Raw genomic sequence first — 55,964 nt, forward strand, 5'->3', positions numbered from 1 at the left:
TGTCGGTCTCGATGGCTTGGTTCACGGGCAATCCTCCGGCGGCGGATACGGCTGCCCGTTCCTTATACACCAGGCCCGGCCACCGTCGGCAAGCGCCGCGAGGCTGCCGTCCTGCCTATCGGGATAACCGGCGGTTATGCCGCCGGGCCCCTGCCAGGGGGCTCGCCGGCCGGCGCGCGGCGCCACCCTCACCTTTGGCTATGGGCATAAGGATTATTCAGAGGCCAGCCGGCCGACCCCGCCCTTAGCATGGCCGCGCACCTGTTACCAGGCTGCACGCCCTGCGGCGCCAGAACCGCAGGCGGACACCGAGCAGATATCAGGGGAGTACGGCATGACCACAACAACCCGCCTCGGCGCCCTGCGCCCGACGGCCTTGAGCCTGGCCCTCGGCCTGGCCGCCACGCAGCCGGCGCAGGCCGCCAGCTTCACCATCGGCGAGATCGAGGCGCGCTTCGATTCCTCGCTGTCGATCGGCGCCAGCTGGGCGATGGATGCGCCGGACAAGCGCTTCATCGGCCGCGCCAACGGCGGCACGGCCTCGACCCGCACCAGCGACGACGGCCGCCTCAACTTCAAGCGCGGCGAGACCTTCTCGAAGATCTTCAAGGGCATCCACGACCTGCAGCTCAGCCATGGCGACAGCGGCCTGTTCCTGCGCGGCAAGTACTGGTACGACTTCGAGCTCAAGGACGAGAGCCGCCTGCTCTACGACATCGACGACAGCGGCCGCGACCGCGCCGCCAAGGCCTCGGGCAGCGAGCTGCTGGACGCCTTCGTCTACCACAACTACCAGCTCGGCGAGCTGCCCGGCAGCGTGCGCGCCGGTCGCCAGGTGGTCAGCTGGGGCGAGAGCACCTTTATCGGCAACGGCATCAACGCCATCAACCCGGCCGACGTCGCCGCCTTCCGCCGCCCCGGCTCGGAGATCAAGGAAGGCCTGATCCCGGTGAGCATGCTCTACCTGACCCAGGGTCTGAGCGAGAACCTGTCGATCGAAGCCTTCTACCAGCTGCAGTGGGAGAAGACCGTGCTGGACAACTGCGGCACCTTCTTCGGCGGCGACGTCGCGCCCCAGGGCTGCGACCTGGGCATGACCACCTTCGGCAGCGACTTCGACCGCGACCCGGCGGTGTACGGCTGGGTGCCGCGCCTGGCGGATCAGGAGGCGCGCGACGGCGGCCAGTTCGGCGTAGCGCTGCGCTGGCTGGTGCCGGCGCTGAACGACACCGAGTTCGGCGTCTACGCGCTGAACTACCACAGCCGCACCCCGGAAAGCGTGTGGCGCGCCGGCCAGCCGAGCTTCGCCGCGATCAGCGGCGCCCCCGGCCCGGCCAGCGCCCGCTACGGCCTGGAATACCCCGAGGACATCCGCCTCTACGGCCTCAGCTTCGCCACCAGCCTGGCCAACGGCACGGCGCTGTCGGGGGAGATCAGCCATCGGCCGAACATGCCGCTGGCGCTCAACGGCACCGAGGTATCCACCGCCGCCAGCGTCGGCCAGCTGAACGACCTGCTCGGCCTCGACGGCCTGGCCATCTTCGACACTGGCTGGGCTGCCACCGCCCCGGGCGGCCGGGTACAGGGCTACAAGCGCATGCCCTTTACCCAGGCCCAGCTCAGCGCGGTGCGGGTGTTCGATCAGGTGCTGCGCGCCGACCGTCTGACCCTGGTCGGCGAAGTCGGCTTCAGTCATATCGGCGACCTCGGCCCCAGCGACGGCTCCGACCTGCGCTTCGGCCGCAGCAGCGTCTACGGCTACGGCGTGCTGCCGGACTCGGCCAGCGGCCTGGGCATGAGCGGCAACCAGCTGTGCACCGCGCTGCTCAACAGCGCCAACCCGGACCAGTGCAGCGACAAGGGCTTCTACACCCAGCACTCCTGGGGCTACCGCCTGCGCGCCATGCTCGAGTTCAACAGCGCCATCGCCGGGGTCAACCTCAAACCCAACCTGGCCTTCGCCCACGACGTCGAGGGTTACGGGCCGACCTTCACCGAGGGCAACCAATCGCTCAGCATCGGCATCGACGCCGACTACCTGTCCAGGTACAGCGCCAGCCTGAGTTACACCGACTACTTCGGCGGCGACTTCAACACCAACACCGACCGCGACTTCGTCGCCCTGAGCTTTGGCGTCAGTTTCTGACGCCCGATAAGGAGCACGCCATGATTCACAAGCAGTTGATCCAGGCCGGTTGCCTGGGCCTGAGCCTGCTCGCCGCCCAGGTACTGGCGGCGGTGCCGGCCGACCAGCTCGCCCGCCTCGGCGGCGACCTCACCCCGGTCGGCGCCGAGCGCGCCGGCAACGCCGACGGCAGCATCCCGGCCTGGACCGGCGGTATCGGCCGGGACGCCGGCCAGCGCAACGCCGACGGCTTCCTCAGCGATCCCTTCGCCGCCGACCAGCCGCTGTTCGTCATCACCGCGGCCAATGTCGAGCAGTACCGGGACAAGCTCACCCCCGGCCAGCTGGCGCTGTTCCAGCGCTATCCGACCACCTACCGCATCCCGGTCTACCCGACCCGGCGCTCGGTCGCCCTGCCGCAGAGCTATCTCGATGCCACCCGCGCCAACGCCGCCGCCACCCGTCTGGCCGAGGGCGGCAACGGCCTGCTCGACTACCGCAGCGGCGGCCTGCCGTTCGCCATTCCGCAGAACGGCCTGGAGGTGATCTGGAACCATATCGGCCGCTACCGCGGCCTGGGCTTCCAGCGCCAGGTGGTGCAGGCCTCGCCGCAGGCCAACGGCGCCTACACCCCCAGCGTGATCCGCCAGCAGCTGGCCTACCCGGCCGGGCTGTCCGACTACGCGCCGCAGGAGATGGCCAACGTCCTCTACTACTACCGCGAGGAGTTCCTCTCCCCGGCGCGCCTGGCCGGCGGCGTGCTGCTGGTGCACGAGACCATCAACCAGGTCAAGGAGCCGCGCATGGCCTGGCAGTACAACGCCGGCCAGCGCCGCGTGCGCCGCGCGCCGCAGATCGCCTACGACAGCCCCGGCGCCGAAGGCATGCGCACCATGGACGACCTCGATCTGTTCAACGGCTCGCCGGATCGCTTCGACTGGCAGCTGCTGGGCAAGAAGGAAATCTACATCCCCTACAACAGCTACCAGCTCGGCTCGCCCAAGCTCAAGTACGCCGACATCATCCAGCCCGGGCATATCAACCCCGAGCACACTCGCTACGAGCTGCACCGGGTCTGGCACGTCAGCGCCACGCTGAAGCCGGGACAGCGCCACGTCTACTCGCGACGTGACCTCTACATCGACGAGGACAGCTGGCAGGCCGCCCAGGCCGATGCCTACGACGGCCGCGGCCAGCTGTGGCGGGTGTCCGAGGGCCACGCCAGCTTCTTCTACGACCAGCAGAGCCCGCAGTACAACGCCGAGACCCACTACGACGTGCTGTCCGGACGCTATGCGGTCAACGCCCTGTACAACGAGGAGAAGCAGGCCTACCGCTTCGACCAGACCTTCAACCGCAAGCAGTTCACCCCCAGCGCCCTGCGCGCCAGCGGTATCCGCTGAGCAACGAGCACTGCATCGCGCTAACCTCACGGCGGCTTCGGCCGCCGCTTTTTTGCCAGCGCGGCAATGGGCCAGCGGCACCCGGGCAGGTGCGGCTTCAGCCGCGAACCTGGCCGCGGGGGCGGCCCACAAGTTTTCTCCATGGGGCGTATTTTTTGCTTTAAATTCCGTCCGTTACCCTCACGTTAGCGCGGATATCCGATGAAACTGCACCAGCTGCGCGCCCTGCTCGCGATCTGCGAAAGTGGCAGCATCCAGGAGGCCTCGCGCCTGCTGCATATCTCCCAGCCGGCCCTGTCCAAAGGCATCAAGGAACTCGAGGCGGAACTCGGCGTGCCGCTGCTGGTGCGCTCCAACCGCGGCATCACCGTCACCGAGTACGGCGAGCGCCTGGTGCGCCGCGCGCGCCTGATCCTCGAGGAGGTGCGCCGCGCCCGCGAGGAGATCGAGAGCCTCAAGGGCACCATGGACGGCAAGCTGGCCATCGGCGTATCGCCGGTCACCCCCGGCGCCCAGTTCATCACCAGTCTCAACCGCTACCGCAAGCGCTACCCCAAGGTGCAGGTGCAGATCCACGAGCTGCGCCCGTCCAAGCTGATCGAGGGCCTGCGCGAGGGCCAGCTCGACCTGGTGCTGACGTCCCTGCCGGCCAGCCGTTGCAGCGACGGTTTCCACTGGACCGAGCTGTTCTCCCAGCCGGCGGTGCTGGCGGTGCGCAAGGGCCACCCGCTGGGTGGCGCGCGGTCGCTGCGCGAGCTGCTCGACGAGGAGTGGCTGCTGCAGGATTCGCTGGAGCTGTCCAAGGTCGGCATGATGTTCGAGCAGCACCGCATCGAGCCGCCGCAGCGGGTCATCGAGTGCGCCTCGGTGGTGCTGTTCTCCGAGCTGGCGCTGAATACCGACGCGGTCAGCTACTGGTCGCGGCGCCTGCTCGACCACGTGCAGAAGCTCGGCCAGGAGCTGCAGGTGCTCGACCTGCAGGAACAGGTGCCGCCGATGAACATTTCCCTGGTCTGCCGTGACCAGGAGCTGATGACCCGCGAAGCCAAGATCCTGGCCGACGAGCTGGTCTACGCCTATACCAGTCCGCACGCGGCCAGGCCGGCGGGCAGCGACGCCCCATAACCAGGGGCGATAAGCATGCGCAGAGGTGATTATTCAGCCTCGGCGCCCTGCGGCATGCTGCGCAGCACTGGCCGCCACCTCGCCCGCTGCGCAGGTGGCTCGCCCCCAGCCTGCCACGGAGCCCCGCATGACCCAGCCCACCCCCTCGCGCCGGATTCTGGTGGTCGCCCTGCTGATGGCGGTGATGATCATCAGCGTGCTGGACAAGACCATCTTCGCCTTCGCCGGCCCGCAGATCATCGACGAGCTGCAGCTGTCGCCGGAGCAGTTCGGCTTCATCGGCAGCGCGTTCTTCTTCCTCTATTCGATTTCCGGGGTGCTGGTGGGGTTTCTCGCCAACCGCCTGCCGAGCCGCTGGATTCTCTCCGGCATGTCGCTGGTGTGGATGGCCGCGCAGCTGCTCACCGCGCTGGCGACCAGCTTCTACACCCTGGTCGCCAGCCGCCTGCTGCTCGGCGCCGGCTGCGGCCCGGGCACCGCGGTGACCCAGCACGCCTGCTTCAAGTGGTACGCACCGCGCGAGCGGGTGCTGCCGGCAGCATTGATTCAGGTGGCGATCATGCTCGGTGCCATCGCGGGCGCCCTGGCCCTGCCGCTGCTGATCGAGCGCCTGGGCTGGCGCGCCGGCTACCTGCTGCTGGCCGGCGTCGGCCTGCTCTGGCTGCTGCTGTGGCAGCTGTGCGGCCGCGAGGGCCAGTACGACGACGCCAATGACGACAGCGGCGGCGCCGCTCTGCCGTACCGCCACCTGCTGCTCAACCGCACCTTCGTCGGCATCACCCTGATCGCCTTCTGCAGCTACCTGCCCAACGCCCTGCTCTACAGCTGGCTGCCCACCTACCTGCAGAAGGGCCTGGGGCTGACGCCGATGCAGTCCGGCTACCTGGTGCTGTCCACCACCCTCGGCGTGATCGTCCTCAACCTGCTGGTTTCCAGCCTGTCGCAACGGGCCCTGCAACGCGGCGCCAGCGTGCGCGCGGCGATGGTCATGCCGCCGCTGCTGGCCTGCCTGGTCGCCGCCCTGGCCTTCGCCCTGATGGGCCTGAGCGCCACCGGCCTGGCCGCCACCCTGGGGCTGTTCCTCGTCGGCGGCATCCTGGTCAACCTGCTCTCGGCCTTCGGCTACAGCATCGTCGCCTACATAGTCCCGGCACGGCAGCGCGGCAGCATGCTGGCCATCCATATCGGTCTGCTGACCAGCGCCGGCATGCTCGCCCCCCACCTGGTCGGCCAGGCCATCGGCTGGCAGGGCGGCGACCTGGTCGCCGGCTTCGAGCTGGCCATCGGCCTGTTCGGCCTCGCCCTGCTGGCCAGCACCCTGCTCGGCCTGCTGCTGGTCGACCCGGAGCGCAGCCGCCGCGACCTGGCCGTGCCTGCCGACACCCCCGAATCCACCCCCGCGCCGGCCCCGAGCCAGGCCTGAGTCAGGAAGCCTCTGCCATGCAGCACCGCGTCCCCACCCCGCAGCAACGCCCCGAGTCCCTCGAACTGCAGCCGAACTGGCGCCAGGCCGAGGTCGAGGACGGCTTCTGCGTGGTCGCCGTCGGCGACATCATCATCACCCACGCCATCGCCGCGAAGCTGGCGCGCAAGTCGCCCGAACTGCTGCAGATCCTGCGCCGCGGCGACGTGCTGGTGGGCAACTACGAAGGCACCGCCATCGACCTGAACAGCTTCGCCGGCTACCCCGAGGCGCTGTCCGGCTTCTCCTGGCTGATCAGCGACCCGGACGCCCCGGCGGACCTGGCCGAGCTCGGTTTCAACCTGCTGGCGCGGGCCAACAACCACGCGCTGGACTGGGGCGTGGCCGGCATGCGCATGACCGACGCGCTGCTCGATGCCGCCGGCATCGCCCACGCCGGTACCGGCGACAGCCTGGCCGCCGCGCGGGCGCCGGCCTTCGTCAATACCGCCAAGGCGCGGGTGTCGCTGACCTCCTACGCCACCACCTTCGAGGCCAACGCCCCGGCCGCCGACGGCCTCGGCCAGGTGGCGCCGCGGCCCGGCCTCAATCCGCTGCGCACCACGCCGCACCGCCTGGTCAGCGCCGAGGACTTCGCCGTGCTCAAGCGCCTCAACGCCCAGGAGGCCTACCAGGACCATTACCTGCTCAAGGCCCTGCACGGCGAACACAGCCTGCACCTGGGCATGGCCCTGCACTACCGCGTCGACCCCGCTGCCGCGCCGGGCAGCCTGCGCATCCACTACCAATGCGACCCGCGCGACCAGGCCGAGATCCTCCGCCACCAGCGCCAGGCCAAGCAGACCAGCGACTTCAGCATCGTCGCCCAGCACACCCATGAGCCGGACAACTTCACCGCCGCGGTGCCCGATTACCTGCCGGCGCTGGCCCGCCAGCTGGTCGACAACGGCGCCGACATGCTCTGCGGCCACGGCCCGCATCAGCTGCGCGGCATCGAGATTTACGCCGGCAAGCCGCTGCTCTACTCGCTGGGCAACTTCTGCTTCATGGACAACAGCATGCAGATCGTCCCGGCGGACAAGTGGGAGAGCCGCGAGTGGCAGGCCGCCGAGGCGCTGATCGGGCCCAAGGGCATCACCAACCCGCGCCTGAGCACCCCGGCCGAGTTCCTCGAATGGAAGCGCGTGGCCGGTCTCTTCGGCGCGCCGATCTGGTTCGAGAGCGTGGTCGCCGAGTGCCGCTTCCGCGCCGACGGCCAGCTGCGCGAACTGTTGCTGCACCCCATCGAACTGGGCCATGGCGGACGCGACGCCGAACGCGGCATTCCGCGCCTGGCCTTCGATACGGCGGACAACCAGAACCAGGCGCGGCGCATCCTCGAGCGTCTGGCCGGGCTGTCTGCCGAGTTCGGCACACGCATCGAGATCGAGACGGTGGAGTACGCCGGCCGGGCCAGCAGCCTGGGCCGCGTCGTGCTCGACGCCTGACCCCGGCCGGCCGCCCAAAAGGCCGCCGGCGCCGCACCACCACCCACTCGCCGTCGCCCGGCGCAGGCCAACCGCCTGCGCCACGGGCCCGGCCATGCCCGCCCACCCGCGCGGGCGCCCGACCACCGACACGGAACGCGCCATGAACCTGTCCTGTTTCGCCCAGAGCTACGCCGAAGCCCGGCAGAAATTTCTCGCCAGCTGCGCCCGCCGCGGCCTCGCCGTGGACAGCCACGTCCACCCGCTGCCCGGCCGCGACGGCGAACAACTGGCCATCGACGTGGCCCGCCTCGGTGCCGCCGACGCCGCCAACCTGCTGGTGCTGAGCAGCGGCTGCCACGGCATCGAGGGTTTCTGCGGCTCGGCCATCCAGATCGACCGGCTCGACGACGACGCCTGGTTCGCCGCCTGCCAGCGCGGCGACCTGGCGCTGCTGTATATCCACGCGCTGAATCCCTACGGCTTTTCCTGGCAGCGCCGGGTGACCCAGGAGAACGTCGACCTCAACCGCAACTTCCAGGACTTCGCTGCGCCGCTGGCGGACAACCCCGACTACCGCGCGGTGGCCAAGCTGCTGCTGCCCGAGCGCTGCCCGCCGACCCTGGCCAGCACCCTGGGGCTGTACGGCTACGCCCTGCGTCATGGGCGCAAGGCGCTGCAGGCGGCGATCTCGCGCGGCCAGCACGGCGACCCGCGCGGCCTGTTCTTCGCCGGCACCGAGCCGACCTGGAGCAACCGCCAGCTGCGCCAGATTCTTCGTCAGCATGGCCGCCAGTGCCGGCGCATCGGCTGGATCGACGTGCACACCGGGCTCGGCCCCAGCGGCTACGGCGAGCGCATCTACAAGGGCCGCCAGGAGCCCGCGGACATCGCCCGCGCACGTCAGTGGTGGGGGCCGCAGGTAACCAACAGCGCCGAGGGCAACTCCGCCTCCAGCGAGCTCAACGGCACCCTCGACCTGGCGGTGCTGGTCGAATGCGCCCAGGCCCAGTACAACGGCCTGACCCTGGAGTACGGCACCCAGCCGGGGCTCAAGGTGCTCACCGCGCTGCGCGCCGAGCAGTGGCTGGAGAACCGCCCGGACACCGACGCCGCCACCCGCGCACGGATCAAGGCGCAGCTGCGCGCCGCCTTCTACGTCGAGACCGACGCCTGGAAACGCCAGGTGCTGGAACAGGCCCGCGAGGTCCTGGAACTGACCCGCCAGGGCCTGGCCACGCCGCTGCAGGCCCCGCGCCAGAGCGCGAGCCAGCCAATTGCCGAGCAATATTCGGGAGTGCGCGCCGGCTCATAAACCCGGCAGCGCACGGGCCCACAGGGTCCGGCCATAAGGTCCCTAACCCCAGCCCTCCAGGCGCATGGTGGCGCGCACCAGGCGCTGCTCTTCCTGCTCGATCTCCTGCAGGTTGTCGCGGATGCTGTGGATATGGTCGCGCGCGGCGCGCTGCGCCTGTTCCGGCAGGCGCTCGATCACCGCGTGATACAGCCGCGAGTGCTGGCGGTCGATCTGCCGTTTCTGCGCCGGGCGGTGGTAGAGGTTGTTCACCGAGGCGAACACCGTGCTGAGCATCAGGTCGGTCAGCGACTGCAGGGTGTGCACCAGCACCGGGTTGTGCGAGGCCTCGCAGATGGCCAGGTGGAAGGCGTGGTCGAGACGCGCGTGCTCACGCGGGTCGACCGGGCTGTCCTGGGTATGGGCGGCGAGCATTTCCTCGTAACGCCGGGTCAGCAACACGAAATCCGCCTCGGTGCCGCGCAGCGCCGCCAGGCGCGCCGACTCGCCCTCGAGCAGGCCGCGCACTTCCAGCAGGTCGTAGAGGGTGCGCGGCTGCGAGTTGAACAGGTGCATCAGCGGGCTGGCGTCGCGCTCGCCGCTGAGCTTGGCCACCCGCGAATCGCGGCCCTGGGCGGTGTCGATGATGCCGCGCCCGCGCAGCACCTTGAGCCCCTCGCGCAGCGCCGAACGGGAGATGCCCAGCTTCTCGCACAGGCGCCGTTCCGACGGCAGCGGCTGGCCCACCTTGAGCACGCCGTCGACGATCAGCCGCTCGATGCGCTCGGCCACCACGTCGCTGACCTGGCGCCGCGCCGCGCCCTGTTGCCCGTCCATTCGCCACCTCCACCGCACTGGTCGTACCAATTTCTAAGGGCCACCTTAGATCGCGCGCACGCCCAGAGGCAAGCCGCGAAGGATAAGACCTTAGGCCAATCCAGGGCGAAGGCCTGGCGCAAGAAACTGGTCCTACCAGCGCCCAAGAAGATGGACGCAGGGACAAGGCCGACCTAAACATGCGGCCCATGGTCGCAGCCTGACCCTTGATAACAATTACGTTCCCGAATCGAGCCTGCCATGAGCATTCTGTACGACGAGCGCATCGACGGCGCGCTGCCCAAGGTCGACAAGGCCGCCCTGCTGGCGGAATTGCGCCAGCGCCTGCCCGACCTCGACATCCTGCACACCACCGAAGACCTCACGCCCTACGAGTGCGACGGCCTGTCCGCCTACCGCACCACGCCCATGCTGGTGGTGCTGCCCGAACGCATCGAGCAGGTGCAGCAGCTGCTCCAGCTCTGCCACGCCCGCGGCGTACCGGTGGTGGCGCGCGGCGCCGGCACCGGCCTGTCCGGCGGCGCGCTGCCGCTGGAGCAGGGCATCCTGCTGGTGATGGCGCGCTTCAACCAGATTCTCGAGATCAACCGCGAAGGCCGCTTCGCCCGCGTCCAGCCCGGCGTGCGCAACCTGGCGATCTCCCAGGCCGCCGCGCCCTTCGACCTCTACTACGCGCCGGACCCCTCGTCGCAGATCGCCTGCTCCATCGGCGGCAACGTCGCCGAGAATGCCGGCGGCGTGCACTGCCTGAAGTACGGCCTGACCGTGCACAACCTGCTCAAGGTCGAGATTCTCACCGTCGAGGGCGAGTTCATGACCCTCGGCAGCGACGCCCTCGACGCCCCCGGCTTCGACCTGCTGGCGCTGTTCACCGGCTCCGAGGGCATGCTCGGCATCGTCACCGAAGTCACCGTCAAGCTGCTGCCCAAGCCGCAGGTGGCCAAGGTGCTGCTGGCGGCCTTCGACTCGGTGGAAAAGGCCGGCCGCGCGGTGGGCGACATCATCGCCGCCGGCATCATTCCCGGCGGCCTGGAGATGATGGACAACCTGGCGATCAGGGCGGCGGAGGACTTTATCCACGCCGGCTACCCGGTGGAGGCCGAGGCCATCCTGCTCTGCGAGCTGGACGGCGTCGAAGCCGACGTGGCCGACGACTGCGAGCGGGTGCGCGCGGTGCTGAAAAAGGCCGGCGCCACCGAAGTGCGCCAGGCCCGTGACGAGGCCGAGCGGGTGAAGTTCTGGGCCGGGCGCAAGAACGCCTTCCCCGCGGTCGGGCGCATCTCGCCGGACTACTACTGCATGGACGGCACCATCCCGCGCCGCGAGCTGCCCGGGGTGCTGCGCGGCATCGCCGAACTGTCGGCCGAATACGGCCTGCGCGTGGCCAACGTGTTCCACGCCGGCGACGGCAACATGCATCCCTTGATCCTCTTCGATGCCAACGTGCCCGGCGAGCTGGAGCGGGCCGAGGCCATCGGCGGCAAGATCCTCGAACTCTGCGTCAAGGTCGGCGGCAGCATCACCGGCGAGCACGGTGTCGGCCGCGAGAAGATCAACCAGATGTGCGCGCAGTTCAACAGCGACGAAATCACCCTGTTCCATGCGGTGAAGGCGGCGTTCGATCCGGCCGGCCTGCTCAACCCGGGCAAGAACATTCCCACCCTGCACCGCTGCGCCGAGTTCGGCGCCATGCACGTGCACCACGGCCAACTGCCCTTCCCGGAACTGGAGCGTTTCTGATGTCGCATGATTTCGACGCCAGCGCCGCGCTGCTGGAACAGGTCAACCACGCGCTGAACAGCGCCACCGTGCTGCGCATCCAGGGCAGCGCCAGCAAGGCCCATCTCGGCCGCGCCACCACCGGCGAGGTGCTGGATACCCGCAGCCATCGCGGCATCGTCAGCTATGACCCCACCGAGCTGGTGCTCACCGCCCGCGCCGGCACCCCGCTCGCCGAGATCGAGGCGGCGCTGGAAGCCAACAACCAGATGCTGCCGTGCGAACCGCCGCACCTGGGCGATGGCGCTACCCTCGGCGGCATGGTCGCCGCCGGGCTGTCCGGCCCGCGCCGGCCCTGGGCCGGTTCGGTGCGCGACCAGGTGCTCGGCACCCGCGTGATCACCGGTCAGGGCAAGCTGCTGCGCTTCGGTGGCGAGGTGATGAAGAACGTCGCCGGCTACGACCTGTCGCGCCTGCTGGCTGGCAGCTTCGGCTGCCTCGGCCTGCTCACCGAGGTGTCGCTCAAGGTGCTGCCCAAGCCGCGCCAGGCGCTCAGCCTGCGCCTGGAAGTGGACGCCCTGCACGCGCTGAACAAGCTCGCCGAATGGGGCCAGCAGCCGCTGCCGATCAGCGCCGCCAGCCACGACGGTGCGGCGCTGCACCTGCGCCTGGAAGGCGGCGAGGGTTCGGTGCAGGCTGCGCGCCAGCGCCTCGGCGGCGAGGAAATCGACAACGGCTACTGGCTGCAGCTGCGCGAGCAGCGCCTGCCGTTCTTCGCCGGCGAAGGCACCCTGTGGCGCCTGTCACTACCGGTGGGTAGCGGGCTGCTCGACCTGCCCGGGCGCCAGTTGATCGACTGGGGCGGCGCCCAGCGCTGGCTGAAATCCGACGCCGATGGCGCGCTGATCCAGCGCGTGCTGGCCAAGCTCGGCGGCCACGCCACCTGCTTCGCCGCAGGTACCGAACAACCCTTCCAGCCGCTGGCCGCGCCGCTGCTGCGCTACCAGCGCCAGCTCAAGCAACAGCTCGATCCCCAGGGCATCTTCAACCCTGGCCGCATGTACGCCGAGGTATAAGCCGTGCAGACCAACCTGAGTGAACAAGCCAAGCTTCTGCCGCGCGCCGAGGAAGCCGAGCGGGTGCTGCGCTCCTGCGTGCATTGCGGTTTCTGCAACGCCACCTGCCCGACCTACCAGCTGCTCGGCGACGAGCTGGACGGCCCGCGCGGGCGTATCTACCTGATCAAGCAGATGCTCGAGGGCGGCGAGGTCACCGCCAAGACCCAGCAGCATCTGGACCGCTGCCTGACCTGCCGCAACTGCGAAACCACCTGCCCGTCCGGCGTGCAGTACCACAACCTGCTGGATATCGGCCGCGAACTGGTCGAACAGGCGGTGCCGCGGCCGCTGAGCGAGCGCCTGCTGCGCCAGGGCCTGCGCGCCGTGGTACCGCGCCCGGCGCTGTTCAAGGCGCTGACCCAGACCGGCCTGGCCCTGCGCCCGCTGCTGCCGGCCACGCTCAAGGCCAAGCTGCCGCGCCAGATTCGCCCGGCCAAGCCACGGCCGACCGTGCAGCATGCGCGCCGCGTGCTGATGCTCGAAGGCTGCGTGCAGCCGGGGCTGTCGCCCAACACCAACGCCGCCACCGCGCGCGTGCTCGATCGCCTCGGCATCGGCGTCACGCCGATCCGCGAGGCCGGCTGCTGCGGCGCCGTCGACTACCACCTCAACGCCCAGGAGGCGGGGCTCAACCGCGCGCGGCAGAACATCGACGCCTGGTGGCCGGCCATCGAAGCCGGCGCCGAAGCCATAGTACAGACCGCCAGCGGCTGCGGCGCCTTCGTCAAGGACTACGGCCATCTGCTCGCCGGCGATCCGGCCTATGCGACCAAGGCGGCGCGGGTCAGCGCCCTGGCCAAGGACCTGGTCGAGGTGCTGCAGGGCGAAGCACTGGAAAAGCTGCAGGTACGCGCCGAGCAGCGCCTGGCCTTCCACTGTCCCTGCACCCTGCAGCACGCGCAGAAGCTCGGCGGCGCCGTGGAAGGCGTGCTGAGCCGCCTCGGCTTCGGCCTCACCGCCGTGCCGGACGGCCACCTGTGCTGCGGCTCGGCCGGCACCTATTCGCTGACCCAGCCGGAGCTGTCGCGCCAGCTGCGCGACAACAAGCTCAATGCCCTGGAGAGCGGTCAGCCCGACGCCATCGTCACCGCCAATATCGGCTGCCAGACCCACCTGGACAGTGCCGGACGCACGCCGGTAAGGCACTGGATCGAGCTGGTCGAGGAGGCGATGGAATAAGCCCGACAGTTGCCGCCCGTAGGTTGGGTTGAGTCGCGCAGCGGCGAAGCCCAACGGGCAGACGACCTGGCGAATCGCGTTGGGCTTCGCTGCGCTCAGCCCAACCTACGGAGCAGCTCGAAGACAAGACCGCGCGTAGCCGGATGCCATCCGGGACGCCCCCAACAGCCCCCGGCATTGGTCCGGGTCAAGCACCACGAGGTATGCCATGCAGCACAAAGCCGTACTCAGCCAGAACGAAGTCGCCCTGATCATCCAGGCGGCCCGCAGCGAAGCGCAGCAACAGGGCTGGGCCGTGGCCATCGCCGTGGTCGACGACGGCGGCCACCCGCTGGCGCTGGAACGCCTCGACGGCTGCGCGCCGATCGGCGCCTACATCGCCACCGAAAAGGCGCGCAGCGCCGCCCTCGGCCGTCGCGAAACCAAGGGCTACGAGGACATGGTCAATGGTGGCCGTAGCGCCTTCCTCAGCGCGCCGCTGATCACCTCGCTGGAAGGCGGCGTGCCGGTGCTGGTGGACGGCCAGGTAGTCGGCGCCGTCGGCGTGTCCGGGGTCAAGGCCGACCAGGACGCGCAGGTGGCCAAGGCGGGTATCGCGGCGCTGTAAGCCGCGCGCCGTTTCTTCCCGCCAGACGAATTTCACAGGCATCCCAGACAACCCGGATGCAGACAGGAGAACAGCAAAATGACCGAACGCGTGCAATGTCAGCGCCTGCAGGTGGCCGCCGAACTCAAGCAGTTCATCGAAAGCGAAGTGCTGCCCGGCAGCGGTATCGAGGCAGCGGCCTTCTGGAGCGGCTTCGACGCCCTGGTGCACGACCTGGCGCCGCGTAACCGCGCGCTGCTGGCCGAACGCGACCGCCTGCAGACCGAGCTGGATACCTGGCATCGCGCCAACCCCGGCCCGATCCGCGACATGGCCGCCTACCGCGCCTTCCTCGAGTCCATCGGCTACCTGCTGCCGCAGCCGGAGAAGGTCAAGGTCAGTACCGCCAATGTCGACAGCGAGATCGCCAGCCAGGCCGGCCCGCAGCTGGTGGTGCCGGTGATGAACGCGCGCTACGCGCTGAATGCCGCCAACGCCCGCTGGGGCTCGCTGTACGACGCGCTGTACGGCACCGATGCGATCAGTGAAGCGGGTGGCGCCAGCAAGGGCCCGGGCTACAACGAGGTGCGCGGCGCCAAGGTGATCGCCTTCGCCCGCGCCTTCCTCGACCAGGCGGCGCCGCTGGCCAAGGGCTCGCACGCCGACGCCCGCGCCTATGCCGTGGTCGCCGGCCAGTTGCAGGTGACCCTCGGCAGCGGCGCGCAGAGCGCCCTGGCCCAGCCGGAGAAGTTCGTCGGCTACCAGGGCGAGGCGGCCACGCCGAGCGCCGTGCTGCTGAAGAATCACGGCCTGCATTTCGAGATCCAGATCGACGCCAGCAGCCCCATCGGCCGCAGCGACGCCGCCGGGGTCAAGGACGTGCTGATGGAAGCGGCGCTGTCGACCATCATGGACTGCGAGGACTCGGTGGCCGCCGTCGACGCCGCCGACAAGGTGCTGGTCTACCGCAACTGGCTGGGCCTGATGAAGGGCGACCTGGCCGAGGAGCTGGACAAGGGCGGCAAGCGCATCGTCCGTCGCCTCAACCCGGATCGGGTGTATACCGCCGCCGACGGCAGCGAGCTGTGCCTGCACGGCCGCTCGCTGCTGTTCGTGCGCAACGTCGGCCACCTGATGAGCAACCCGGCGATCCTCGATGGCGAAGGCCAGGAGATCCCCGAGGGCATTCTCGATGCGGTGGTCACCAGCCTGATCGCCCTGCACGACCTGCAGCGCCGCGGCAATTCGCGCAGCGGCAGCGTCTATATCGTCAAGCCGAAGATGCACGGCCCGTTCGAGGTGGCCTTCGCCAACGAGCTGTTCGGCCGCGTCGAGCAGTTGCTGGGCATGCCGGTCGATACCCTGAAGATGGGCATCATGGACGAGGAGCGGCGTACCAGCGTCAACCTCAAGGCCTGCATCGAAGCCGCCAGCGCACGGGTGGCCTTTATCAACACCGGCTTCCTCGACCGCACCGGCGACGAGATGCATACGGCGATGGAGGCCGGCGCCATGCTGCGCAAGGGCGACATGAAATCCAGCGCCTGGATCGCCGCCTACGAGCGCAACAACGTGCTGGTCGGCCTGGCCTGCGGGCTGCGCGGCAAGGCGCAGATCGGCAAGGGCATGTGGGCCATGCCGGACCTGATGGCGGCCATGCTCGAGCAGAAGATCGGCCACCCCAAGGCCGGCGCCAACACCGCCTGGGTGCCGTCGCCGACCGCCGCCGTGCTGCACGCCCTGCACTACCACCAGGTGGACGTGCAGGCGGTGCAACGCGAGCTGGAGCTGATCGACCTGGCCGAGCAGCGCGACGGCCTGCTGAACGACCTGCTCAGCGTGCCGGTCAGCGCCGAGCGGCCGTGGAGCGCCAGCGACATCCAGCAGGAACTGGACAACAACTGCCAGGGCATCCTCGGTTACGTGGTGCGCTGGGTCGAACAGGGCGTCGGCTGCTCCAAGGTGCCGGATATCCACAACGTCGGCCTGATGGAAGACCGCGCCACCCTGCGCATCTCGGCTCAGCACATCGCCAACTGGCTACACCACGGCGTGGTCGGCGAAGCCCAGGTGCGCGAGGCGCTGCAGCGCATGGCCCAGGTGGTCGACGGGCAGAACGCCGGCGACGCCGCCTACCGGCCGATGGCGCCGAACTTCGAGCAATCCCACGCCTTCCGCGCCGCCTGCGACCTGGTGTTCAAGGGCCGCGAGCAGCCGTCCGGCTACACCGAGCCGCTGCTGCATGCCTGGCGCCTGCGCTTTAAAGAGGAGGTTTGAGCATCTCACCGATCATGTAGGAGCGGCGCCCCGCCGCGAAGCTGGAGAAAAGCTTCGCCCCCGGGGCGGGGCTCCTACACAAGCGGGTTAACAACCGTGGATGGCTCTTGACGCCTCCACGGAGCAGTAGCAAGCCCTGACGGCTCCTGGCCGTCGGGGCTTTCGAGCATGAGCGCGGCGGCGGGCGATCCCCCTCGCCGCAGCTCCCGGAAGGGTCGGTGCCGTGGCGCCCGGCCGTTCCAGATGCGTGGCGCCGGGTCATCCCCGGAAAACTGTGGTTCACAAGAAAAAGAAGGAACCAACCCATGAGTCAAACGCTGCTGTCCATCCTGGCATTCGTGCCGCTGGTGCTGGCGGGGGTACTGCTGATCGGCTTTCGCTGGCCGGCCAAGTACGCGATGCCGCTGGTGTTCGTCCTCACCGCCCTGATCGGCCTGACGGCCTGGGACATGTCCCTCAACCGGGTCGTCGCCTCCAGCCTGCAGGGGCTGATCCTCACCGCCTCGATCCTGTGGATCATCTTCGGCGCCATCCTGCTGCTCAACACCCTCAAGCATTCGGGGGGCATCAGCGCGATCCGCCGCGGCTTCTCCAACATCACCCCGGATCGCCGGGTGCAGGCGCTGATCGTCGCCTGGCTGTTCGGCTGCTTCATCGAGGGCGCCTCCGGCTTCGGCACCCCGGCCGCGGTGGCCGCGCCGCTGCTGGTGGCGCTGGGCTTCCCGGCGCTGGCCGCGGTGGTGCTGGGGATGATGGTGCAGTCCACCCCGGTGTCCTTCGGCGCGGTGGGCACGCCGATCCTGGTGGGCGTCGGCGCCGGCCTGGACAAGACCGGCATCAGCGCCCAGCTGGTGGCCAACGGCAGCGACTGGGAGACCTTCTTCCACCTGATCTACTCGCGGGTGGCGATCACCCACGGCCTGATCGGCCTGCTGATGCCGCTGGTCATGGTGATGATCATGACCCGCTTCTTCGGCAAGAATCAGAGCTGGAAGGAAGGCCTGGCGGTAGCGCCGTTCGCCATCTTCACCGCCTTCGCCTTCTCCCTGCCGTACATGGCCGCCGGGGTGTTCCTCGGCCCCGAGTTCCCGTCGATGATCGGCGCCCTGGTCGGCCTGGCCATTGTGGTGCCGGCGGCCAAGGCCGGCTTCCTGCTGCCCAAGGAGCAGTGGGACTTCGCCGACCCCAAGGACTGGCCGAGCGAGTGGATGGGCAAGATCGAGATGAAGCTGGACGATATCGCCGGCAAGACGCCGATCTCGGTGCCCATGGCCTGGGCGCCCTACCTGCTGCTGGCGGTGTTCCTGGTGATCTCGCGTACTTTCCCTGAAGTGAAGGCGGCCATGATGAGCCTGAGCTTCGGCTGGAAGGACATCCTCGGCGAGACCGGCGTGTCCGGCACCATCGAGCCGCTGTACCTGCCCGGCGGCATCCTGTGCATGGTGGTGCTGGCCACCTTCTTGCTCCATCGCATGCGTTTCGCCGAGCTCAAGGCGGCAGTGGGCGAATCGAGCAAGACCCTGCTTGGCGCCGGCTTCGTGCTGATCTTCACCATCCCCATGGTGCGCATCCTGATCAACTCGGGGGTCAATGGCAGCGACCTGATGTCGATGCCGGTGGCCATGGCGCAGCTGGTGGCCGATAGCGTCGGCGGCGTCTATCCCTTCTTCGCCCCGGCCGTGGGCGCGCTGGGCGCCTTCATCGCCGGCTCCAACACGGTGTCGAACCTGATGCTGGCGCAGTTCCAGTTCAACACCGCTGGGCTGATCGGGGTCTCCGGGGCGATGATGGTGGCGCTGCAGTCGGTGGGCGCGGCGGCCGGTAACATGATCGCCATCCACAACGTGGTGGCGGCCTCGGCCACCGTCGGCCTGCTCGGGCGCGAGGGCATCACCCTGCGCAAGACCATCCTGCCGACCCTCTACTACCTGCTGGCCGCCGGCTCCATCGCACTGATCGCCATGTACCTGATGCTGATCAGCGACCCGCTGCATCTGGCCGGCTGAGACCCAACTTTGGTTGGCCCGCGCGGGGCGGCATTCGTCGCCCCGCCGCTTGGCGCCTGTCGGCAATTGCGGTAGCGTGCCTCGCGCAACTGAGATTCGCCTGAGGTTTATATGAAGAAGTGGCAATGCGTGGTCTGTGGACTGGTATACGACGAGAGCCAGGGCTGGCCTGACGAGGGCATCGCCGCCGGCACCCGCTGGGAAGACGTGCCGGAAGACTGGCTGTGCCCCGACTGCGGCGTCGGCAAGATGGATTTCGAGATGATCGAGATCGGCTGAGCGCGCTTCGTTTTCATCGCAACGGCGACCCTCGGGTCGCCGTTTTTATTGGCTCGGCGCTATTCGCCGCCGACGGCGAAGTTGGGCAGGCTGTCCACCGGCTGGCGGAAGCTGAAGGGAATCGACTCCACCGCCAGGCCGACGTTGCGCTGCACCACGAAGTGCAAATGCGGGCCGGTGCTGTTGCCGGTGTTGCCGGAGCGCGCCAGCAGGCTGCCGGTCTCCACCCGCTGGCCCTCGCGCACGCTCACCGAGCCCTTCATCAGGTGCAGGTAGACGCCCATGGTGCCGTCGTCGTGGAGGATGCGCACGAAGTTGCCGGCCGGGTTGTTGCCGCGCCCGCTCTGCTGGTTCTCGGTCTTGACCACCACGCCGCCGCGCGCGGCGACGATGGGCGTGCCTTCGGGCATGGCGATGTCCATGGCGTAGCGGCCCTTGGGGGTGAAATGGCTGTACTTGCCGCCGGCGCCCTGGGTCAGGCGGAACGGGCCGCCGCGCCAGGGCAGCGGGTAGCGGTGGATGCTCGGTTGCAGGCGCGGGTCGCCGAGGGCATAGCGCAGCCTGGGCTTGTAGCGCAGCGGCTGGCCGGCCTCGCGCGGCGCCAGGGTGGCCAGGCGGATCTTGCTGCGCGGCGGCAGCACCCAACGGATCGGCTTGTCCGGCGCACCGACGGCGTTCTCCACCTGTTCCAGGCGCAGCTCGATCTCCACCGGGGCGTACAGGTCGTTGCGCACCAGCAGGGTCTCGCCGGCCTCGTGCTGCTGGGTCTCCAGCTTCACCTGGTTGTCCAGGCGCTCGACCATGCGGTCGCGGAACACGAACACCTGGGCGCCGGGCGCCGCCTGGTCGCTATAGGTCACCACGCCGTTCTGGTCGACGTACTTGTAGATGGTCAGGGCAGCGGCCTGGCCGCTGAGGACCAGCAGGCTGCAGAGGAAAATCAGACGCCCTAGCATAACGACTCGGGTCTTATGGCTTTTCGATATCTGGGTTAGCAAGGCTAGCAGCGCCTGCGCGGCCGTGCCAGGCGCCGAGCCTCAGGCTGTGAACCGGCTCACCGCCGTCGGTCGGCCGGGGGCGGGGCGTTTCGGGGCAAGCGCTGCATCTTTCCCCGGATCGCATCCGGGCTAGGGGCGGCGGGTTCAGGCGCCGGGGACGAAATGCTTCTGCGCGGTGCCGCGGGCGATCAGGCGCGACAGGTAGTCGAGTTTCTGCGGGTCGCGGTCGACGAAGCGGAAGCTCAGCTGCAGCCACTCGCTGGCAGGCGAAGGCTCCAGCGCCGCCACGGCGTGCAGGTAGCCGTTGAGCCGGGCGGTCTCGGCCGCCTCGCCCTGCTCCAGGTCGAGCACCGCGCTCTCCAGCACCTGCGGCAGCTGTTCGGTGCGCTTGACCACCAGCAGCGCCTCCTTGAGGCTCAGCGCCTTGATCACGCAGGCCATGCTGCCGCCCGGCAGGCGCAGCTGGCCCTGGCCGCGGCCGGCCGGCGCCTTGCTCGCGGCCACAGGCGAGGCGGCCGGGGCAGCCGCCGCAAGCGGTGCGGCAGCCGGCGCGCTGGGCTTGACCACCTCGGCCTTGCCGCCGGTCAGGGCGGCCAGCGAGTCGTTGGCGAAGGCGCCGCTGCTGAGCATCTTCGGCGGGGCGCTCGCGGCGAGGGCCTGCAGCTTGCCGGCGCGGCTCAGCGCCTTCTTCACCTTGGTCACCAGCTGCTCGTTGGAGAAGGGCTTGCCGATGTAGTCGGAGACGCCGGCCTGGATCGCCTGCACCACGTTTTCCTTGTCGCCGCGGCTGGTGACCATGATGAAGGGGGTGGTCTTCAGGCTGTCCTGCTCGCGGCACCAGGTCAGCAACTCGAGGCCGGACATCTCCGGCATCTCCCAGTCGCAGAGGATCAGGTCGACCGGCTGGCGGCCCAGCAGCTGCTGGGCCTTGCGCCCGTTGACCGCCTCTTCGATCTGTACGCCGGGGAAGTGATCGCGCAGCCCTTTCTTGACCAGATCACGGATAAAGGTCGCGTCGTCCACCACCAGCACACTGACTTTGCTCATCGGCCTCTCCTGTACGAATGGCGTTAAGCATAGTCATGGCCAGTGGCCAAAGGCCAACGGAAAAGCGCATAACCCCCGGCGCTAGGGCGCACCGCGACGCCCTGCCGTGCGACAACCAGCGCCGGCTCAGGCGCCGGGCTTGCCCTCGACCTCTTCGCGCATGCGCGTCAGGCCGATATGCCGTACGTCGGTGCCGCGCACCAGGTAGATCACCAGTTCGGCGATGTTGCGCGCGTGGTCGCCGATGCGCTCCAGCGAACGCAGCGCCCAGATCACGTTGAGCACGCGGGAGATCGAGCGCGGGTCTTCCATCATGTAGGTGACCAGTTCGCGCAGCGCGGTCTTGTACTCGCGGTCGACGGTCTTGTCGTACTGCGCCACCGACAGCGCCAGGTCGGCATCGAAGCGGGCGAAGGCGTCGAGGGCCTCCTGCACCATGCGTCGCACCTGGTCGCCGATATGCCGCACCTCGACGTAGCCCTTGGGCGACTCGCCTTCCTCGCACAGCTGGATGGCGCGCTTGGCGATCTTGGTCGACTCGTCGCCGATGCGCTCGAGGTCGATCACCGACTTGGAGATGCTGATGATCAGGCGCAGGTCGGAGGCCGCCGGCTGGCGCCGGGCGAGGATGCGCACGCACTCCTCGTCGATGTTGCGCTCCATCTGGTTGATCTGGTCGTCGATGTCGCGCACCTGCTGGGCCAGGCCGGAGTCGGCCTCGATCAGCGCGGTGACGGCGTCGTTGACCTGCTTCTCCACCAGGCCGCCCATGGCCAGCAGGTGGCTGCGCACTTCTTCCAGTTCGGCGTTGAACTGCTGGGAGATGTGCTGGGTGAGGTTGTCTTTGTTGATCATGTTTCGCTCCGCGAAAGCTGCCGGCTTGGGTGACCATGGTGCGCGCGGCGCACCCTGCATTAAGTATCAAGGCCCTTGGAAAATGCTCTCTGGCCCGAAGGGCGTGCGCTGACAGTACGATGAGTACGGCAAGCGCGCCCGACAAAGCCAGGGAGTATTTGCCATGGCCTTAGCCGTAACGACCGGTGATGTAGTCCTCGGTCTGCTTCTTGGCCGGGTTAGTGAACAGGGTGTCGGTGTCGCCGAACTCGATCAGCTTGCCCATGTACATGAACGCCGTGTAATCGGACACCCGCGCCGCCTGCTGCATGTTGTGGGTGACGATGACGATGGTGTACTTGCTCTTGAGTTCGTAGATCAGCTCTTCGACCTTGAGCGTGGAAATCGGGTCGAGCGCCGAGCAGGGTTCGTCGAGCAGCAGCACTTCCGGCTGTACCGCCACGGTGCGGGCGATCACCAGGCGCTGCTGCTGACCGCCGGACAGGCCGAGGGCCGATTCGTGCAGGCGATCCTTGACCTCGTCCCACAGCGCCGCGCTCTTCAGCGCCCACTCCACCGCCTCGTCGAGCACGCGCTTCTGGTTGATGCCCTGGATGCGCAGGCCGTACACCACGTTCTCGTAGATGCTCTTGGGGAAGGGGTTGGGCTTCTGGAACACCATGCCGACGCGGCGACGCAGCTCGGCGACGTCCTCGCCCTTGCGGTAGATGTTGCGCCCGTCGAGGTTGATCTCGCCTTCCACGCGGCAGCCGTCGACCAGGTCGTTCATCCGGTTGAAGGTGCGCAGCAGGGTCGACTTGCCGCAACCCGACGGGCCGATGAAGGCGGTGACGCGCTGGCGCGGGATCTCCATCTTGACGTCGAACAGTGCCTGCTTCTCGCCGTAGTAGAGGTTCAGCCCCGGCACGGCGATGGCCGTGGTCTCGCTGGCCAGGTTGAGGCTCTGCTTGTCGCGGCCGAGGGCGGCCAGGTCGATACCGTGGGTATGGGCTTCGTGTTGCATAACAGTCTCCTTCGGAGGCTATAGGCTTCAAGCTACAGGCCGCAGGCCGGCTCTCGCCCGGTGCCTGCAGCTTGCCGCCTGCCGCAGAATTAGTGATCCAGCGCCTTGTACTTCTCGCGCAGGTGGTTGCGGATATACACCGCACTGAAGTTCAGCAGGATGATGACCAGCACCAGCAGCAACGCGGTGGCGTACACCAGCGGCCGCGCGGCCTCGACGTTGGGGCTCTGGAAGCCGACGTCGTAGATGTGGAAGCCCAGGTGCATGATCTTCTGGTCCAGGTGCAGGTAGGGGTAGTTGCCATCTACCGGCAGCGACGGCGCCAGCTTGACCACGCCCACCAGCATCAGCGGCGCCACCTCGCCGGCGGCGCGGGCCACGGCGAGAATCAGGCCGGTCATCATCGCCGGGCTGGCCATCGGCAGCACCACGCGCCAGAGGGTCTCCACCTTGGTCGCGCCGAGGGCCAGGGAGCCTTCGCGCACTGCCCGCGGGATCCGTGCCAGGCCTTCCTCGGTGGCGACGATGACCACCGGCAGGGTGAGGATCGCCAGGGTCAGCGAGGCCCACAGCAGGCCCGGGGTGCCGAAGGTCGGCGCCGGGGCGGCTTCCGGGAAGAACAGGCGGTCCAGCGAGCCGCCCAGCACGTAGACGAAGAAGCCCAGGCCGAACACGCCGTAGACGATCGCCGGTACGCCGGCCAGGTTGTTCACCGCGATGCGGATCACCCGGGTCAGCGGGCCCTGCTTGGCGTACTCGCGCAGGTAGATGGCCGCCACCACGCCGAACGGGGTGACGATCACGGCCATGATCAGGGTCATCATGATGGTGCCGAAGATCGCCGGGAAGATGCCGCCCTCGGTGTTGGCCTCGCGCGGGTCGTCGCTGACGAATTCCCACAGCTTGGCCAAGTAGAAGGCGATTTTCTCGCCCAGGCCCATGGCATTGGGCTGGAAGGCCCGCACCACCTTGCCCAGGCTGATGGTGACTTCGCGGCCATCGACGGTCTTGAGCGTGACGCTGTCGCGGTTGAACGCCTGGTTGAGGGCGATCAGCTCGGTTTCCAGCACCTTGTACTCGGCATCCCACTGCGCCCGCTCGGCGTCCAGCTCGGCGCGGGCGACGTCATCCAGCCGGCCTTGCAACTCCAGCTTGCGGGTTTGCAGCCGCACGCGCTCGAGCCCGGCGTTGATCCGCCCGATGTCCTTCTTCTCCAGGCGCACCAGCTGCTTGTGCAGCTTCTCGACGCGGGCGATGCGTTCCTGCAGCGCGGGCCAGCTGGCATCGCCTTCGGCCACCAGCTCGCCGGCTTCCTTGACGTTGACCAGGTAGCCGTAGAAGTTGCCCCACTCGCGGCGCTCCAGCGCCGTGAGGTTTTCCGGGGTGCGCGGATTGCTCAGCCATTCGCCGACCACCCAGGTGAAGTCCGCGCCATACACGTCGCGGTTACCCACCTTGAACAGCTCGCGGGTCATGAACTCGCCGCCCTCGACATCCACCGGCAAGCCGGAGGCGGCCAGACGCGCGCGCGGCACTTCCTCGATCTGGGTGATTTCGCCGGCCATCACCCGGGCTTCCTGACCCGGCACCTGGTAGTCGGCTTCGACTATATTCGCCGGCCAGAAGTGGCCGAGGCCGCGTACGGCGATCACCAGCAGCAGGCCGAGGGTCATGATCACCGCGATCGATACGGCGCCGGCATTCATCCAGATCCACGGCGTACCGCTCTTGAACCAGGTTTTCAGGTTGTTCTGTTTCACGGCCATATACCTTCCCAAACCTTAGAGCGAGGCGTACTTGACGCGCAGACGCTGGCGCACCAGCTCCGCCAGGGTGTTCATGACAAAGGTGAAGCCGAGCAGCACCAACGCCGAGAGGAACAGCACGCGGTAGTGGGTACCGCCGACTTCCGACTCGGGCATTTCCACCGCCACGTTGGCGGCCAGGGTGCGCAGGCCTTCGAAGATGTTCATGTCCATGATCGCGGTGTTGCCGGTGGCCATCAGCACGATCATGGTTTCGCCGACGGCGCGGCCCATGCCGATCATCACCGCCGAGAAGATGCCCGGGCTGGCGGTGAGGATCACCACCCGGGTCAGGGTCTGCCAGGGCGTGGCGCCCAGGGCCAGGGAGCCGAAGGTCAGGCTCTTGGGTACGCTGAACACCGCGTCTTCGGCGATCGAGTAGATGTTCGGGATCACCGCGAAGCCCATGGCCAGGCCGACCACCAGGGCGTTGCGCTGGTCGAACGGGATGCCCAGGTCGTTGCTCAGCCACATGCGCATGTCGCCGTCGAACAGCCAGTTCTCCAGGTGCCCGCTCATGGCCAGCGAGACGTAGCCCACCAGCAGGATCACCGGGATCAGCAGCGCCGACTCCCAGCCATCCGGCACGCTCAGGCGAATCGACTCCGGCAGGCGGCTCCACAGGTAGCCGGCCAGCAGAATGCCTATCGGGGTAAAGATCAGCAGGCTGAAGATGCCCGGCAGATGGCCTTCCACGTAGGGCGCGAGGAACAGGCCGGCGAAGAAGCCGAGGATCACTGTCGGCAGCGCCTCCATCAGCTCGATCACCGGCTTGACCTTGCGGCGCATGGCCGGGGCCATGAAGTAGGCGGTGTAGATCGCGGCGGCAATCGCCAGCGGCGCGGCCAGGAGCATGGCGTAGAACGCCGCCTTGAGCGTACCGAAGGCCAGCGGTGCGAGGCTCAGCTTGGGTTCGGCGTCGGTGCTGGCGGAGGTCGATTGCCAGACGTAGCCAGGCGCGTCGTAGTTCTCGTACCACACCTTGCCCCACAGCGAACTCCAGGAAATCTCCGGGTGCGGGTTGTCGATGATCCAACGTTGCAGCTGGCCCTCGCGCTCCACCAGCACGCGGTTGGCGCGCGGCGACAGGGCGGCCAGCACCTGACCTTCGGCGACCTGGTCGACCAGCAGGGTCCGGTGCGCGGTGCTGTGGAAGATGCCCAGGTTGCCCTGCTCGTCCAGCGCCAGGAAACCCTTGCGGCGCTCTTCCGGGAGAATCTGCACGATCGGGCTGTCGCCCAGCTGGAAGCTGCGGATCGACTTCAACACGGCCTTGCCGTCTGCTTCGCGCACCATGAACCACTGGGCGATAGCGCCGCTGCTGTCGCCGATCAGCAGCGAGATGCCGCCGAGCAGCGAGGTGGCCTGACTGACCTCCAGCTTGCCGTTCTCCAGCAGCTTGTAGCGGCCGTTGAGGCTGTTGCTGCGCAGGTCGAAGACATCGGCGGTGGCGCGACCGTTGACCACGTACAGCCACAGGTGGCGCGGGTCGATGATCAGTGCCTTGATCGGCTCGGCGATCTGCGGCAGGGCGACGCGCTCTTCACTGAGGGTGACCTCGCCGGTCATCAGGTTCTCTTCGCGGCCCAGGTTCAGCACGTGCAGTTCGGTACCGGTGGAACCGGCCAGCATCAGGGTGCCGCCGTTCAGGCTCAGGCCGACGTGATCCAGCTCGCGGCCCTGGGCATCGAGCTCGATCGGCGCGGCGCCGAAGGGGTACTCGATGCTCGGCGTGATGGTCTGCACATCGTTGGGGTAGCTGAGCTTGTAGACATGCCGGAACACCAGCACCTGGCCGTTGGACAGGCCCAGAGCCACGCGGTTGCTGCCCGGCTGGTCCTGGCCGACCGAAACGATGCGCGCATCCGCCGGAATCGGCAGCTGCACGCTGCTCAGCGGCTGCATCTGCTTGGCATCGAAGAACTGCACCTGACCGCTCTGGTCCAGGCGCATGGCCATCTGGTTCTGCTCTTCCAGGGTCAGCAGCAGCGGCGCGCCGGCTTCGCCCAGCCAGGCGGCCTGGACCGGCTTGCGGCTGTCCAGGTCGGCGCCCTGGAACATCGGCAGCACCACATAGGCCAAATAGAAAAAGATCAGGGTGATGGCACCGAGCACCGCCATGCCGCCGACGGAAACCGCCCAGCGGGCGAAGCGATCCTTCAGCGCGCGCAGGCGGCGCTTGCGCTGCAGGGAGGGAGTATTGAAGTCGATCCCCAGGGGATTCTCGACCCCCTGATTCGGTGAGCGGTTCACGGTGTCGTTTGCCAAGTCATTCATGCGAGAAATCTCTGCGCGAGCTTGTTTGCAGCGCATGCGGCTGCCCAGGCTTGCCAATCTAGCGGGCTTGTATGACAGAAAGGTTACAGCCGGCTGACATGACGAAGCCCGCCACTCCGAAGAGTGGCGGGCCGCGCCGCTTACAGCGCCTAGCGCGAGGCCAGACTTACAGACCCAGTTCCTTCATGGTCTTCTCGACCACCTTGGCCGGCAGCGGGATGTAGCCGTCCTTGACCACGACTTCCTGGCCCTGCTTGGACAGCACCAGCTTGACGAACTCGGCATCCAGCGGGCTCAGCGGCTTGTTCGGCGCCTTGTTGACGTAGACGTAGAAGAAGCGGGCCAGCGGGAACTTGCCAGCCAGGGCGTTTTCTTCGTTGGCGTCAAAGGCTTCGCCGCCTTTCTTCGACAGCGGTACGGTCTTCACGCTGGAAGTCTTGTAGCCGATGCCCGAGTAACCGATGGCGTTGAGGGTGCTGGAGATCGACTGCACCACCGAGGCCGAACCCGGCTGCTCGTTGACGTTGGCCTTGAAGTCGCCTTTGCACAGGGCTTCTTCCTTGAAGTAGCCGTAGGTGCCGGAGACCGAGTTACGACCGAACAGCTGGATCGGCTTGGTCGCCCACTCGCCGGTCAGGCCGACGTCGCCCCAGGTTTTGATATCGGTCGCACCACCGCACAGGCGGGTGCTGGAGAAGATCGCGTCGACCTGAGCGATGTCCAGGCTCTTGATCGGGTTGTCCTTGTGCACGAACACGGCCAGGGCGTCGATGGCCACCGGCACGGCGGTCGGCTTGTAGCCGTACTTCTCTTCGAACGCCTGGATCTCGGCATCCTTCATCGCACGACTCATCGGGCCCATGCTGGCGGTGCCTTCGGTCAGAGCGGGCGGCGCGGTGGAGGAACCGGCGGCCTGGATCTGGATGTTGACGTTGGGGTACTGCTTCTTGAACTCTTCGGCCCACAGGGTCATCAGGTTGGCCAGCGAGTCGGAGCCGACGCTGGACAGGTTGCCGGATACGCCGGAAGTCTTTTCGTAGGTCGGCAGAGCCGGGTCGACGGCGGCTACAGCAGATACGGCGCTTACGCCAGCGGCGGCGAAAGTCAGGGCCGCCATCAAACGCTTCAGTTTCATGCCTTGCTCCTAGCAGGATTAGTGTTGGATGGAACGGGCCCAAGTATCTGCAGGCCACGTGAACACTCTATGAAGCGAATATGACAGTTACGTGAACGTCGCCGAATTTGTGCGCGCCACCGCCCAGGCCCCCGCACGCAGCGCGCACGGGGGCCTGGCAGGACGCAGCGACGCGCCTACTGCAGGCTGTGCTTGAGTGCGCGCATGCGCTCGTGACAGGCGCGCACCTTGGGCATCTCCATCGCCAGCAGTACGCGCAGATCCTGGTCCGCGCCCTCCAGGGCGTCCTCGAAGGCTTGCAGGATGCGGTCCTCGCTCTCCTCCAGCTGCGCCACGTAGGTGGCGTCCTCATCCTTGGCCAGGGTGGCGCGGGTATCGGCGTAGAGCTGGCGCAGCTTGCCCAGCAGGGTGCCGCCGCTGGCCGGCTGGCTGTGGTTGGCCGCCACGCTGCGCGCCAGGGCGTCGATCACCTCGGTCTTGGCGCGCGCCATGTCGCGAAACAGCGCCTGCAGACGGATGTCCTTGACCTCGTCGTGGGCGTGCTCGTAGAAGCGCTGGCCGTCGCGGGTGATCTCGATCAGTTCGTTGAGTTGTGCGGTCTTGCTGCTCATGGCGGTTCTCCTCGGCTATGGGACTGGCGAATGCGGCGTCCGGCGTTCAGCCGTCGATGCGCAGGGCATCGGCGTCGACGCCGCGCACGCCGCGGATATTGCGGGCGATGTCCACCGCCAGGCGCTTCTCGGCGCTGCTCAGCACGCTGCCGCGCAGGCTGACGAAACCATCCTCGGTGCTCACCGCGATGTTCAGCGCATCCAGGTTGCGGCTGTAGACGAAGCTGGCCTTGACCTTGCTGGTGATCCAGCCGTCGCTGATCGCCTCGCGCGCCTCCTCGGCGGCCACTTCGATCTCGCTGGCGCTGCTGTCGGCGGTGCTGATGCTGAGGTGGTTGAACACCTCGCGCACGCCGTCGGTATTGCCCGCCAGCTGGCCGGCCAGCTCCTTGGCCGCCGGGGTCTGCGCGTGGCCGCTGAGGGTGATCGCGCCGTTCTGGCTCTTGACCTGGATGTCCAGGCCGCGGGTGTTGCTGTTCCACAACAGCTTGGACTTCACCGTGGCCGCCAGGCTGGCGTCCTCCAGGCGCTGCACCAGGCCCGGCGGCTCGCCCTCGGCGGTAGCGGCGTCGACCTCGATGCGGTTGTCCACCGCCTCGATCCCCTCGACGCTCAGCGCCACCTGCTCGGCCAGCTCCTTCTGCACCGCGCTCTCCACCCGACCCTCGAGGCGGGCCCGACCGTCTTCCACGGCGATGTCGAGGCGGAACGGGTTGAGGTGACGATTGAGGGCGAAGGCGGTCCAGATCGAGCCTTCCTGGCGCGCCGCCGCGAGCTGCTGGCTCAGCTCGGTCTCGGCGGCATGGCTGGCCAGCGGCGTCAGGCTCAGCAGCAGGGCGGTACTGCCGGCCAGCATCAGAGTCTTGAACGGGGGCATGGCGGGGGGCCTCGGCAAGTCGATCGTTACCTGGACTTTCGCAAGCCCTATGCCAGCGTTCTCACCCCAAACAAAATCAATAAAAACAAATACTTAGACAATATCGAAGAATCTCATCGGCATGCAGGCTGCAGGGTCGCGGCGAAATCGCCGTGCAACTTGCATGATTTTTCCCTGACTAATGCCACACACCCAGTCAGATGGAGCACGACGATGGCAGATTCAGGACACAGCGGGCGCATCCTCCTGGTCGACGACGAGGCGGCGATCCTGCGCACCTTCCGCTACTGCCTGGAGGACCAGGGCTACGAGGTCGCCGGCGCCAGCAGCGCGGCGCAGGCCGAGGCGCTGCTGCAGCGCCAGGTGTTCGACCTGTGCTTCCTCGACCTGCGCCTGGGCGACGACAACGGCCTCGACCTGCTGGCGCAGCTGCGCGTGCAGGCGCCCTGGATGCGCGTGGTGATAGTCACCGCGCACTCGGCGGTGGACACCGCGGTGGATGCCATGCAGGCCGGCGCCGCCGATTACCTGGTCAAGCCGTGCAGCCCGGAACAGCTGCGCCTGGCTGCCGCCAAGCAGCTGGAGGTGCGCCAGCTGGCGGCGCGCCTGGAAGCCCTGGAAGACCAGGTGCGCCAACCCGGCGCCCACTTGGACAGCCGCAGCCCCGCGCTGATGGCGGTGCTGGAAACCGCGCGGCAGGTGGCCGGCACCGACGCCAATATCCTCATCCTCGGCGAATCCGGCACCGGCAAGGGCGAGCTGGCGCGCGCCATCCACGGCTGGAGCAAGCGGGCGAAGAAGGCCTGCGTGACCATCAACTGCCCCTCGCTGACCGCCGAGCTGATGGAAAGCGAGCTGTTCGGCCACAGCCGCGGCGCCTTCACCGGCGCCAGCGAGAGCACCCTGGGCCGGGTCAACCAGGCCGACGGTGGCAGCCTGTTTCTCGACGAGATCGGCGACTTCCCGCTGCCCCTGCAACCCAAGCTGCTGCGCTTCATCCAGGACAAGGAGTACGAGCGGGTCGGCGACCCGGTGACGCGCCGCGCCGACGTGCGCATCCTCGCAGCGACCAACCTCGACCTCGAACAGATGGTGGGCGAGGGGCGCTTTCGCGAAGACCTGCTGTATCGCCTCAACGTCATCACCCTGACCCTGCCGCCGCTGCGCGAGCGCAGCGAGGACGTGCTGCAGCTGGCCGAAGGCTTCCTCGCCCGCTTCGTCAGGGAATACGCCCGCCCCGTGCACGGCTTCAGCGACGCCGCGCGCGAGGCGCTGCAGGGCTACGCCTGGCCCGGCAACATCCGCGAGCTGCGCAACGTCATCGAACGCGCCAGCATCATCTGCAACGCCGAGCTGATCGAGCCCGAGCACCTCGGCCTGGGCGAGCCGGTCGAGAGCGGCGCGCCGCGCATCGGCGCCGCGCTGAGCCTGGAACAGCTGGAGAAGGCCCATATCACCGCGGTGCTGGCGACCAGCGAGACCCTCGACCAGGCCGCGCGCACCCTCGGCATAGACGCCTCGACGCTGTACCGCAAGCGCAAGCAGTTCGGCCTGTGAAGCTGCGCACCCGGCTGTTCCTCAGCGGCAGCGCGCTGCTCACCGTGGCCCTGCTCGGCCTGCTGCTGGGCATGTTCAGCGTGCTGCAGCTGACCCAGCAGCAGAGCCAGGCGATGACCCGCAACCTGCAGATCATCGACGCCAGCCTGGGCATGCGCCAGGAGCTGGGCAAGCAGGTCGGCCTGCTGCTCGCCGAGCAGCTCGACCGCGAGGCGCTGCAGGCCGCCGACGCGCGTTTGCGCCAATGGCTGCAGCAGGCCAACGCCAACGCCCGCGCCGCCGGCGACCACCAGGCCCTGGCCGAGGTGGAGCGCGCCTACGCGCGCTTCGACGCGCTGCTGGCCAAGCCGCTGACGGTGCGCCGCGAGCTGCTCAAGAGCGACGCCCTAGGCCAGGCAGAGGAAGCCCTGCGCGAACGCATCAACGCCCTGCAGAACCGCTACGTCGCCGCCGTCGACGAGGCCGAGGCGAGCACCCGCCAGCGCGCCTGGCTGATCGCCGGCCTGCTCGGCCTGATCGGCCTGGCCGTGCTGCTGATCGGCTTCGTCACCGCGCACAGCCTGGCGCAGCGCTTCGGCCGGCCGATCGAGGCGCTGGCGCGCGCCGCCGACCAGATCGGCCAGGGCGACTTCCAGGTCACCCTGCCGCTCTCGCCGCTGCCGGAAATGGCCGCCCTGAGCCGTCGCTTCGGCCTGATGGCCGAGGCCCTGCGCCAGTTCCAGGCGACCAACGTCGAGGCCCTGGTCGGCCAGCAGCGGCGCCTGCAGGCGGTGCTCGACAGCATCGACGACGGCCTGCTGATCCTCGACCGCCAGGGCCGCCTGGAGCACGGCAACCCGGTGGCGCAGCGTCAGCTGGGCTGGGACGCGGTGCCCAGGGGCCAGTCGCTCGGCCAGGCGCTGCAGCGGGCGGACCTGGACGAGCAGCTGCAGCTGGTGCTGGCCGGGGTCAGCCCGCAGCGGGCGCCGGACGACCTGGCCATCGAGGCCGCCGGCGAGACCCGCCTGCTGGCCTACAGCCTGACCCCGGTGTGCCACGAGCAGGGGCCGCTGCTCGGTGCGGTGATGGTGCTGCGCGACGTCACCGAGCAGCGCGCCTTCGAGCGCGTGCGCCGCGAGTTCGTCCTGCGCGCCTCGCACGAGCTGCGCACCCCGGTCACCGGCATGCACATGGCCTTCGCCCTGCTGCAGGAACGCCTGCACTTCGCCGCAGGCAGCCGCGAGGCCGACCTGCTGCGCACCGTCGACGAGGAGATGCAGCGCCTGCTGCGCCTGATCAACGACCTGCTGAATTTCTCCCGCTACCAGAACGGCCTGCAGCAGCTGGAACTGGCGCCCTGCGACGCCGCCGAACGCGAGATCGACCTGGGCCTGGAGCTGCACGAGCCGCTGCCGCGCCTGCGCGCCGACCGCCTGCAGCTGGAGCGGGTGCTGGACAACCTGCTCGGCAACGCGCTGCGCCACAGCCACCCGGGCGGGCAGATCCGCCTGCAGGCGCGGCGCCTGGACGAACGCCTGATCCTCGGCGTCGAGGACGACGGCGAAGGCATCGCCTACGGCCAGCAGACGCGCATCTTCGAGCCCTTCGTCCAGGTCGGCCGGCGCAAGGGCGGCGCCGGCCTGGGCCTGGCGTTGTGCAAGGAGATCGTCCAGCTGCACGGCGGGCAGATCGCCGTGCAGTCGCAACCGGGGCGCGGCAGCCGCTTCTACCTGGCCCTGCCGCTGTAGCCGCCCTCGCCGCAGGGGGCGCCGCGCGCACCGGCAGCGCCGTGCATGGCGCCCGCTACCCGGCCGTCTGCTGGTTGAGCACCAGCAGGCGCGCGGCGGTTTCCGCATCCGGCTGGCCGGCGTAGTCGGCCGGGCGGTACTTCATCTGGAAGGCGGCGATGACGTTGCGCGTGGCCTGGTCCAGCTCGCCGTGCTGCGGCACCGCGTAGCCCTGGCGCGCCAGCTGCTCCTGGAACCACTGCACGCTGGGCGGGCTGGCGGCGAACAGCGCCTGCTGGCGCGCCACCGCCGCCTCGTCCGGCCAGGGCAGCAGGCCCTCGTCGGCCAGGCGCTTCCAGGGAAACAGCGGGCCCGGGTCGACCTTGCGCTGCGGCGCCACGTCGCTGTGGGCGATGATCGCGCCCGGCGGTAGCTGGTGACGCTGCACGATGTCCTTGAGCAGCACGATCAGCCTGTCGATCTGCTGCGGGGCGAAGGGCTGCCAATAGCGACCGGCCGGGGTCTCGTAGTAGCCCTGGTTGACCAGCTCGATGCCGATGGTCGAGGCGTTGAGCCAGGTGCGCCCCTGCCACTCGCTGACGCCGACGTGCCAGGCCCGGCGATTCTCATCCACCAGACGGTAGATGGTCGGCGGCGCGTCGCCGATCAGGTAATGGCTGCTCACCTCAGTCTCGGTGAGCAGCTTGAGCGAGCGCGCCAGGTCGGTGGAGGTGTAGTGCAGCACCACGTACTGCACGCGGCTGTTCTGCCCCGTTGCGGTGTGGCTGTCGTCGATGCGCAGCCCAGCGCTGCAACCGGCGAGCAAGGCAAGAACGAGACTAAGGCAGAGAGACTTCATGCGTGACCGAATACGCTTTGCAGGTTGTCCAGCAACATGTCGACGCTGAGCATGATCAGCAGCATGCCCATCAGTCGTTCCACCGCCGTCAACCCGCGGGTTCCGAGAAACCGCTGCAGGAACGAGGCCTGCAGCAGAATGAATGCCGTCGCCGCCCAGGCCAGCAGCAGCGCCAGGTAGAGCTCCCAGAGCGGCCCGGTATGGGTGTTGCGCAGGGTCATCAGCACCGCCAGGGCCGAGGGCCCGGCCACCGCCGGGGTGGCCAGCGGCACCAGCATCGGCTCGCCATCCGGCACGTCGCCGAGCAGGCCCTGCGGACTGGGGAAGATCAGGCGCATGGCGATGACGAACAGGATGATACCGCCGGCGATGGCGGTTGCCTCGCGCGACAGGCCCAGGCTGCTGAGGACTTTGTCACCAAAGGTGAGAAACAGCAGCAGCAGGGCCAGGGCGAACAGCAGCTCGCGCGCGGCGATCCAGATCCGGCGGCGCGGCTCGACGTTCTTCAGCGCGGCGATGTAGATGGCGATATTGCCGAAGGGGTCGGTGACCAGAAAGATCAGCACGGCGATGCTGAAGATATCCATGGGCGTCTCCAGTGGGTCAGGCAGATAGTCTAGGGCCTGGCTGGGCTTCGCCGCGAGCCGGCGCGGCAGTCAGATTGCAGCGAAGAGACCGCAGGCGATGCCTTTGTGACCGGAATTGTCGAAATCGTATCGAGAAACACCACTCGTAAGAATGTATACAAAGTAGTAGCCAAAATAATAAAAATTTGTCTACATTGACCGGACAAGAACAACAGCGAGTAGCCTCACCATGACGTCCACCCCCACCAGCGCTCCTGCCCCGCGTCCCGAGGACGAGAATCTCGGCATCGGCGCCAATCTCCTCTATGGCTTGCAACACGTGCTGACCATGTATGGCGGCATAGTCGCGGTGCCGCTGATCGTCGGCCAAGCGGCCGGGCTGTCGCCCGCCGACATCGGCCTGCTGATCGCCGCCTCACTGTTCGTCGGCGGCGCCGCCACCCTGCTGCAGACCCTCGGCCTGCCGTTCTTCGGCTGTCAGCTGCCGCTGGTGCAGGGCGTGTCCTTCGCCAGCGTCGCCACCATAGTCGCCATAGTCGGCGCCAATGGCGGCGAAGGCGGCCTGCCGGTGGTGTTCGGCGCAGTGATAGGCGCGGCGCTGATCGGCCTGCTGATCACGCCGATCTTCTCCAAGATCACCAAGTTCTTCCCGCCACTGGTGACCGGCATCGTCATCACCACCATCGGCCTGACCCTGATGCCGGTGGCCGCGCGCTGGGCCATGGGCGGCAACAGCCAGGCCGCGGACTTCGGCAGCATGGCCAATATCGGCCTGGCTGCCTTCACCCTGGCCACCGTGCTGCTGCTGAGCAAGGTCGGCAGCGCCACCATCTCGCGCCTGTCGATCCTGCTGGCCATGGTGATCGGCACCCTGGTGGCCCTGGCCTTCGGCATGGCCGACTTCTCCAAGGTCGGCGCCGGCCCGGTACTGGCCTTCCCCACGCCGCTGCATTTCGGCATGCCGGTGTTCGAGCTGGCGGCGATTATTTCGATGTTGATCGTGGTGATGGTGATCCTGGTGGAAACCTCGGCCGACATCCTCGCCGTCGGCGACATCATCGACACCAAGGTCGACTCCAAGCGCCTCGGCAACGGCCTGCGTGCGGACATGATCGCCAGCGCGGTGGCGCCGCTGTTCGGCTCCTTCACCCAGAGCGCCTTCGCCCAGAACGTCGGCCTGGTCGCCGTCACCGGGGTCAAGAGCCGCTATGTGGTGGCCACCGGCGGGCTGATCCTGGTCACCCTCGGCCTGCTGCCGATCATGGGTCGGATCATCGCCGCAGTGCCCACCTCGGTGCTCGGCGGCGCCGGCGTGGTGCTGTTCGGCACCGTGGCCGCCAGCGGCATCCGCACCCTGGCCAAGGTCGACTACCGCAACAACATGAACCTGGTGATAGTCGCCACCTCGATCGGCTTCGGCATGATCCCCATCGCCATGCCGAGCTTCTACCACCACTTCCCGGCCTGGTTCGAGACCATCTTCCACTCCGGCATCAGCTCGGCGGCGATCATGGCGATCCTGCTCAACCTGCTGTTCAACCACTTCACCGCCGGCAACTCGGACCAGCAGTCGGTGTTCGTCGCCGGCACCGAGCGCAGCCTGCGCTACCGCGACATCGCCGCCCTGCACGACGGCGACCATTTCGTCGGCGGCAAGCTGTACGACGCGCAGGGCCAGGAAGTGCCGCTGCTGGAAGAAGAGGACGTACACGGCCAGCCGCAGCCCCGGCGCCAGGCGGCGTTGGCGGAGCACTGAGGGGCAACGCGTCTCAGCCCAGTTCGATGCGGTTGCGCCCGCCGGCCTTGGCTCGATACAGGGCCTGGTCGGCGCGCTCGAACGCCGCCTCGGCGGTTTCCTCGCCACGGAATTCGGCGAGCCCGGCGGAGAGGGTGATGGTCACCGGCTCGCCCTTGAAGTGAAAGGGGCAGGCCTCGATGGCCGTGCGCAGGGTCTCCAGCAGCTGCACGCCGCCGTCCAGCGGCGTCGCCGGGATCAGCAGGACGAACTCCTCGCCGCCGTAACGGGCGATGAAGTCGGTCTTGCGCAGGCGCTTGTGCAGTTCGCCGGCGATGATCTTCAGCACCCGGTCGCCGGCCAGGTGACCGTAGCTGTCGTTGATCCGCTTGAAATGGTCGACGTCGAGCACCGCCAGCAGCAGCTCGCCGCCGTAGCGCAGGCGGCGCGCCGTCTCCAGCTCCAGGCGCTCGCTCCAGGCGGCACGGTTGGGCAGGCCGGTCAGCGGGTCTAGCAGGGACTTCTGCCGCTGCTCCTCGATGTGCTCGCGAAACTGCTGGGCCTCGCGTTCCATCTCGGCGACCCGCTGCACCAGGCTCTGCAGGCGCTGGGCCACCTCGGCCTCGCGGCCGTCACGCTGGCGCTGGTGGCTGCTGACGGTCTGCAGCAGACCGTCCAGACGCTGCTCCAGGGCCTGCTTGAGCGCATCCAGATCCGCCGCGCTCTGCACGCTGTGCTGCAGGCCGCTGACCTGCTCGCGCAATTGCCGGTCGAAGTCGCGCGCGCTCTCGACCGATTCGCTGTAGCCCTCGTGCGCCTCGCTCAGGGTGCCGATAAAGGCCGCCAGGCGCTCGTTGAGCTGCTTGAGGTAACCGGCGAATTCGCGCTGGCCGCTGTCGCTCACCGCCAACACCAGCACCGCCAGGTCGTCCAGCACCGGCACCAGCTCGTACCAGTTGAGCCCGCCCTGCACCCGTTGGCGCAGCGCCTCGCCCTGCGGTTGGTGACGCGCCGGCAGCTCCAGCTCGGCGAGCAGGCCCAGCAGGCTCTCGGCGATATGCGGCGCCACCGCGCTGTAGCCGGGCTCGCTGCCGGGCAGGGCGAAACGCTGCGTCTCGTCCTCGCCCTGCGCCAGCAACCCCGGCGGCAGCGGCAGGCTGTCCAGCGCCGGCAGCGGCGCCGCGGTCGGCGGCGCAGAAGGCGCGCTGGCGCCAGGCACCTGCGCCACCTCGACCAGCGGCGACGTCGCATGCGCCGGCTCGCTCGCCTCACCGGCGCCACCAGCCTCGCCGCGGCGGCCGAACAGCCGCTGCAGCAGGCCGGGCTGCTCGGCCGCCGGCGTGCGCAGCACCTCCAGCGCCTGCCCCTGCAGGCTGCTCAGCTGGCTGAGCAGCGCCGGCAGCTGATGCGTCTGGCCGCTGGCCTCGTGCAACTGCTTGGCCAGCGTCTTCAGTGCCTTGCGTACCTCGCGCGGCGGTTGCAGCTGCTGCAACTGTTCGACCAGTCGGGTCAGCGCCGCGGTGGCCTCGCCGGCGCGCTGCTGGCGACGCAGCTCGGAATCCAGCACGGCCTTCTCCAGGCGCGGGATCAGGCCGCCGAGCGCCGCGTCCATGTCGTCGCGGCGGAGGATGTCGCGCATCTCCTGCATGCACTGGTCGACCGCCTTGTCCGCCCCCTCGGCGGCCAGGCTGCTGCGCACCAGGCCGCGGCGCAGCAGGTCGAGGCGCAACTCCCAGCGCCGTTCGAGCCTTTCCTGTTGCTCCAGGCTGCTCAGGTACTTGTCTTTCCAGCGTTGCGCGTCATCGCTCATACGGCCTGCTTATCCACGGGAGGGCGCCTTCAGCATAGGCGTTTGGCCACTACTCTGAGCGCGCGGCAAACGGATTTCCACGGCCACCGGCAGGTGGTCGGAGATCGGCTGGCTGAGCACGTCGACCCGCCCCAGTTCGAGCCCCGGGCTGAGCAGGATATGGTCGAGGCAGCGCTGCGGCCGCCAGCTGGGGAAGGTCGCCTGAACCTGCGGCGCGATCAGGCCAAGGTCGCGCAGCGGCGAGTTCTCCAGCAGGTCGCTGGCGTGGGTGTTCATGTCACCCATCAGCACCAGGTGGCGGAACTCGCCGACCCGCTCGCGGATGTAGGCCAGTTGCCGGGTACGGGTGCGCGGGCCGAGGGCCAGGTGCATCATCACCACCCCCAGCGCCTGCTCGCCCTCGCCCAGGCGCAGGAAGATCGCCCCGCGCCCCGGCGGGCCGGGCAGCGGATGATCCTCCAGCAGGGTCGGACGCAGACGGCTGAGCACGCCGTTGCTGTGCTGGGCGAGACGCCCGAGGTTGCGGTTGAGCTGCTGGTACCAGTAGGGAAACGCGCCCTGCTGGGCCAGGTACTCGACCTGATTGACGTAGCCGGAACGCAGGCTGCCGCCGTCGACCTCCTGCAATGCCACCAGGTCGAAATCGGCGAGCAGGTCGCCGATGCGCTGCAGGTTGCCGCTGCGCCCGGCATGCGGCAGCAGGTGCTGCCAACTGCGGGTCAGGTAGTGATGGTAACGCTGGGTGTTGATGCCGACCTGGACGTTGAAGCTGAGCAGGCGCAGCAGGCCGTCGGCGGGCCATTGGGCATCAGCGGCGCAATGCGGGTTGACCTGTGGATCGCACAGGCCAACCGCGCGGGTCTGTCGCCAGCGGCGCAGCATGGTCGGCGCCAGCGGCCGCTCAGAGCGCGGCGCGCTCCTTGGCGATCAGGTGGTCGGCGACCTTCAGGGTCTGTTCCGGACCACCCGCCGAGCCGATGTCGAAGCGGTACTTGCCGCCGACGATCATTACCGGCACGCCGGTGACCTGGTAGGCCATGGCCAGCTTCTTGGCCTTCTCCATCTGGCCTTTGACGGCGAAGGAGTTGAAGGTCTTGAGGAAGGCGCCGCGATCCACGCCCTGGGTGGCGACGAAGTCGGCGAATTCCTCGGCGGAGGCCAGCTTCTTCTTCTCCTGGTGGATGGCGTTGAACACGGCGTCATGCACCTTCTGCTCGACCTTCATGCTTTCCAGGGTGATGAACGCCTGGCCATGCACGTTCCAGATGCCGCCGAACAGCGCCGGGATGCGCACGAAGTTGACGTCTTCCGGCAGTTCCTCGACCCAGGGGTTGAGCGTGGCCTCGAACTGGTAGCAATGCGGGCAGCCGTACCAGAACAGCTCCACCACCTCGATCTGGCCGGGCTTGGACACCGGCACCGGGCTCTTCAGCTCGACGTACTGCTGGCCGGCGACGGGCTCGGCATGGGCGGCGACGCCGAACAGGCTGCTGAGGGCCAGAGCGGCGCCGAAAATCAGGTTACGCATGGAGTACTCCTTGGAGGTAGGCATCGCCTCATGGCGAATCGCTACTAAGACCGACCGCCACCGGGCAGGTTCCGGCCATTGTAGCCGCGGCGCAGACGAAAAAGGGTGGCCGTGGCCACCCTTTGTCTTACCAACTGCAACAGTGGTCGCTTAGAACAACTTCTTAGTGCAGACCCTGGATAAAGCTGGAAACCGCCTCGATATCCTTGTTGCTCAGCTTGGCCGCGATGGCGCGCATGATCATCGCGTCGCCGTCGTTGGTGCGGTTGCCTTCGCGGAAGTCGGTCAGCTGCTTAGCCACGTAGGTGGCATGCTGGCCGCCCAGCTGCGGGAAGCCCGCGGCATCCAGGCCGGCGCCGTTCGGCGAGTGGCAACCGGTGCAGGCCGGCATGCCTTCTTCCAGCTTGCCGCCGCGGAACAGCGCTTCGCCGCGCTCGACCAGCTTAGGATCGGCGGCGCCGACGCTCATCTGCTGGCTGGCGAAGTAAGCGGCGATGTCGGCCATGTCCTGGTCGCTGAGGTTATCCAGCATGCCGGTCATCTCGACCACCTGGCGGTTGCCGGACTTGATGTCGTGCAGCTGCTTGAGCAAGTAGCGCTCGCCCTGACCGGCCAGCTTGGGGAAGTTTGGCGCGGGGCTGTTGCCATCGGCGCCATGGCAGGCGCCACAGACAGCGACTTTGCCCTGACCGGCTGCGGCATCGCCGGCAGCCTGTGCCAGGCCGGTGAGGCCCAGGGTCAACAGCAGACTCACGAGTACTTTGTTCATCAGCTAATCCAACTACGGCTAAGAGAGATAAGGGTTATCGGCCGGGTCCACTCATTCGGTCATCAGCTTGATGACCGCCTGGTAGTCCTCCGCCGTGCAGTCCATGCACAACCCGCGGGGCGGCATGGCATTCAAACCATTGGTGACGCTCTGTACCAGTGCATCCATGCCCTTGGCCAGACGCGGTTCCCAGGCGGCCTTGTCGCCTTTTTGCGGGGCCGTGGGAATCTGCCCGTTATGGCAAACGCCACAGGCACGGTCGTACACGGCTTGCGGATCCTGGGCGGCATGGCCGTTGAAGGACAGCAGGGTTACGGCAGCCGCGAGCAGCATTTTCTTCATCAGATCTACCTCATCAGGGAGGGGAACGTTCTGCTTTCTAGCGAGCAGCCTGGTTAATCGTTCCCGGCAATCGGGTTCCTGCGGGTGGGACAAAGCGCACACAAAATCTGCGGCATTATATACTGGCAACGCTGAAACGGAAACGACGCCGCTTGCCGCGCCACCTGGCGTGCCGCAGGTGCGCGGAAATGTCGCAAGTCCCCGAACGCCAGCTGGCGAGTGCGGGGCGCCCACCGGATACCCCCATGCTCCCGAAGAACCCCATCATCGGTCTGTGCCAGCAGGCCAGCTTCCTCATCAGTGCCGCCAAGGTCGACCAGTGCCCCGAGGACAGCGGCCTGGAAGTGGCCTTCGCCGGCCGCTCCAACGCCGGCAAGTCGAGCGCGCTGAACACCCTGACCCACGCCAGCCTGGCGCGCACCTCGAAGACCCCGGGGCGCACCCAGCTGCTCAACTTCTTCCGCCTGGACGACGAGCGCCGCCTGGTCGACCTGCCCGGCTACGGCTACGCCAAGGTGCCGATCCCGCTCAAGCAGCACTGGCAGAAGCACCTGGAGGCCTACCTGGGCAGCCGCGAGAGCCTCTGCGGCCTGGTGCTGATGATGGACATCCGCCACCCGCTGACCGAATTCGACCGCATGATGCTGGACTGGTCGGTGGCAAGCGGCATGCCCCTGCACATCCTGCTGACCAAGGCCGACAAGCTGGCCTTCGGCGCGGCGAAGAACGCCCTGCTCAAGGTACAGCAGGAAATCCGCAAGCAGTGGGGCGATGGCATCGGCATCCAGCTGTTCTCGGCGCCCAAGCGCATGGGCGTGGAAGAGGCGCAGCTGGTGTTGGCCGGCTGGCTCGATCTGCTGCCGGAAGAGGATGAAGAAGGCGCCCAGGAGGCCTGACGCTTAGGCTGCGCCAGGCGCACCGAGAGACGAGTCGTCATGAGCGCGCAAGCTCCCTCTCCCGCCCTTCGGGCACCCTCGGCTTGGGCATCCTGCGTCGCTCCAACTCCTGCCTCCCTGCAGTCGTCTCCCGGAGAGCAGGCCGCAAGCGGGCACTTTTCTACAGGCAAAAAAAACCCCGAGCTTCGTATGGGGAGGGAGAAGTTCGGGGTTTAAGGTCTGAACCGCTAGGGCGGGGTTCAGATGTCTGCCAACACTTAACACAACATAGGAGCATTGAAAGGCTTAACGGCCATTCAAGAACTCTGACCGGGCGCCTTCGCGGAAAGTTCATCCTTTTTTTAAAAACCATTCGCAATAACCAGCGACCTGCTGATTCCCTGGAGCCTTGTTCGTGGGAGCGCCGACCGCCCCTCGCCGGTGCGCAGCGCACCCCACGCCCGGTCGGCGACTCCCCTCAGTGCGCCTCGTCCCAGTTGGCGCCGACGCCCACTTCCACCAGCAGCGGCACGTCCAGTTCCGCCGCGCCGCCCATCAGCGCCTTGATCTGCGCGCCGACCTCCTCGACCAGTTCCTCGCGCACTTCCAGCACCAGCTCGTCGTGCACCTGGAGGATGATCCGCGCGTCGATGCCGCTGTCCTGCAGCCAGGCGTCCACGGCGATCATCGCGCGCTTGATGATGTCCGCCGCGGTGCCCTGCATCGGCGCGTTGATCGCCGCGCGCTCGGCGCCCTTGCGCATGGCCTGGTTCTGCGCGTGGATTTCCGGCAGGTACAGGCGGCGGCCGAAGACGGTTTCCACATAACCCTGCTCGGCGGCCTGCGCGCGGGTGCGTTCCATATAGCTCAGCACGCCGGGATAGCGGGCGAAGTAACGGTCGATATAGGCCTGCGCCTGCTTGCGGTCGACGTCGATCTGCTTGGCCAGACCGAAGGCGCTCATGCCGTAGATCAGGCCGAAGTTGATCGCCTTGGCCTTGCGCCGCTGATCGCTGCTCACCTCCTCCAGCGCCACGCCGAACACCTCGGCGGCAGTGGCCTTGTGCACGTCGCGGTCGTGGCGGAAGGCATCCAGCAGGCCTTCGTCCTTGGCCAGGTGGGCCATGATGCGCAGCTCGATCTGCGAGTAGTCGGCCGCCAGCAGCCGGTAGCCCTTGGGCGCGACGAAGGCCTGGCGGATGCGCCGCCCTTCGGCGGTGCGGATCGGGATGTTCTGCAGGTTCGGATCGCTCGACGACAGCCGGCCGGTGGCCGCCACCGCCTGGTGGTAGCTGGTGTGGATGCGCCCGGTGCGCGGGTTGATCTGGTCCGGCAGCTTGTCGGTGTAGGTGCTCTTGAGCTTGCTTAAGCTACGGTACTGCATCAGCACCTTGGGCAGCTCGAAGTCCTGCTCGGCCAGTTCCGCGAGCACCGCCTCGGCGGTGGACGGCTGGCCCTTGGCGGTCTTGCTGATCACCGGGTAGCCGAGCTTTTCGTAGAGGATCACGCCGAGCTGCTTGGGCGAGGCCAGGTTGAATTCCTCGCCGGCGATGGCGAACGCCTCGCGCTCCAGTTCTACCAGCTTGTCGCCCAGCTCGACGCTCTGCTCGCCGAGCAGCTTGGCGTCGACCAGTGCGCCGTTGCGCTCGATGCGCGCCAGCACCGGCACCAGCGGCATCTCGATTTCGCGCAGCACCTTGGCCAAGGACGGCACGGCTTCGAGCCGGCGCCACAGTTCCTGGTGCAGGCGCAGGGTGACGTCGGCGTCCTCGGCGGCGTAGGGGCCGGCCTGTTCCAGGGCGATCTGGTCGAAGGTCAGCTGCTTGGCGCCCTTGCCGGCGATGTCCTCGAAACGGATGGTGCTGTGATTGAGGTACTTCAGCGCCAGGCTGTCCATGTCGTGGCGGGTGGCGGTGGAATCCAGCACGTAGGATTCGAGCATGGTGTCGAAGGCCACGCCCTGCACGGCAATCGGCGGCGTCGCGTTGGCCAGGACGTTGATGTCGTACTTGGCGTGCTGGCCGACCTTGGCCTTGGCCGGGTCTTCGAGGATCGGCTTGAGCGCGTTCAAGACCTGGTCGCGGTCGAGCTGCTGCGGCACGCCCATATAGCTGTGCGCCAGCGGAATATAGGCGGCCTCGCCGGCCTTGACCGCGAAAGACAGGCCGACCAGTTGCGCTTGCTGGGCGTCGACGCTGGTGGTCTCGCTGTCGAAGGCGATCAGCTCGGCCTGCTCCAGCTTGTTCAGCCAGGCGTCGAACTGCGCCTGTTCCAGCACCAGCTGGTAGTCGCCGGCACTCGGCGGCAGCGCTTCGGCGACGTCCTCGGCGCTGTCGCTGGCCGGCTCGGCGAACAGGTCGCCGGCCGGGGCCGCGGCCTTGGCCGCCAGGTGCTTGTTCTGCCGCAGCAGCTCGTCGAGCCAGTTCTTGAATTCCAGCTCGCCGTACAGCTCGACCAGCGCCGCCTGATCCGGCTCGCCCGGGTGCAGGTCGTCGATGGCGATGTTCAGTTCGACGTCGGTCTTGATGGTGGCGAGCTGGTAGGACAGGTAGGCCATATCGCGGTGTTCTTCGAGCTTGGCCGGCAGGCTCTTGGCACCGCGAATCGGCAGCTCGGGCACCTTGTCGAGGTTGGCGTAGAGCACGTCGAGGCCACCACCGACGCCGACCAGCAGGCCCAGGGCAGTCTTCTCGCCGACCCCGGGCACCCCGGGGATGTTGTCGACCTTGTCGCCCATCAGCGCCAGGTAGTCGATGATCAGCTCGGGACCGACACCGAATTTCTCTTTCACGCCATCGGCATCGTAGACGCTTCCGGTCATGGTATTGACCAGCGTAACGTGCGGGCAGACCAGCTGGGCCATGTCCTTGTCGCCGGTGGAGATCACCACGTCGCGTTTCTCGCCGGCGGCCTGACGGGCCAGGGTGCCGATCACGTCGTCGGCCTCCACCCCTTCCACGCACAGCAGCGGCAGGCCGAGGGCGCGCACGCTGGCGTGCAGCGGCTCGACCTGCACACGCAGCTCGTCCGGCATGGACGGGCGGTTGGCCTTGTATTCGGCGAACAGCTCGTCGCGGAAGGTGCCGCCCTTGGCGTCGAAGACCACGGCGAAGGGGCTGTTCGGATACTGCTTGCGCAGGCTCTTGAGCATGTTCAGCACGCCCTTGACCGCCCCGGTGGGCAGGCCCTTGGAGGTGGTCAGCGGCGGCAGGGCGTGGAAGGCGCGGTACAGGTAGGAGGAACCGTCGACCAGGATCAGCGGGGCTTGGCTCATGAGCGGGATCAACCTTTTCGGCGGGTGCGGCGCTAGAATGACCGCATCATTGAAATCAAGGAGCAAGGTTACCATGGGTACAGTCAAACGCCTTTTGCTGGTCGGCCTGCTGGCTTGCGCCCCCCTCGCCGCGCATGCCGAAGATCCGGTTTCCGGCGACCCGGATGTGACCATCCGCCAGGACGGCGACCGCACCATCCAGGAATACCGGGTCAACGGTTTTCTCTACGCGATCAAGGTCATTCCGAAAAACGGCAAACCCTACTTCCTGGTTCGCGCCGACGGCAGCGACGGCAACTTCATACGTTCGGACGATCCGGACATGCTGATCCCTTCCTGGGAAATCTTTAGCTGGTAAGGCAATTAAGGTCTGATATGTCGGTATTCACCCCCCTGGAACGTCACGAGCTCGAAGTCTTCCTGGCGCCCTACGGGCTCGGCCGGTTGCGCGACTTCCAGGGCATCGCCGCGGGTAGCGAAAACAGCAACTTCTTCGTCAGCCTGGAGCAGGGCGAGTACGTCCTGACCCTGGTCGAGCGCGGCCCGGTGGCCGACCTGCCGTTCTTCATCGAACTGCTCGACGTGCTCCACGACGCCGGTCTGCCGGTGCCCTACGCCCTGCGCACGGAAGATGGCCAGGCGCTGCGCAGCCTGGCGGAAAAACCCGCGCTGCTGCAGCCGCGCCTGGCCGGCAAGCACGTGCACGCGGCCAACGCCCACCATTGCCAGGAGGTCGGCAGCCTGCTGGCGCGTATCCACCTGGCCACCCGCGAGCAGCCGCTGGAGCGGCGCAGCGACCGCGGCCTGGACTGGATGCTGGCCGAGGGCCCGAGCCTGGCGCTCAGGTTGCCGGAAGCGGAGCTGCCGCTGCTGCGCGACGCGCTGGCCGAGATCGCCGCGCTGAAAGCCCGCATCCTCGCCCTGCCGCGGGCCAACCTGCATGCCGACCTGTTCCGCGACAACGTGCTGTTCGACGGCAACCATCTGGCCGGGGTGATCGACTTCTACAACGCCTGCTCGGGGCCGATGCTCTACGACCTGGCGATCTGCCTGAACGACTGGTGCTCGCACGAGGACGGCAGCCTGGACGGCCCTCGCGCCCGCGCGCTGCTCGGCGCCTATGCCGCGCTGCGGCCTTTCACGGCTGCCGAGGCCGAGCTGTGGCCGGCCATGCTGCGCATCGCCTGCGTGCGCTTCTGGCTGTCGCGGCTGATCGCCGCCGAGTCCTTCGCCGGGCAGGAGGTGTTGATCCACGATCCGGGCGAGTTCCAGCGCCGCCTGGCGCAGCGCCAGCGGGTCGAGCTGGCGCTGCCGTTCGCCTTGTAGGGTGGATCACGCTTCACCGATCCACCAGAACGTTATCGGCTATAGCCCCCTCTGGCGCCGAAGTGGTGGATGCAAACGCCTCATCCACCCTACGCAGACACGGGCGTACCGTTAACTGCCGGACACCAGCCCCGGCAGCTGCTCGGCCAGCTTGGCGTTGTTGATCGGCGCGCGGACAAAGCCGCGCTGGGTACCGTCCGGGCCGATGATCACCAGGTTGCCGCTGTGATCGACGGTGTAGTTGTCCTTGCTGGTGTCGGCGGGGATATAGGGGATGCTCACCGCGTTGGCGAACTTCTGCAGCGTCGCTTCCTCGCCGGTCAGGCCGACGAAGCCGGCATCGAAATAGGCCAGGTACTTCTTCAGCTGCTCCGGGGTGTCGCGCTTGGGGTCGACGCTGACCAGCACCAGGCGCAGCCGCGCGCGGGTTTCCTCGGGCAACTGGCCCTGCAGCTGGCGCAGCTGAGCGAGGGTGGCCGGGCAGATGTCCGGGCAGAAGGTGTAGCCGAAGAACAGCAGGCTCCACTGCTCCTTGAGCTGATCCACCGCCACCTCGGCGCCGTCCTGGTCGGTCAGGGTCAGCGCCGGCAGGCTGCGGCTCTGCGGCAGCAGCACGATGCCGGCGTCGAGCAGCGCGGTGGGGTCGCCCTGACCCTTGGCGGTCAGCACCTTGTTGACGGTGAGCCCCAGCACCAGGGCGACGATGGCGACGAGGACGAAGACGGTGATCTGGGTGCGGGTCATGACAGCCTTTAGATGTTCAGCAGCAGGTAGTGGTCCGCCAGCAGGGCGATGAACAGCAGGAACAGGTACCAGATACTGTACTTGAAGGTGTTGATCGCCGCGTGCGGTTTGCTGTCACGGTACAGCACCCAGGCCCAGTGCAGGAAGCGCCCGCCCAGCAGCAGCGCGCAGACCAGGTAGAGCGGCCCGCTCATGTGGATGGCGTAGGGCAGCAGGGTCACCGCGAACATCACCAGGGTGTAGAGCAGGATGTGCACCTTGGTGTAGTGCTCGCCGTGGGTCACCGGCAGCATGGGGATATCCGCCTTGGCATATTCGGCCTTGCGGTGGATGGCCAGAGCCCAGAAGTGCGGCGGGGTCCAGGCGAAGATGATCAGCACCAGCAGCAGCGGCTCGGCGGACATATGCCCGGTCACCGCCACCCAGCCCAGCAGCGGCGGTGCGGCGCCGGCCAGGCCGCCGATGACGATGTTCTGCGGCGTGGCGCGCTTGAGAAAGCCGGTGTAGATCACCGCGTAGCCGAGCAGGGAGGCCAGGGTCAGCCAGGCCGCCAGGGCGTTGGTGAACAGCAGCAGCAGGGCCATGCCTGCCACGGCCAGGAGCAGGGCGAAGCTCAGCGCCGCCACCGGCGAGACCCGCCCGGCGGTGACCGGGCGCTTGTGCGTACGCGCCATGATCGAGTCGATGCGCCGGTCCACCACATGGTTGACCGCCGCCGCGGCCCCGGCGCACAGGCCGATGCCGAGGTTGCCGAACACCAGCACGGTCCAGGGCACGCCGGCGCGGGTGGCGAGGAACATGCCGACCATCGAGGTGATCAGCATCAGCAGCACCACCTTGGGCTTGGTCAACTCCAGGTAGTCGCGCCAGCTGGCGTGTTCGGAGTGAGCTCGCAGCACTGTAGCCATGGAGTGTCTCCTTGTAGTTGTCAGACGCCTTGCCCGTGCGGAACACGGCTGGACGTTGCGGGAGGTTGTAGATGGGCGGCCAATGCCGACAGCGGCGCTCGCAAACGGTAGTTGACCAGCACCAGGCTCAGCAGCAGGGCCGCACCGCCGGCGTTGTGCGCCACGGCCACCAGCAGCGGCAGGTGGAAGATCACGTTGCTGATGCCCAGGCCGACCTGCAGCGCCAGCGCTAGCAGTAGCAGGCCGGCCAGGCGCGGCAGGCCGGCGGCCTTGAGCCGCCAGGTCAGCAGCAGCAGGGCCAGGCTGACGATCAGTGCGCCGATGCGGTGGCTCATATGGATGGCGGTGCGCGCGTCGCTGTCGAGCTGCCCGCCCAGGTAGTTGGGGCCGATATGCTGGGTCAGGTGAAAACCGTTGGCGAAATCCATCGCCGGCCACCACTCGCCGTGGCAGGTGGGCAGGTCGACGCAGGCCACCGCCGCATAGTTGGAGCTGACCCAGCCGCCCAGGGCGATCTGCCCGATCACCAACAGCAGGCAGGCCGCCGCCAGGGCCCGCAGACGCGCCGGCAGCTGCAGCGGGGCGAAGCGCCCGGACAGGCGCAGGCACAGCAGCGCCAGCAGACTGAGGGTGGCGAAACCACCGAGCAGGTGCGCGGTGACCACCTGCGGCCAGAGCTTGAGGGTCACCGTCCACATGCCGAAGGCGCCCTGCAGTATCACCAGCGCCAGCAGCGCCAGCGGCAGCTTCAGCGGCTGGCCCGGCTCGCCGCGGCGGCGCAGCGCCTGCACCGCCAGGCCGAGGATGACCAGGCCGAGGGCGCCGGCGAAGTAGCGGTGGATCATCTCGTACCAGCCCTTGGCCACCTCCACCGGCGCCTCGGGGAACCGCGCCTCGGCCAGGGCCAACTTGTGCTCGCTCATCGGCACGCCGAGGAAGCCGTAGCAGCCGGGCCAGTCCGGGCAGCCCAGGCCGGCGTGAGTCAGCCGGGTATAGGCGCCGAGCAGCACCACCACGGCGGCCAGCAGGGTGGCGCACAGGGCGAGGCGGTAACCGGGTTTGCGCATCGTCGATCCTTAGCAGGCAGGCGCCTGCGGGTCAGCCTCAACCGATTTGGGAAATCTTCAGCAGGTAGCGCAGGTCGTCGAGAATCGCCTTGCCATCGCTGCCGGCCGGGTAACGCAGCACCAGGTTGCCGTGCGGGTCGACCAGCCACAGCCAGGCGCCGGGCAGGGCCTCGGTGGCCCGCTGGTAGGCCTGGCGATCCAGTCCGTAGCGGCCCAGTTGCGGGTACTCGCGGTCGAGCAGCGCGGCGTAGTCGGCCGTCAGCGCGGCGCCCGCCGCCAGGCCATGGCTGGCGCGGAGGATTTCGCGGTTGAGGCCGATCTGGATCTGCCGCGCCAGGTAGACCAGTTGCTGGCAGTCGGCGGCGCAGGCATCGGGGGCGGTGACCAGGATCTGCCAGCGCGGCGCCAGCTCGCCCTGCACGCCGAGGTCGGCGAGGGTCTGTCCGGTGCCGACCAGCACGCCGTGGTAGCTGCGCGTCTCCGGCACCCAGAACCGCCACTGGTACATGGCACTGGCCAGCAGCATGGGGCCGATGGCAATGGCCAGCAGCAACAGCAGTTGCCAGCGGCCGCGCCCCTTGCGCGGCGTCTCAGGCAGGGCGATGGCTGGGTTCATGACGACTCTCCCGTGCGTTGTGTATTCCAAGATAGATGAACAGGCCGAGCAACGCCGCGGCCAGGGCGAACCATTGCACGGCATAGCCGGTGTGTTTGTCCGGGCTCATGGCCACCACCGGCCAGTCCACCCGGTAGCTGGCCGGGCCCGGCTCCAGGCGCGCCTCGAAGGGCAGGCCGCCGCGACCGAGCTGGCGCCACAGCGCATCGACCTCGACCGCGCCGATCAGCCGCGGCCAGCCTTGCGCCGGCGCCGCGCCCGCCAGCTGCAGGCCGCCGCCCGGCGGCAGGTAGACCCAGGCGGTCAGGGCCAAGGCATCCTCGGGGGTGGCGAACTGCGGCGGCCGGCGCCGATCCGGCCAGGGCAGCCAGCCGCGGTTGAGCAGCACCCAGAGGCCGCTGGCCTGGTCGTAGAAGGGTTGCAGCAGCTCCACGCCGACGCGGCCGTCGCGCATGCGGTTGTCCAGCAACAGGCTGTGCGCGGCGTCGAACTGGCCGTACAGGCGCACGCGCCGGTAGGCCGGGTCGCGGCTGCGCTCGAGCCGATCGAGGCCGAGCGGCGTGGCCTGGCGGCGGTCCTCGAAGCTGGCCAGCAGGGCGCGCTTGTCCTCGGCGCGCTGCAACTGCCAGGTGCCCAGGCCGAGCAACCCGGGCAGCAGCAGGGCCACCAGCAGGCTGGGCAGCCAGCCGGGACGAAAGGCGCTCATGCGGCCTCCCCACGGACAAGGTGCTGGCTGGCTATACTGCAATACATCGCCCACTCCCCCGGAGTCTCGCATGCTCAAGGCCGCGATCGTCCTCATGCTGCTGGCCACCCTGGTCAGCCTGTTCAGCGGCCTGGTCTTCCTGGTCAAGGACGAGGGCCGTGGTTCCCGCGTGGTCAACGCCCTGACCGTCCGTGTCGGGCTGACCGCCATCACCGTCGCCCTGGTCGCCTGGGGCTTCTACTCGGGGCAACTGGTGTCTCATGTCAGCTGGTAGCGGCAGCCTCTAGCTGCCGCTTGAAACCTGTGGCGTGCCGCTGCCTCAAAGCACATAGACGAAGACGAACAGCCCCAGCCAGACCACATCGACGAAGTGCCAGTACCAGGCGGCGGCCTCGAAGCCGAAGTGCTGGTCGGCGTCGAAGTGCCCGCGCAGGATGCGCACCAGCATCACCGTGAGGATGATCGCGCCGAGGGTCACATGGGCGCCGTGGAAGCCGGTGAGCATGAAGAAGGTGGCGCCGTAGATGCCCGAGCCGAGGGTCAGGCCCAACTCGGTGTAGGCCTCGATGTATTCCTCGATCTGGAAGAACAGGAACACCGCGCCGAGCAGAATGGTGGCCGCCAGCCAGGCCTTGAGCGGGCCGCGCCGGTTCTTCTTCAGCGCGTGGTGGGCGAAGGTCACGGTGAAGCTGGAGCTCACCAGCAAGATGGTGTTGATCAGCGGCAGGTGCCAGGGGTCGATCACCGCCGTCGGCGGCGGGAACAGCTTGGAGTCGGGGTTCTGCAGCAGCGGCCAGCTGTACTCGAAGCCTTCCCAGAGCATGTTGGTCACGCCCTTGTCGCCCTCGCCGCCGAGCCAGGGCCCGGCGAAGGTGCGGATATAGAACAGGGCGCCGAAGAAGGCGGCGAAGAACATCACCTCGGAGAAGATGAACCAGCTCATGCCCCAGCGGAACGAGCGATCCATCTGCGCGCTGTACAGGCCGCCGCGGCTCTCCTTGATCACGTTGCCGAACCAGCCGAACAGCATCCAGGCCAGGATCAGGCCGCCGACGAAGAAGATCAGCGGGCCATTGGAGCCGTCGCGGCCGGCGCTCATGTCGTTGAACCAGGTGCCCACGCCGTAGACGCTGACCAGCATGCCGAGGGTGGCGATGATCGGCCACTTGCTCTGCGCGGGGACGTAGTAGTTTTCGTGATTCTCGTGACTCGACATTGTTGTTCTCCTTATGGAGCCTGCGCCACGGGCGGCTTGCGCGCGGTGATATCGAACAGGGTGTAGCCCAGGGTCAGGTGCTTGACGTCCTGCGGCAAATCTCTATCGACGATAAAGCGCACCGGCATCTCGATGCGCTCGCCCGGCTGCAGCACCTGCTGGGTGAAGCAGAAGCATTCGGTCTTGTGGAAGAAGGCCGCCGCCTTGGACGGCGACACGCTGGGAATGGCCTGCGCGGTCATCGGCTCGCTGCTCGGGTTGTAGGCGACGAACAGCATGTCGCGCGGCTCGCCGGGGTGCACCAGGATCTCATCGGCCTGCGGGCCGAACTCCCAGACCATGCCGGCGGCGTTGGTGGCGAGGAACTGCACGCGCACCTGGCGCGCCGCGTCCACCCGCTGCTCGCCCTGGTAGGCGCCGGCGGTCTTGCCGTTGATGCCGAACACCTTGCACATGGCGTCGTAGAACGGCGGCAGGACGAACACGCCGAAGCAGAACATCGCCACCACCACCAGCAGCAGGCGTACGACCAGACGACGGGTGCCGATCACTTCGCTCACGGCCGGCCTCCTACTTCACGTCGGGCGGCGTGCTGAAGGTGTGATAGGGCGCCGGCGAGGGCACCGTCCACTCCAGCCCCTCGGCGCCGTCCCAGGGCTTGGCCGGGGCCGGTTTGCCGCCGCGGATGCACTTGATGACGATGAACAGGAACAGCAGCTGGGTGGCGCCGAACATGAAGGCGCCGATGGACGAGACCATGTTGAAGTTGGCGAACATCATGTTGTAGTCGGGAATGCGCCGCGGCATGCCGGCCAGGCCGACGAAGTGCATGGGGAAGAACGCCAGGTTCATGCCGACGAAGCTCATCCAGAAATGCAGCTTGGCCAGGGTCTCGTCGTACATGTGCCCGGTCCACTTCGGCAGCCAGTAGTAGGCCGAGGCGAAGATGCCGAAGATCGCCCCGGGCACCAGCACGTAATGGAAGTGCGCCACCACGAAGTAGGTGTCGTGGTACTGGAAGTCCGCCGGGGCGATGGCCAGCATCAGCCCGGAGAAGCCGCCGATGGTGAACAGGATGACGAAGGCCACCGAGAACAGCATCGGCGCTTCGAAGGTCATCGAGCCCTGCCACATGGTGCTGGCCCAGTTGAACACCTTCACCCCGGTGGGCACGGCGATCAGCATGGTGGCGTACATGAAGAACAGCTCGCCGGTCAGCGGGATGCCGACGGTGAACATATGGTGCGCCCAGACGATGAACGACAGGAAGGCGATGGAGGCGGTGGCGTAGACCATCGAGGTGTAGCCGAACAGCGGCTTGCGGGCGAAGGCCGGGATGATCGAGCTGACCGCGCCGAACGCCGGCAGGATCATGATGTACACCTCGGGGTGGCCGAAAAACCAGAACACGTGCTGGAACAGCACCGGGTCGCCGCCGCCGGCGGCGTTGAAGAAGCTGGTGCCGAAGTGCACGTCCATCAGCATCATGGTCACGCAGCCGGCCAGCACCGGCATCACCGCGATCAGCAGGAAGGCGGTGATCAGCCAGGTCCAGACGAACAGCGGCATCTTCATCAGGGTCATGCCGGGGGCACGCAGGTTGAGGATGGTGGCGATCACGTTGATCGCGCCCATGATCGAGCTGATGCCCATCAGGTGCACGGCGAAGATGAAGAAGGTCACCGACTCCGGTGCGTAGGTGGTCGACAGCGGCGCGTAGAAGGTCCAGCCGAAGTTGGGCCCGCCGCCCTCCATGAACAGCGTGCTGATCAGCAGGCCGAAGGCCGCCGGCAGCAGCCAGAAGCTGAAGTTGTTCATCCGTGGCAGGGCCATGTCCGGCGCGCCGACCATCAGCGGGATCATCCAGTTGGCCAGGCCGACGAAGGCCGGCATCACCGCGCCGAACACCATGATCAGGCCGTGCATGGTGGTCATTTGGTTGAAGAATTCCGGCTGCACGATCTGCAGGCCGGGCTGGAACAGCTCGGCGCGGATCACCATGGCCATGGTCCCGCCGAGCAGGAACATGGCGAAGCTGAACCACAGGTACATGGTGCCGATGTCCTTGTGGTTGGTGGTCAGCACCCAGCGCATCAGGCCCTTGGCCGGGCCGTGGTGATGGTCATGCGCGGCATGGCCATGGGAATCGATCACTGCACTCATGTCCTTACTCCTGAGCCTTCTTGAAGTCGAGGATGTCCTTGGGCGTGACCATGTCGCCGACCTTGTTGCCCCAGGCGTTGCGCTCGTAAGTGATGATGGCGGCCAGATCGACCTCCGACAGTTGCTTGCCGAAGGCGGCCATGGAGGTGCCCGGCTTGCCGTTGACCACTATGTCGATATGGCCTGCGGCCGGCCCGGTGGCGATGGCCGAGCCCTTGAGCGCTGGGAACATCGGCGGCAGGCCCTCGCCACCGGCCTGGTGGCAGGCGGCGCAGGCGGTGCCGTAGGCCTTCTCGCCGCGCGCCATCAGCTCGTCCAGGGTCCATTCCTTGCTGGTCAGCTCGCGTTCGGCGGCAGCCGCCGCCTTGCGCTCGGCCAGCCAGGCGGCGAAGTCCTCCTTGGACTTGGCCTCGACCACCACCGGCATGAAGCCGTGATCCTTGCCGCACAGCTCGGTGCACTGGCCGCGGTAGATGCCGGGCTCGTCGATGCGCGTCCAGGATTCGTTGATGAAGCCGGGGATGGCGTCCTTCTTCACCGCCAGCGCCGGCACCCACCAGGAGTGGATGACGTCGGCGGCGGTGATCAGGAAGCGCACCTTGGTGCCCACCGGCACCACCAGCGGCTCGTCCACCTCCAGCAGGTAGTGCTCGCCCTTGGCCGCGCGGTTGTCGATCTGCGCCTTGGGCGTGGCCAGGTTGCTGAAGAACTCGACGTCCTGGCCCAAATACTTGTAGTGCCACTTCCACTGGTAGCCGGTGACCTGGATATCCAGTTCCGACTCGGAGGTGTCGTAGATCTCGATCAGGGTCTTGGTCGCCGGAATCGCCATCAGCACCAGGATCGCCAGCGGCACCACGGTCCAGAGGATCTCGACCGTGGTGCTTTCGTGGAAGTGCGCGGGCTCCTGGCCGGTGGCGCGGCGGTGGACGATCATCGACCAGAACATGGCGCCGAACACCACCACGCCGATCACGACGCAGATCCAGAAGATGGTCATGTGCAGGTCGAAGACCGAGCGGCTGACCTCGGTGACACCGGGCGCCATGTTGACCGCCCACTCGGCGTGCGCCGAGCCCAATGCCAGCCACAGCAGGAGGCCCATCCAGACTCGTGGATGTCGCATCATTGCGGGTTCCCCTTATGATTCTTGTTATCCCGCCGGCGGAGCCTGCGGCCAAGAACCTGCTTACGACCTGCTGCGCGTCGGCCCTACTGCGTTAAAAACAGGCTCGGAGTGCTCATTTACACCAGTAAACTCCGCTTCCTCGCCTGTTTTTGCCTTGTAGTGCTCTAGCTCGCGAGATCGTAAACACGTTCTGAAGGGATCGACTGCCGTACGGGGCGACCATGCCGGCGCTCACTGCCCGCGCTGGTGCCCCTGACTGCTGGCGACTGCTGTCGAAACCTCTCCGTGCCTAAGCCCGTCCGGTTCCATCAGGTACTGCCTTTCGAACTCGAGTATAGACGGCGACTTTCAGCTCGCAACGTCACCGCGAAAATGGCCGAAGCCACGCAAGCCTTGTCCTAAACGCCCCGGCCGGAGCGGGCTGGGGAAATATCGGCGAGCCCCCATATAGCGCGCTCGCATAAGTATTAAAAAATTATGACAATCGCGTCTTAGCCAGCCACACGCGCCGGCTAAGGTTCACGTCCATGTCCTCAAATCGTAGGAGCAGTCATGAACACCGCCGCCATCCGCCAACTGATCGACCGGGCCCGCCAGCACGAGGCCGGCACCCAGGCCCTCGCGCAGTTCCTGCAGACCCAGCTGGAGCGCCTGCACCCGGCCATCCGCCTGCCCGCCGAGAACGCCGGCGCCACCCTGAATGCCTTTGTCGTCGCCTATATCGAGCAGGTGCCGGACGTGCTCGACGCCGCCGCCACGGTGGCCAGCGAAGCCGGTATCGAGCGCGTGATCCAGCCGGTGCTGCAGGTGGCCGAGCAGTTCTTCCTGCAGCCGCCGGCGCTGATGGCCGGGCACAACGGCCTCGAAGGCCTGCTCGACGAGGCCTACCTGGCCCACCGCCTGGTCGAGGAGGTCAACGACCGCTACATCGGCCACCTCGGCCAGCCGCTGATCCCGCTGGACACCACCCGCGCCAACCTGATCGCCCATCAGTTGATCGGCGAGCCCTTCGCCAACCAGCTGGACGAGGCGGTGCACCACGCCCTGGCCGGCCTGCTCGACGACGCGAGCTTCGCCCAGCCCTCGGTGCAGGCCTACCGCGAGCGCCTCGCCGCACCGGGTACGGTCGCCGCCTGGCAACGCTGGCCCTGCCTGTCGCAGCGACTGGGCGTCGAGTTGCGGCTGCCGCAGGAGCGCTGAGCGCCTGTGATTCCCGGCCGCCGGCGGGCGTCTAGCTGCGGTACGCCGGGCCTCGCCCGGCCCTGCCGCGAGCCCGAGCATGCAAGCGCTGTTGAACGAGATACTCGATGAAGTCCGCCCGCTGATCGGCCAGGGCAAAGTGGCCGACTACATTCCCGCCCTGGCCGGGGTGCCGGCCAACCAGCTGGGCATTGCCGTGTACGGCAACGACGGTCAGCTGCACGTGGCCGGCGAGGCGCGCACGCCGTTCTCGATCCAGAGCATCTCCAAGGTGTTCAGTCTGGTGCAGGCCATCGGCCACAGCGGCGAGGCCATCTGGCAGCGCCTCGGCCACGAACCGTCCGGGCAGCCGTTCAACTCGCTGGTGCAGCTCGAGTTCGAGCGCGGCAAGCCGCGCAACCC

Annotated in this window: 50 protein-coding genes (2 of these 50 cut by a window edge); 22 read left to right on the forward strand and 28 right to left on the reverse strand. The window is 67.7% G+C overall.

Annotated features, from left to right (window positions below; translation table 11 throughout):
• A protein-coding gene (locus tag ACIGFL_RS17855; RefSeq protein ID WP_397498028.1) for a sensor domain-containing diguanylate cyclase crosses the window boundary here: on the reverse strand, window positions 1-25 show its 5' portion. 950 nt of this gene lie to the left of the window's left edge; 25 of the gene's 975 nt are visible here — the first part of the coding sequence; the start codon lies at window positions 23-25; its stop codon lies off the left edge, out of view.
• 309 nt (window positions 26-334) lie between these two features.
• Here ACIGFL_RS17855 and ACIGFL_RS17860 point away from each other — a divergent pair, with 309 nt between their 5' ends.
• The 6 genes from ACIGFL_RS17860 (at window position 335) to ACIGFL_RS17885 (ending at window position 8,857) form a co-directional block, all read left to right on the forward strand.
• Window positions 335-2,146, forward strand: coding sequence for a DUF1302 domain-containing protein (locus ACIGFL_RS17860; RefSeq protein ID WP_397498029.1), 1,812 nt, complete (start codon window positions 335-337; stop codon window positions 2,144-2,146).
• 20 nt (window positions 2,147-2,166) lie between these two features.
• Entirely contained in the window at window positions 2,167-3,528 is a 1,362-nt protein-coding gene (locus ACIGFL_RS17865) for a DUF1329 domain-containing protein (RefSeq protein ID WP_397498030.1), read from the forward strand.
• A 201-nt stretch (window positions 3,529-3,729) separates the two neighbouring features.
• Window positions 3,730-4,653 (forward strand): LysR family transcriptional regulator, encoded by a 924-nt coding sequence (locus ACIGFL_RS17870; RefSeq protein ID WP_397498031.1) that lies wholly within the window; start codon window positions 3,730-3,732, stop codon window positions 4,651-4,653.
• A 127-nt stretch (window positions 4,654-4,780) separates the two neighbouring features.
• A complete protein-coding gene (locus ACIGFL_RS17875; protein ID WP_397498032.1) occupies window positions 4,781-6,076 on the forward strand; it encodes an MFS transporter in 1,296 nt (431 codons plus the stop codon).
• A 17-nt stretch (window positions 6,077-6,093) separates the two neighbouring features.
• On the forward strand, window positions 6,094-7,563 hold the full coding sequence (locus ACIGFL_RS17880; RefSeq protein WP_397498033.1) for a CapA family protein: 1,470 nt from the start codon (window positions 6,094-6,096) through the stop codon (window positions 7,561-7,563).
• Between the two features lie 142 nt (window positions 7,564-7,705).
• On the forward strand, window positions 7,706-8,857 hold the full coding sequence (locus ACIGFL_RS17885) for a M14 family metallopeptidase (protein ID WP_397498034.1): 1,152 nt from the start codon (window positions 7,706-7,708) through the stop codon (window positions 8,855-8,857).
• Between the two features lie 42 nt (window positions 8,858-8,899).
• Here the strand turns inward: ACIGFL_RS17885 and glcC are convergent, their stop codons facing one another.
• A complete protein-coding gene (gene glcC / locus ACIGFL_RS17890) occupies window positions 8,900-9,673 on the reverse strand; it encodes a transcriptional regulator GlcC (protein ID WP_021443330.1) in 774 nt (257 codons plus the stop codon).
• Window positions 9,674-9,913: 240 nt separating this feature from the next.
• Between glcC and glcD the strand changes: the two genes are divergently transcribed.
• The 7 genes from glcD to ACIGFL_RS17925 all read left to right on the forward strand — a co-directional run bounded on the left by glcD (window position 9,914) and on the right by ACIGFL_RS17925 (window position 18,837).
• A complete protein-coding gene (gene glcD / locus ACIGFL_RS17895) occupies window positions 9,914-11,413 on the forward strand; it encodes a glycolate oxidase subunit GlcD (protein ID WP_397498035.1) in 1,500 nt (499 codons plus the stop codon).
• Window positions 11,413-12,468, forward strand: coding sequence for a glycolate oxidase subunit GlcE (gene glcE, locus ACIGFL_RS17900; RefSeq protein ID WP_397498036.1), 1,056 nt, complete (start codon window positions 11,413-11,415; stop codon window positions 12,466-12,468). Before glcD ends, glcE begins: the two co-directional genes overlap by 1 nt.
• 3 nt (window positions 12,469-12,471) lie before the next feature.
• Window positions 12,472-13,689, forward strand: a complete 1,218-nt coding sequence (gene glcF / locus ACIGFL_RS17905) for a glycolate oxidase subunit GlcF (protein WP_397498037.1) — start codon at window positions 12,472-12,474, stop codon at window positions 13,687-13,689.
• Between the two features lie 208 nt (window positions 13,690-13,897).
• Entirely contained in the window at window positions 13,898-14,296 is a 399-nt protein-coding gene (locus ACIGFL_RS17910; protein WP_397498038.1) for a heme-binding protein, read from the forward strand.
• Window positions 14,297-14,374: 78 nt separating this feature from the next.
• Window positions 14,375-16,552, forward strand: a complete 2,178-nt coding sequence (locus tag ACIGFL_RS17915; RefSeq protein ID WP_397498039.1) for a malate synthase G — start codon at window positions 14,375-14,377, stop codon at window positions 16,550-16,552.
• Window positions 16,553-16,857: 305 nt separating this feature from the next.
• Window positions 16,858-18,558, forward strand: coding sequence for an L-lactate permease (locus tag ACIGFL_RS17920; protein WP_021442322.1), 1,701 nt, complete (start codon window positions 16,858-16,860; stop codon window positions 18,556-18,558).
• Window positions 18,559-18,669: 111 nt separating this feature from the next.
• Window positions 18,670-18,837 carry a rubredoxin gene (locus ACIGFL_RS17925; protein ID WP_021442321.1) on the forward strand — a complete coding sequence of 56 codons (168 nt, stop codon included), beginning with the start codon at window positions 18,670-18,672 and terminating at the stop codon, window positions 18,835-18,837.
• Window positions 18,838-18,896: 59 nt separating this feature from the next.
• Here ACIGFL_RS17925 and ACIGFL_RS17930 read toward each other — a convergent pair whose 3' ends face one another.
• From ACIGFL_RS17930 to ACIGFL_RS17970, 9 genes are all read right to left on the reverse strand, one after another.
• Window positions 18,897-19,793 carry a peptidoglycan DD-metalloendopeptidase family protein gene (locus tag ACIGFL_RS17930; protein ID WP_397498040.1) on the reverse strand — a complete coding sequence of 299 codons (897 nt, stop codon included), beginning with the start codon at window positions 19,791-19,793 and terminating at the stop codon, window positions 18,897-18,899.
• 186 nt (window positions 19,794-19,979) lie between these two features.
• Window positions 19,980-20,882 (reverse strand): response regulator, encoded by a 903-nt coding sequence (locus ACIGFL_RS17935; RefSeq protein ID WP_397498041.1) that lies wholly within the window; start codon window positions 20,880-20,882, stop codon window positions 19,980-19,982.
• A gap of 126 nt (window positions 20,883-21,008) precedes the next feature.
• The gene (gene phoU, locus ACIGFL_RS17940; protein ID WP_021443569.1) at window positions 21,009-21,737 is read right to left on the reverse strand and encodes a phosphate signaling complex protein PhoU; all 729 of its coding nucleotides are present in this window, start codon (window positions 21,735-21,737) and stop codon (window positions 21,009-21,011) included.
• A 169-nt stretch (window positions 21,738-21,906) separates the two neighbouring features.
• Window positions 21,907-22,740 carry a phosphate ABC transporter ATP-binding protein PstB gene (gene pstB / locus ACIGFL_RS17945; RefSeq protein ID WP_021443568.1) on the reverse strand — a complete coding sequence of 278 codons (834 nt, stop codon included), beginning with the start codon at window positions 22,738-22,740 and terminating at the stop codon, window positions 21,907-21,909.
• A gap of 89 nt (window positions 22,741-22,829) precedes the next feature.
• Window positions 22,830-24,506: a phosphate ABC transporter permease PstA gene (gene pstA / locus ACIGFL_RS17950; protein ID WP_178082573.1), complete on the reverse strand. Its 1,677-nt coding sequence runs from the start codon at window positions 24,504-24,506 to the stop codon at window positions 22,830-22,832.
• Between the two features lie 15 nt (window positions 24,507-24,521).
• The gene (locus ACIGFL_RS17955; RefSeq protein ID WP_397498042.1) at window positions 24,522-26,822 is read right to left on the reverse strand and encodes a phosphate ABC transporter permease; all 2,301 of its coding nucleotides are present in this window, start codon (window positions 26,820-26,822) and stop codon (window positions 24,522-24,524) included.
• A gap of 166 nt (window positions 26,823-26,988) precedes the next feature.
• Window positions 26,989-27,957 carry a PstS family phosphate ABC transporter substrate-binding protein gene (locus ACIGFL_RS17960; protein ID WP_021444184.1) on the reverse strand — a complete coding sequence of 323 codons (969 nt, stop codon included), beginning with the start codon at window positions 27,955-27,957 and terminating at the stop codon, window positions 26,989-26,991.
• A gap of 176 nt (window positions 27,958-28,133) precedes the next feature.
• Window positions 28,134-28,568 (reverse strand): PA2169 family four-helix-bundle protein, encoded by a 435-nt coding sequence (locus ACIGFL_RS17965; protein ID WP_021444183.1) that lies wholly within the window; start codon window positions 28,566-28,568, stop codon window positions 28,134-28,136.
• Window positions 28,569-28,614: 46 nt separating this feature from the next.
• Window positions 28,615-29,445: a BON domain-containing protein gene (locus ACIGFL_RS17970; RefSeq protein ID WP_397498043.1), complete on the reverse strand. Its 831-nt coding sequence runs from the start codon at window positions 29,443-29,445 to the stop codon at window positions 28,615-28,617.
• Between the two features lie 213 nt (window positions 29,446-29,658).
• Between ACIGFL_RS17970 and algB the strand changes: the two genes are divergently transcribed.
• Entirely contained in the window at window positions 29,659-31,002 is a 1,344-nt protein-coding gene (gene algB / locus ACIGFL_RS17975) for a sigma-54-dependent response regulator transcription factor AlgB (protein WP_397498044.1), read from the forward strand.
• Complete coding sequence (locus tag ACIGFL_RS17980) at window positions 30,999-32,729, forward strand: ATP-binding protein (RefSeq protein ID WP_397498045.1); 1,731 nt, start codon at window positions 30,999-31,001, stop codon at window positions 32,727-32,729. Before algB ends, ACIGFL_RS17980 begins: the two co-directional genes overlap by 4 nt.
• A gap of 55 nt (window positions 32,730-32,784) precedes the next feature.
• Here the strand turns inward: ACIGFL_RS17980 and ACIGFL_RS17985 are convergent, their stop codons facing one another.
• Both ACIGFL_RS17985 and ACIGFL_RS17990 read right to left on the reverse strand, forming a co-directional pair.
• The gene (locus ACIGFL_RS17985) at window positions 32,785-33,567 is read right to left on the reverse strand and encodes an N-acetylmuramoyl-L-alanine amidase (RefSeq protein WP_122109488.1); all 783 of its coding nucleotides are present in this window, start codon (window positions 33,565-33,567) and stop codon (window positions 32,785-32,787) included.
• On the reverse strand, window positions 33,564-34,154 hold the full coding sequence (locus ACIGFL_RS17990; protein ID WP_122109489.1) for a MarC family protein: 591 nt from the start codon (window positions 34,152-34,154) through the stop codon (window positions 33,564-33,566). The genes ACIGFL_RS17985 and ACIGFL_RS17990 overlap by 4 nt, the downstream gene beginning before the upstream one ends.
• Before the next feature lie 229 nt (window positions 34,155-34,383).
• On the opposite strand from ACIGFL_RS17990, the gene ACIGFL_RS17995 reads away from it, so the two are divergent.
• Window positions 34,384-35,910, forward strand: a complete 1,527-nt coding sequence (locus ACIGFL_RS17995) for a nucleobase:cation symporter-2 family protein (protein ID WP_397498046.1) — start codon at window positions 34,384-34,386, stop codon at window positions 35,908-35,910.
• A 13-nt stretch (window positions 35,911-35,923) separates the two neighbouring features.
• Here the strand turns inward: ACIGFL_RS17995 and ACIGFL_RS18000 are convergent, their stop codons facing one another.
• From ACIGFL_RS18000 to ACIGFL_RS18020, 5 genes are all read right to left on the reverse strand, one after another.
• Window positions 35,924-37,699: a GGDEF domain-containing protein gene (locus ACIGFL_RS18000; RefSeq protein ID WP_397498047.1), complete on the reverse strand. Its 1,776-nt coding sequence runs from the start codon at window positions 37,697-37,699 to the stop codon at window positions 35,924-35,926.
• A 9-nt stretch (window positions 37,700-37,708) separates the two neighbouring features.
• The gene (locus tag ACIGFL_RS18005; protein WP_021443643.1) at window positions 37,709-38,581 is read right to left on the reverse strand and encodes an endonuclease/exonuclease/phosphatase family protein; all 873 of its coding nucleotides are present in this window, start codon (window positions 38,579-38,581) and stop codon (window positions 37,709-37,711) included.
• 19 nt (window positions 38,582-38,600) lie between these two features.
• Entirely contained in the window at window positions 38,601-39,227 is a 627-nt protein-coding gene (locus tag ACIGFL_RS18010; protein ID WP_397498048.1) for a thiol:disulfide interchange protein DsbA/DsbL, read from the reverse strand.
• 163 nt (window positions 39,228-39,390) lie between these two features.
• Window positions 39,391-39,996: a cytochrome c gene (locus ACIGFL_RS18015; protein ID WP_021443641.1), complete on the reverse strand. Its 606-nt coding sequence runs from the start codon at window positions 39,994-39,996 to the stop codon at window positions 39,391-39,393.
• A gap of 51 nt (window positions 39,997-40,047) precedes the next feature.
• Window positions 40,048-40,338 carry a c-type cytochrome gene (locus tag ACIGFL_RS18020; RefSeq protein ID WP_397498049.1) on the reverse strand — a complete coding sequence of 97 codons (291 nt, stop codon included), beginning with the start codon at window positions 40,336-40,338 and terminating at the stop codon, window positions 40,048-40,050.
• A gap of 245 nt (window positions 40,339-40,583) precedes the next feature.
• Here ACIGFL_RS18020 and yihA point away from each other — a divergent pair, with 245 nt between their 5' ends.
• Window positions 40,584-41,234 carry a ribosome biogenesis GTP-binding protein YihA/YsxC gene (gene yihA, locus ACIGFL_RS18025; protein WP_397498191.1) on the forward strand — a complete coding sequence of 217 codons (651 nt, stop codon included), beginning with the start codon at window positions 40,584-40,586 and terminating at the stop codon, window positions 41,232-41,234.
• 457 nt (window positions 41,235-41,691) lie between these two features.
• On the opposite strand, the gene polA is transcribed toward yihA, so the two are convergent.
• Window positions 41,692-44,487 carry a DNA polymerase I gene (polA, locus tag ACIGFL_RS18030; RefSeq protein ID WP_397498050.1) on the reverse strand — a complete coding sequence of 932 codons (2,796 nt, stop codon included), beginning with the start codon at window positions 44,485-44,487 and terminating at the stop codon, window positions 41,692-41,694.
• Between the two features lie 73 nt (window positions 44,488-44,560).
• On the opposite strand from polA, the gene ACIGFL_RS18035 reads away from it, so the two are divergent.
• Together ACIGFL_RS18035 and ACIGFL_RS18040 are read left to right on the forward strand one after the other, a co-directional pair.
• A complete protein-coding gene (locus ACIGFL_RS18035) occupies window positions 44,561-44,845 on the forward strand; it encodes a DUF2782 domain-containing protein (protein ID WP_122109494.1) in 285 nt (94 codons plus the stop codon).
• 17 nt (window positions 44,846-44,862) lie between these two features.
• A complete protein-coding gene (locus ACIGFL_RS18040; RefSeq protein ID WP_397498051.1) occupies window positions 44,863-45,813 on the forward strand; it encodes a homoserine kinase in 951 nt (316 codons plus the stop codon).
• 111 nt (window positions 45,814-45,924) lie between these two features.
• Here the strand turns inward: ACIGFL_RS18040 and ACIGFL_RS18045 are convergent, their stop codons facing one another.
• Genes ACIGFL_RS18045 through ACIGFL_RS18065 form a run of 5 tightly spaced genes read right to left on the reverse strand, consistent with a single transcriptional unit; the run spans window position 45,925 to window position 49,854 of the window.
• Window positions 45,925-46,557 carry an SCO family protein gene (locus ACIGFL_RS18045; protein WP_397498052.1) on the reverse strand — a complete coding sequence of 211 codons (633 nt, stop codon included), beginning with the start codon at window positions 46,555-46,557 and terminating at the stop codon, window positions 45,925-45,927.
• Window positions 46,558-46,565: 8 nt separating this feature from the next.
• Window positions 46,566-47,465, reverse strand: coding sequence for a heme o synthase (gene cyoE / locus ACIGFL_RS18050; protein ID WP_397498053.1), 900 nt, complete (start codon window positions 47,463-47,465; stop codon window positions 46,566-46,568).
• Between the two features lie 20 nt (window positions 47,466-47,485).
• Entirely contained in the window at window positions 47,486-48,532 is a 1,047-nt protein-coding gene (locus ACIGFL_RS18055; RefSeq protein ID WP_397498054.1) for a heme A synthase, read from the reverse strand.
• A gap of 37 nt (window positions 48,533-48,569) precedes the next feature.
• Window positions 48,570-49,148 carry a hypothetical protein gene (locus tag ACIGFL_RS18060; protein ID WP_397498055.1) on the reverse strand — a complete coding sequence of 193 codons (579 nt, stop codon included), beginning with the start codon at window positions 49,146-49,148 and terminating at the stop codon, window positions 48,570-48,572.
• A complete protein-coding gene (locus ACIGFL_RS18065) occupies window positions 49,123-49,854 on the reverse strand; it encodes an SURF1 family protein (protein ID WP_397498056.1) in 732 nt (243 codons plus the stop codon). The genes ACIGFL_RS18060 and ACIGFL_RS18065 overlap by 26 nt, the downstream gene beginning before the upstream one ends.
• 70 nt (window positions 49,855-49,924) lie before the next feature.
• On the opposite strand from ACIGFL_RS18065, the gene ACIGFL_RS18070 reads away from it, so the two are divergent.
• Window positions 49,925-50,128, forward strand: coding sequence for a twin transmembrane helix small protein (locus ACIGFL_RS18070; protein WP_021443181.1), 204 nt, complete (start codon window positions 49,925-49,927; stop codon window positions 50,126-50,128).
• Between the two features lie 45 nt (window positions 50,129-50,173).
• On the opposite strand, the gene ACIGFL_RS18075 is transcribed toward ACIGFL_RS18070, so the two are convergent.
• From ACIGFL_RS18075 to coxB, 4 genes are read right to left on the reverse strand one after another with little or no spacing between them, the layout of a single operon-like run.
• The gene (locus tag ACIGFL_RS18075) at window positions 50,174-51,070 is read right to left on the reverse strand and encodes a cytochrome c oxidase subunit 3 (protein WP_021443182.1); all 897 of its coding nucleotides are present in this window, start codon (window positions 51,068-51,070) and stop codon (window positions 50,174-50,176) included.
• Between the two features lie 11 nt (window positions 51,071-51,081).
• The gene (locus tag ACIGFL_RS18080) at window positions 51,082-51,630 is read right to left on the reverse strand and encodes a cytochrome c oxidase assembly protein (protein WP_122109501.1); all 549 of its coding nucleotides are present in this window, start codon (window positions 51,628-51,630) and stop codon (window positions 51,082-51,084) included.
• A gap of 10 nt (window positions 51,631-51,640) precedes the next feature.
• The gene (gene ctaD, locus ACIGFL_RS18085; RefSeq protein ID WP_021443184.1) at window positions 51,641-53,233 is read right to left on the reverse strand and encodes a cytochrome c oxidase subunit I; all 1,593 of its coding nucleotides are present in this window, start codon (window positions 53,231-53,233) and stop codon (window positions 51,641-51,643) included.
• 4 nt (window positions 53,234-53,237) lie between these two features.
• Window positions 53,238-54,362 (reverse strand): cytochrome c oxidase subunit II, encoded by a 1,125-nt coding sequence (gene coxB, locus ACIGFL_RS18090; RefSeq protein WP_031302908.1) that lies wholly within the window; start codon window positions 54,360-54,362, stop codon window positions 53,238-53,240.
• Window positions 54,363-54,914: 552 nt separating this feature from the next.
• Between coxB and ACIGFL_RS18095 the strand changes: the two genes are divergently transcribed.
• Window positions 54,915-55,562: a hypothetical protein gene (locus ACIGFL_RS18095; RefSeq protein WP_122109502.1), complete on the forward strand. Its 648-nt coding sequence runs from the start codon at window positions 54,915-54,917 to the stop codon at window positions 55,560-55,562.
• Between the two features lie 79 nt (window positions 55,563-55,641).
• Window positions 55,642-55,964, forward strand: partial view of a glutaminase B gene (glsB, locus tag ACIGFL_RS18100; protein ID WP_397498057.1) — the 5' portion only. The gene runs 586 nt beyond the window's last position; only the first 323 of its 909 coding nucleotides appear in the window; its start codon is at window positions 55,642-55,644; the stop codon falls past the right edge of the window.

This window comes from Pseudomonas sp. NPDC077649 (assembly GCF_044542855.1).
Lineage (GTDB): Bacteria > Pseudomonadota > Gammaproteobacteria > Pseudomonadales > Pseudomonadaceae > Aquipseudomonas.

Excerpts from the sequence above, each read along its gene's own strand:
- ACIGFL_RS17860 (WP_397498029.1), top strand. The coding sequence starts at position 335 with ATGACCACAACAACCCGCCTCGGCGCCCTGCGCCCGACGGCCTTGAGC.
- ACIGFL_RS17865 (WP_397498030.1), top strand. The coding sequence starts at position 2,167 with ATGATTCACAAGCAGTTGATCCAGGCCGGTTGCCTGGGCCTGAGCCTG.
- ACIGFL_RS17870 (WP_397498031.1), top strand. The coding sequence starts at position 3,730 with ATGAAACTGCACCAGCTGCGCGCCCTGCTCGCGATCTGCGAAAGTGGC.
- ACIGFL_RS17875 (WP_397498032.1), top strand. The coding sequence starts at position 4,781 with ATGACCCAGCCCACCCCCTCGCGCCGGATTCTGGTGGTCGCCCTGCTG.
- ACIGFL_RS17880 (WP_397498033.1), top strand. The coding sequence starts at position 6,094 with ATGCAGCACCGCGTCCCCACCCCGCAGCAACGCCCCGAGTCCCTCGAA.
- ACIGFL_RS17885 (WP_397498034.1), top strand. The coding sequence starts at position 7,706 with ATGAACCTGTCCTGTTTCGCCCAGAGCTACGCCGAAGCCCGGCAGAAA.
- glcC (WP_021443330.1), bottom strand. The coding sequence starts at position 9,673 with ATGGACGGGCAACAGGGCGCGGCGCGGCGCCAGGTCAGCGACGTGGTG.
- glcD (WP_397498035.1), top strand. The coding sequence starts at position 9,914 with ATGAGCATTCTGTACGACGAGCGCATCGACGGCGCGCTGCCCAAGGTC.
- glcE (WP_397498036.1), top strand. The coding sequence starts at position 11,413 with ATGTCGCATGATTTCGACGCCAGCGCCGCGCTGCTGGAACAGGTCAAC.
- ACIGFL_RS17910 (WP_397498038.1), top strand. The coding sequence starts at position 13,898 with ATGCAGCACAAAGCCGTACTCAGCCAGAACGAAGTCGCCCTGATCATC.
- ACIGFL_RS17915 (WP_397498039.1), top strand. The coding sequence starts at position 14,375 with ATGACCGAACGCGTGCAATGTCAGCGCCTGCAGGTGGCCGCCGAACTC.
- ACIGFL_RS17920 (WP_021442322.1), top strand. The coding sequence starts at position 16,858 with ATGAGTCAAACGCTGCTGTCCATCCTGGCATTCGTGCCGCTGGTGCTG.
- ACIGFL_RS17925 (WP_021442321.1), top strand. The coding sequence starts at position 18,670 with ATGAAGAAGTGGCAATGCGTGGTCTGTGGACTGGTATACGACGAGAGC.
- ACIGFL_RS17930 (WP_397498040.1), bottom strand. The coding sequence starts at position 19,793 with ATGCTAGGGCGTCTGATTTTCCTCTGCAGCCTGCTGGTCCTCAGCGGC.
- ACIGFL_RS17935 (WP_397498041.1), bottom strand. The coding sequence starts at position 20,882 with ATGAGCAAAGTCAGTGTGCTGGTGGTGGACGACGCGACCTTTATCCGT.
- phoU (WP_021443569.1), bottom strand. The coding sequence starts at position 21,737 with ATGATCAACAAAGACAACCTCACCCAGCACATCTCCCAGCAGTTCAAC.
- pstB (WP_021443568.1), bottom strand. The coding sequence starts at position 22,740 with ATGCAACACGAAGCCCATACCCACGGTATCGACCTGGCCGCCCTCGGC.
- pstA (WP_178082573.1), bottom strand. The coding sequence starts at position 24,506 with ATGGCCGTGAAACAGAACAACCTGAAAACCTGGTTCAAGAGCGGTACG.
- ACIGFL_RS17955 (WP_397498042.1), bottom strand. The coding sequence starts at position 26,822 with ATGAATGACTTGGCAAACGACACCGTGAACCGCTCACCGAATCAGGGG.
- ACIGFL_RS17960 (WP_021444184.1), bottom strand. The coding sequence starts at position 27,957 with ATGAAACTGAAGCGTTTGATGGCGGCCCTGACTTTCGCCGCCGCTGGC.
- ACIGFL_RS17965 (WP_021444183.1), bottom strand. The coding sequence starts at position 28,568 with ATGAGCAGCAAGACCGCACAACTCAACGAACTGATCGAGATCACCCGC.
- ACIGFL_RS17970 (WP_397498043.1), bottom strand. The coding sequence starts at position 29,445 with ATGCCCCCGTTCAAGACTCTGATGCTGGCCGGCAGTACCGCCCTGCTG.
- algB (WP_397498044.1), top strand. The coding sequence starts at position 29,659 with ATGGCAGATTCAGGACACAGCGGGCGCATCCTCCTGGTCGACGACGAG.
- ACIGFL_RS17985 (WP_122109488.1), bottom strand. The coding sequence starts at position 33,567 with ATGAAGTCTCTCTGCCTTAGTCTCGTTCTTGCCTTGCTCGCCGGTTGC.
- ACIGFL_RS17990 (WP_122109489.1), bottom strand. The coding sequence starts at position 34,154 with ATGGATATCTTCAGCATCGCCGTGCTGATCTTTCTGGTCACCGACCCC.
- ACIGFL_RS17995 (WP_397498046.1), top strand. The coding sequence starts at position 34,384 with ATGACGTCCACCCCCACCAGCGCTCCTGCCCCGCGTCCCGAGGACGAG.
- ACIGFL_RS18000 (WP_397498047.1), bottom strand. The coding sequence starts at position 37,699 with ATGAGCGATGACGCGCAACGCTGGAAAGACAAGTACCTGAGCAGCCTG.
- ACIGFL_RS18005 (WP_021443643.1), bottom strand. The coding sequence starts at position 38,581 with ATGCTGCGCCGCTGGCGACAGACCCGCGCGGTTGGCCTGTGCGATCCA.
- ACIGFL_RS18010 (WP_397498048.1), bottom strand. The coding sequence starts at position 39,227 with ATGCGTAACCTGATTTTCGGCGCCGCTCTGGCCCTCAGCAGCCTGTTC.
- ACIGFL_RS18015 (WP_021443641.1), bottom strand. The coding sequence starts at position 39,996 with ATGAACAAAGTACTCGTGAGTCTGCTGTTGACCCTGGGCCTCACCGGC.
- ACIGFL_RS18020 (WP_397498049.1), bottom strand. The coding sequence starts at position 40,338 with ATGAAGAAAATGCTGCTCGCGGCTGCCGTAACCCTGCTGTCCTTCAAC.
- yihA (WP_397498191.1), top strand. The coding sequence starts at position 40,584 with ATGCTCCCGAAGAACCCCATCATCGGTCTGTGCCAGCAGGCCAGCTTC.
- polA (WP_397498050.1), bottom strand. The coding sequence starts at position 44,487 with ATGAGCCAAGCCCCGCTGATCCTGGTCGACGGTTCCTCCTACCTGTAC.
- ACIGFL_RS18035 (WP_122109494.1), top strand. The coding sequence starts at position 44,561 with ATGGGTACAGTCAAACGCCTTTTGCTGGTCGGCCTGCTGGCTTGCGCC.
- ACIGFL_RS18040 (WP_397498051.1), top strand. The coding sequence starts at position 44,863 with ATGTCGGTATTCACCCCCCTGGAACGTCACGAGCTCGAAGTCTTCCTG.
- ACIGFL_RS18045 (WP_397498052.1), bottom strand. The coding sequence starts at position 46,557 with ATGACCCGCACCCAGATCACCGTCTTCGTCCTCGTCGCCATCGTCGCC.
- cyoE (WP_397498053.1), bottom strand. The coding sequence starts at position 47,465 with ATGGCTACAGTGCTGCGAGCTCACTCCGAACACGCCAGCTGGCGCGAC.
- ACIGFL_RS18055 (WP_397498054.1), bottom strand. The coding sequence starts at position 48,532 with ATGCGCAAACCCGGTTACCGCCTCGCCCTGTGCGCCACCCTGCTGGCC.
- ACIGFL_RS18060 (WP_397498055.1), bottom strand. The coding sequence starts at position 49,148 with ATGAACCCAGCCATCGCCCTGCCTGAGACGCCGCGCAAGGGGCGCGGC.
- ACIGFL_RS18065 (WP_397498056.1), bottom strand. The coding sequence starts at position 49,854 with ATGAGCGCCTTTCGTCCCGGCTGGCTGCCCAGCCTGCTGGTGGCCCTG.
- ACIGFL_RS18070 (WP_021443181.1), top strand. The coding sequence starts at position 49,925 with ATGCTCAAGGCCGCGATCGTCCTCATGCTGCTGGCCACCCTGGTCAGC.
- ACIGFL_RS18075 (WP_021443182.1), bottom strand. The coding sequence starts at position 51,070 with ATGTCGAGTCACGAGAATCACGAAAACTACTACGTCCCCGCGCAGAGC.
- ctaD (WP_021443184.1), bottom strand. The coding sequence starts at position 53,233 with ATGAGTGCAGTGATCGATTCCCATGGCCATGCCGCGCATGACCATCAC.
- coxB (WP_031302908.1), bottom strand. The coding sequence starts at position 54,362 with ATGATGCGACATCCACGAGTCTGGATGGGCCTCCTGCTGTGGCTGGCA.
- ACIGFL_RS18095 (WP_122109502.1), top strand. The coding sequence starts at position 54,915 with ATGAACACCGCCGCCATCCGCCAACTGATCGACCGGGCCCGCCAGCAC.